53 protein-coding genes, 3 pseudogenes and 1 riboswitch (1 of these 57 cut by a window edge) are annotated in these 55,609 nt (G+C 68.8%); of the genes and pseudogenes, 28 read left to right on the top strand and 28 right to left on the bottom strand.

Annotated features, from left to right (window positions below; all coding sequences use genetic code 11):
* Positions 1–115, bottom strand: partial view of a hypothetical protein gene (locus ABD269_RS29965; RefSeq protein WP_344122974.1) — the start only. The gene continues 389 nt to the left of window position 1, outside the view; the window shows 115 of its 504 coding nt (coding positions 1–115); its start codon is at positions 113–115; the stop codon falls past the left edge of the window.
* 124 nt (positions 116–239) lie between these two features.
* On the opposite strand from ABD269_RS29965, the gene ABD269_RS29960 reads away from it, so the two are divergent.
* Both ABD269_RS29960 and ABD269_RS29955 read left to right on the top strand, forming a co-directional pair.
* Entirely contained in the window at positions 240–1,208 is a 969-nt protein-coding gene (locus ABD269_RS29960; RefSeq protein ID WP_344122972.1) for a diacylglycerol/lipid kinase family protein, read from the top strand.
* Positions 1,209–1,528: 320 nt separating this feature from the next.
* On the top strand, positions 1,529–1,786 hold the full coding sequence (locus ABD269_RS29955; protein ID WP_004937597.1) for a WhiB family transcriptional regulator: 258 nt from the start codon (positions 1,529–1,531) through the stop codon (positions 1,784–1,786).
* 119 nt (positions 1,787–1,905) lie between these two features.
* Here ABD269_RS29955 and ABD269_RS29950 read toward each other — a convergent pair whose 3' ends face one another.
* On the bottom strand, positions 1,906–3,375 hold the full coding sequence (locus ABD269_RS29950; protein ID WP_301894326.1) for a sensor histidine kinase: 1,470 nt from the start codon (positions 3,373–3,375) through the stop codon (positions 1,906–1,908).
* 533 nt (positions 3,376–3,908) lie between these two features.
* Here ABD269_RS29950 and nagB point away from each other — a divergent pair.
* Positions 3,909–4,694 carry a glucosamine-6-phosphate deaminase gene (gene nagB, locus ABD269_RS29945; protein WP_344123097.1) on the top strand — a complete coding sequence of 262 codons (786 nt, stop codon included), beginning with the start codon at positions 3,909–3,911 and terminating at the stop codon, positions 4,692–4,694.
* 279 nt (positions 4,695–4,973) lie between these two features.
* Here the strand turns inward: nagB and ABD269_RS29940 are convergent, their stop codons facing one another.
* The 4 genes from ABD269_RS29940 to ABD269_RS29925 form a co-directional block, all read right to left on the bottom strand.
* Positions 4,974–6,458 carry a glycoside hydrolase family 3 protein gene (locus tag ABD269_RS29940; protein ID WP_344122970.1) on the bottom strand — a complete coding sequence of 495 codons (1,485 nt, stop codon included), beginning with the start codon at positions 6,456–6,458 and terminating at the stop codon, positions 4,974–4,976.
* Between the two features lie 11 nt (positions 6,459–6,469).
* Positions 6,470–7,300 carry a carbohydrate ABC transporter permease gene (locus ABD269_RS29935; protein WP_301892448.1) on the bottom strand — a complete coding sequence of 277 codons (831 nt, stop codon included), beginning with the start codon at positions 7,298–7,300 and terminating at the stop codon, positions 6,470–6,472.
* Positions 7,297–8,268 carry a carbohydrate ABC transporter permease gene (locus tag ABD269_RS29930; RefSeq protein ID WP_344122967.1) on the bottom strand — a complete coding sequence of 324 codons (972 nt, stop codon included), beginning with the start codon at positions 8,266–8,268 and terminating at the stop codon, positions 7,297–7,299. Before ABD269_RS29930 ends, ABD269_RS29935 begins: the two co-directional genes overlap by 4 nt.
* 91 nt (positions 8,269–8,359) lie before the next feature.
* Positions 8,360–9,631, bottom strand: coding sequence for an extracellular solute-binding protein (locus ABD269_RS29925; RefSeq protein ID WP_344122965.1), 1,272 nt, complete (start codon positions 9,629–9,631; stop codon positions 8,360–8,362).
* A gap of 241 nt (positions 9,632–9,872) precedes the next feature.
* Between ABD269_RS29925 and ABD269_RS29920 the strand changes: the two genes are divergently transcribed.
* Positions 9,873–10,649, top strand: a complete 777-nt coding sequence (locus ABD269_RS29920; protein WP_344123095.1) for a GntR family transcriptional regulator — start codon at positions 9,873–9,875, stop codon at positions 10,647–10,649.
* A 234-nt stretch (positions 10,650–10,883) separates the two neighbouring features.
* On the top strand, positions 10,884–11,642 hold the full coding sequence (locus tag ABD269_RS29915; RefSeq protein ID WP_344122963.1) for a fibronectin type III domain-containing protein: 759 nt from the start codon (positions 10,884–10,886) through the stop codon (positions 11,640–11,642).
* 175 nt (positions 11,643–11,817) lie between these two features.
* Here ABD269_RS29915 and ABD269_RS29910 read toward each other — a convergent pair whose 3' ends face one another.
* The gene (locus tag ABD269_RS29910; RefSeq protein WP_344122961.1) at positions 11,818–13,395 is read right to left on the bottom strand and encodes a S1 family peptidase; all 1,578 of its coding nucleotides are present in this window, start codon (positions 13,393–13,395) and stop codon (positions 11,818–11,820) included.
* A gap of 75 nt (positions 13,396–13,470) precedes the next feature.
* On the bottom strand, positions 13,471–13,872 hold the full coding sequence (locus tag ABD269_RS29905; protein ID WP_344122959.1) for a hypothetical protein: 402 nt from the start codon (positions 13,870–13,872) through the stop codon (positions 13,471–13,473).
* 536 nt (positions 13,873–14,408) lie between these two features.
* Here ABD269_RS29905 and ABD269_RS29900 point away from each other — a divergent pair.
* The 3 genes from ABD269_RS29900 to ABD269_RS29890 all read left to right on the top strand — a co-directional run bounded on the left by ABD269_RS29900 (position 14,409) and on the right by ABD269_RS29890 (position 19,052).
* Entirely contained in the window at positions 14,409–17,816 is a 3,408-nt protein-coding gene (locus tag ABD269_RS29900; RefSeq protein ID WP_344122957.1) for an ALF repeat-containing protein, read from the top strand.
* Positions 17,816–18,238, top strand: coding sequence for a hypothetical protein (locus ABD269_RS29895; RefSeq protein ID WP_344122955.1), 423 nt, complete (start codon positions 17,816–17,818; stop codon positions 18,236–18,238). Before ABD269_RS29900 ends, ABD269_RS29895 begins: the two co-directional genes overlap by 1 nt.
* A gap of 520 nt (positions 18,239–18,758) precedes the next feature.
* The gene (locus tag ABD269_RS29890; protein WP_344122953.1) at positions 18,759–19,052 is read left to right on the top strand and encodes a hypothetical protein; all 294 of its coding nucleotides are present in this window, start codon (positions 18,759–18,761) and stop codon (positions 19,050–19,052) included.
* 280 nt (positions 19,053–19,332) lie between these two features.
* Here the strand turns inward: ABD269_RS29890 and ABD269_RS29885 are convergent.
* A pseudogene (locus ABD269_RS29885) lies at positions 19,333–19,752 on the bottom strand (nuclear transport factor 2 family protein).
* 171 nt (positions 19,753–19,923) lie between these two features.
* On the opposite strand from ABD269_RS29885, the gene ABD269_RS29880 reads away from it, so the two are divergent.
* From ABD269_RS29880 to ABD269_RS29870, 3 genes are all read left to right on the top strand, one after another.
* Entirely contained in the window at positions 19,924–20,613 is a 690-nt protein-coding gene (locus tag ABD269_RS29880) for a DUF4328 domain-containing protein (protein WP_344122951.1), read from the top strand.
* Between the two features lie 251 nt (positions 20,614–20,864).
* Positions 20,865–21,173: a DUF6980 family protein gene (locus tag ABD269_RS35460; protein ID WP_425573008.1), complete on the top strand. Its 309-nt coding sequence runs from the start codon at positions 20,865–20,867 to the stop codon at positions 21,171–21,173.
* Positions 21,174–21,309: 136 nt separating this feature from the next.
* Positions 21,310–21,669, top strand: coding sequence for a hypothetical protein (locus ABD269_RS29870; protein ID WP_344122946.1), 360 nt, complete (start codon positions 21,310–21,312; stop codon positions 21,667–21,669).
* Positions 21,670–21,883: 214 nt separating this feature from the next.
* Here the strand turns inward: ABD269_RS29870 and ABD269_RS29865 are convergent, their stop codons facing one another.
* Positions 21,884–22,726 (bottom strand): CPBP family intramembrane glutamic endopeptidase, encoded by an 843-nt coding sequence (locus ABD269_RS29865; protein ID WP_344122944.1) that lies wholly within the window; start codon positions 22,724–22,726, stop codon positions 21,884–21,886.
* Positions 22,727–22,917: 191 nt separating this feature from the next.
* Between ABD269_RS29865 and ABD269_RS29860 the strand changes: the two genes are divergently transcribed.
* The 7 genes and pseudogenes from ABD269_RS29860 (at position 22,918) to ABD269_RS35455 (ending at position 26,575) form a co-directional block, all read left to right on the top strand.
* Complete coding sequence (locus ABD269_RS29860; RefSeq protein WP_344122942.1) at positions 22,918–24,138, top strand: sensor histidine kinase; 1,221 nt, start codon at positions 22,918–22,920, stop codon at positions 24,136–24,138.
* Positions 24,135–24,806: a response regulator transcription factor gene (locus ABD269_RS29855; RefSeq protein WP_344122940.1), complete on the top strand. Its 672-nt coding sequence runs from the start codon at positions 24,135–24,137 to the stop codon at positions 24,804–24,806. The genes ABD269_RS29860 and ABD269_RS29855 overlap by 4 nt, the downstream gene beginning before the upstream one ends.
* 127 nt (positions 24,807–24,933) lie before the next feature.
* Positions 24,934–25,107, top strand: a pseudogene (locus tag ABD269_RS29850) (TetR family transcriptional regulator); the annotation flags it as partial.
* A gap of 36 nt (positions 25,108–25,143) precedes the next feature.
* Positions 25,144–25,446 carry a hypothetical protein gene (locus tag ABD269_RS29845; protein ID WP_344122938.1) on the top strand — a complete coding sequence of 101 codons (303 nt, stop codon included), beginning with the start codon at positions 25,144–25,146 and terminating at the stop codon, positions 25,444–25,446.
* Between the two features lie 151 nt (positions 25,447–25,597).
* A complete protein-coding gene (locus ABD269_RS29840) occupies positions 25,598–25,801 on the top strand; it encodes a hypothetical protein (RefSeq protein WP_344122936.1) in 204 nt (67 codons plus the stop codon).
* Positions 25,785–26,300 (top strand): DUF6879 family protein, encoded by a 516-nt coding sequence (locus ABD269_RS29835; protein ID WP_344122934.1) that lies wholly within the window; start codon positions 25,785–25,787, stop codon positions 26,298–26,300. Before ABD269_RS29840 ends, ABD269_RS29835 begins: the two co-directional genes overlap by 17 nt.
* A complete protein-coding gene (locus tag ABD269_RS35455; protein WP_425573007.1) occupies positions 26,252–26,575 on the top strand; it encodes a helix-turn-helix domain-containing protein in 324 nt (107 codons plus the stop codon). Before ABD269_RS29835 ends, ABD269_RS35455 begins: the two co-directional genes overlap by 49 nt.
* Here the strand turns inward: ABD269_RS35455 and ABD269_RS29830 are convergent.
* Positions 26,562–26,792 (bottom strand): hypothetical protein, encoded by a 231-nt coding sequence (locus tag ABD269_RS29830; RefSeq protein WP_344122932.1) that lies wholly within the window; start codon positions 26,790–26,792, stop codon positions 26,562–26,564. The two genes, ABD269_RS35455 and ABD269_RS29830, sit on opposite strands and share 14 nt — an antisense overlap.
* A 198-nt stretch (positions 26,793–26,990) precedes the next feature.
* Here ABD269_RS29830 and ABD269_RS29825 point away from each other — a divergent pair, with 198 nt between their 5' ends.
* The gene (locus ABD269_RS29825) at positions 26,991–27,251 is read left to right on the top strand and encodes a hypothetical protein (RefSeq protein WP_344122928.1); all 261 of its coding nucleotides are present in this window, start codon (positions 26,991–26,993) and stop codon (positions 27,249–27,251) included.
* Positions 27,252–27,334: 83 nt separating this feature from the next.
* Here ABD269_RS29825 and ABD269_RS29820 read toward each other — a convergent pair whose 3' ends face one another.
* Complete coding sequence (locus ABD269_RS29820; protein ID WP_344122925.1) at positions 27,335–27,877, bottom strand: NUDIX hydrolase; 543 nt, start codon at positions 27,875–27,877, stop codon at positions 27,335–27,337.
* Between the two features lie 9 nt (positions 27,878–27,886).
* Positions 27,887–29,011: an adenosylhomocysteinase gene (locus ABD269_RS29815; protein WP_344122923.1), complete on the bottom strand. Its 1,125-nt coding sequence runs from the start codon at positions 29,009–29,011 to the stop codon at positions 27,887–27,889.
* A 564-nt stretch (positions 29,012–29,575) separates the two neighbouring features.
* Between ABD269_RS29815 and ABD269_RS29810 the strand changes: the two genes are divergently transcribed.
* Complete coding sequence (locus ABD269_RS29810; RefSeq protein ID WP_344122921.1) at positions 29,576–30,853, top strand: NsdA family TPR-like regulatory protein; 1,278 nt, start codon at positions 29,576–29,578, stop codon at positions 30,851–30,853.
* On the opposite strand, the gene ABD269_RS29805 is transcribed toward ABD269_RS29810, so the two are convergent.
* Positions 30,834–31,496 carry an HAD family hydrolase gene (locus ABD269_RS29805; protein ID WP_344122919.1) on the bottom strand — a complete coding sequence of 221 codons (663 nt, stop codon included), beginning with the start codon at positions 31,494–31,496 and terminating at the stop codon, positions 30,834–30,836. The genes ABD269_RS29810 and ABD269_RS29805 overlap by 20 nt on opposite strands.
* Positions 31,497–31,692: 196 nt before the next feature.
* Here ABD269_RS29805 and ABD269_RS29800 point away from each other — a divergent pair, with 196 nt between their 5' ends.
* The 7 genes and pseudogenes from ABD269_RS29800 to ABD269_RS29770 all read left to right on the top strand — a co-directional run bounded on the left by ABD269_RS29800 (position 31,693) and on the right by ABD269_RS29770 (position 40,609).
* Positions 31,693–32,562: a hypothetical protein gene (locus ABD269_RS29800; RefSeq protein WP_344122917.1), complete on the top strand. Its 870-nt coding sequence runs from the start codon at positions 31,693–31,695 to the stop codon at positions 32,560–32,562.
* A 128-nt stretch (positions 32,563–32,690) separates the two neighbouring features.
* On the top strand, positions 32,691–32,954 hold the full coding sequence (locus ABD269_RS29795) for a DUF3311 domain-containing protein (RefSeq protein ID WP_344122915.1): 264 nt from the start codon (positions 32,691–32,693) through the stop codon (positions 32,952–32,954).
* Positions 32,951–34,576: a monocarboxylate uptake permease MctP gene (gene mctP, locus ABD269_RS29790; protein WP_344122913.1), complete on the top strand. Its 1,626-nt coding sequence runs from the start codon at positions 32,951–32,953 to the stop codon at positions 34,574–34,576. The genes ABD269_RS29795 and mctP overlap by 4 nt, the downstream gene beginning before the upstream one ends.
* 387 nt (positions 34,577–34,963) lie before the next feature.
* A riboswitch (adenosylcobalamin-variant (AdoCbl-variant) riboswitch) is annotated at positions 34,964–35,062 on the top strand.
* Between the two features lie 170 nt (positions 35,063–35,232).
* On the top strand, positions 35,233–37,611 hold the full coding sequence (locus ABD269_RS29785; protein WP_344122912.1) for a ribonucleoside-diphosphate reductase subunit alpha: 2,379 nt from the start codon (positions 35,233–35,235) through the stop codon (positions 37,609–37,611).
* Complete coding sequence (locus tag ABD269_RS29780) at positions 37,611–38,627, top strand: ribonucleotide-diphosphate reductase subunit beta (RefSeq protein WP_301892479.1); 1,017 nt, start codon at positions 37,611–37,613, stop codon at positions 38,625–38,627. The genes ABD269_RS29785 and ABD269_RS29780 overlap by 1 nt, the downstream gene beginning before the upstream one ends.
* A gap of 124 nt (positions 38,628–38,751) precedes the next feature.
* Positions 38,752–39,174 carry a YciI family protein gene (locus tag ABD269_RS29775; protein WP_344122908.1) on the top strand — a complete coding sequence of 141 codons (423 nt, stop codon included), beginning with the start codon at positions 38,752–38,754 and terminating at the stop codon, positions 39,172–39,174.
* Between the two features lie 118 nt (positions 39,175–39,292).
* Positions 39,293–40,609, top strand: a pseudogene (locus ABD269_RS29770) (RNA polymerase sigma factor).
* Position 40,610: 1 nt separating this feature from the next.
* Here the strand turns inward: ABD269_RS29770 and ABD269_RS29765 are convergent.
* The 7 genes from ABD269_RS29765 to ABD269_RS29735 all read right to left on the bottom strand — a co-directional run bounded on the left by ABD269_RS29765 (position 40,611) and on the right by ABD269_RS29735 (position 47,491).
* On the bottom strand, positions 40,611–41,936 hold the full coding sequence (locus ABD269_RS29765; protein ID WP_344122906.1) for an MFS transporter: 1,326 nt from the start codon (positions 41,934–41,936) through the stop codon (positions 40,611–40,613).
* Positions 41,933–42,727, bottom strand: a complete 795-nt coding sequence (locus tag ABD269_RS29760; RefSeq protein ID WP_301892485.1) for a class I SAM-dependent methyltransferase — start codon at positions 42,725–42,727, stop codon at positions 41,933–41,935. Before ABD269_RS29760 ends, ABD269_RS29765 begins: the two co-directional genes overlap by 4 nt.
* 63 nt (positions 42,728–42,790) lie before the next feature.
* Positions 42,791–43,933: a hypothetical protein gene (locus ABD269_RS29755; protein WP_301892487.1), complete on the bottom strand. Its 1,143-nt coding sequence runs from the start codon at positions 43,931–43,933 to the stop codon at positions 42,791–42,793.
* A 46-nt stretch (positions 43,934–43,979) separates the two neighbouring features.
* Positions 43,980–44,711, bottom strand: a complete 732-nt coding sequence (locus tag ABD269_RS29750; RefSeq protein WP_301892488.1) for an SDR family NAD(P)-dependent oxidoreductase — start codon at positions 44,709–44,711, stop codon at positions 43,980–43,982.
* Positions 44,708–45,460, bottom strand: a complete 753-nt coding sequence (locus ABD269_RS29745; RefSeq protein ID WP_301892490.1) for a sulfotransferase-like domain-containing protein — start codon at positions 45,458–45,460, stop codon at positions 44,708–44,710. The genes ABD269_RS29750 and ABD269_RS29745 overlap by 4 nt, the downstream gene beginning before the upstream one ends.
* Before the next feature lie 52 nt (positions 45,461–45,512).
* Complete coding sequence (locus ABD269_RS29740) at positions 45,513–46,751, bottom strand: transaldolase family protein (protein WP_344122901.1); 1,239 nt, start codon at positions 46,749–46,751, stop codon at positions 45,513–45,515.
* Positions 46,752–46,792: 41 nt separating this feature from the next.
* Positions 46,793–47,491: an HAD family hydrolase gene (locus ABD269_RS29735; protein ID WP_344122899.1), complete on the bottom strand. Its 699-nt coding sequence runs from the start codon at positions 47,489–47,491 to the stop codon at positions 46,793–46,795.
* A gap of 396 nt (positions 47,492–47,887) precedes the next feature.
* Between ABD269_RS29735 and ABD269_RS29730 the strand changes: the two genes are divergently transcribed.
* Positions 47,888–48,697 carry an AfsR/SARP family transcriptional regulator gene (locus tag ABD269_RS29730; RefSeq protein ID WP_344122897.1) on the top strand — a complete coding sequence of 270 codons (810 nt, stop codon included), beginning with the start codon at positions 47,888–47,890 and terminating at the stop codon, positions 48,695–48,697.
* A gap of 47 nt (positions 48,698–48,744) precedes the next feature.
* On the opposite strand, the gene def is transcribed toward ABD269_RS29730, so the two are convergent.
* The 7 genes from def to ABD269_RS29695 all read right to left on the bottom strand — a co-directional run bounded on the left by def (position 48,745) and on the right by ABD269_RS29695 (position 55,448).
* The gene (def, locus tag ABD269_RS29725) at positions 48,745–49,374 is read right to left on the bottom strand and encodes a peptide deformylase (RefSeq protein WP_301892498.1); all 630 of its coding nucleotides are present in this window, start codon (positions 49,372–49,374) and stop codon (positions 48,745–48,747) included.
* A gap of 86 nt (positions 49,375–49,460) precedes the next feature.
* Positions 49,461–50,447 (bottom strand): tetratricopeptide repeat protein, encoded by a 987-nt coding sequence (locus ABD269_RS29720; protein WP_116215906.1) that lies wholly within the window; start codon positions 50,445–50,447, stop codon positions 49,461–49,463.
* A 257-nt stretch (positions 50,448–50,704) separates the two neighbouring features.
* Positions 50,705–51,979: an HD-GYP domain-containing protein gene (locus ABD269_RS29715; RefSeq protein ID WP_344122893.1), complete on the bottom strand. Its 1,275-nt coding sequence runs from the start codon at positions 51,977–51,979 to the stop codon at positions 50,705–50,707.
* The gene (locus ABD269_RS29710; RefSeq protein ID WP_301892503.1) at positions 51,979–53,307 is read right to left on the bottom strand and encodes an HD-GYP domain-containing protein; all 1,329 of its coding nucleotides are present in this window, start codon (positions 53,305–53,307) and stop codon (positions 51,979–51,981) included. The genes ABD269_RS29715 and ABD269_RS29710 overlap by 1 nt, the downstream gene beginning before the upstream one ends.
* A 211-nt stretch (positions 53,308–53,518) precedes the next feature.
* Positions 53,519–53,848: a mycothiol system anti-sigma-R factor gene (gene rsrA, locus ABD269_RS29705; RefSeq protein WP_116213800.1), complete on the bottom strand. Its 330-nt coding sequence runs from the start codon at positions 53,846–53,848 to the stop codon at positions 53,519–53,521.
* Positions 53,845–54,537 (bottom strand): sigma-70 family RNA polymerase sigma factor, encoded by a 693-nt coding sequence (locus ABD269_RS29700; protein WP_344122888.1) that lies wholly within the window; start codon positions 54,535–54,537, stop codon positions 53,845–53,847. The genes rsrA and ABD269_RS29700 overlap by 4 nt, the downstream gene beginning before the upstream one ends.
* 281 nt (positions 54,538–54,818) lie before the next feature.
* Positions 54,819–55,448 carry an alpha/beta hydrolase family protein gene (locus ABD269_RS29695; protein ID WP_344122886.1) on the bottom strand — a complete coding sequence of 210 codons (630 nt, stop codon included), beginning with the start codon at positions 55,446–55,448 and terminating at the stop codon, positions 54,819–54,821.
* Positions 55,449–55,609 lie beyond the last annotated feature (161 nt).

Raw genomic sequence — 55,609 nt, 5'->3', positions numbered from 1 at the left:
GGCCCACGGGCTCGGGGGTCGCGGGGGTACGGCTCTTCTCGCCGGCCCGGTTCACCCGGTTGTCGTCACGGGTGCTCTTACGGGCGGACTTCGGCGCGGACTGCTTGCTGCTCACCCCGCCAGGGTAGCCCTGGCCCATTCCGTGCGGGGCCCGGCGGCACTCGACGTGACCGACGGGACACCGCTGGACCGCGGGCCGGGGATGGGTCGTGTACCGACAGGTAGGTAGGCTGGCGCGCATGCGTGCGCTCCTTGTGGTCAATCCGTCGGCCACCACCACCAGTGCCCGTACCTGTGATGTCCTGATGCACGCGCTCGCCAGCGACCTGAAGCTGGAGGTCGCCACCACGGAGTACCGGGGGCACGCCCGGGACCTGGCGCGGCGGGCCGCCGAGGACGGCACCACCGGCCTGGTGGTCGCCCTCGGCGGCGACGGCACGGTCAACGAGGTGGTCAACGGTCTCCTGCACGGCGGCCCCGACCCGGAGGGCCTGCCCCGCCTCGCGGTGGTGCCCGGCGGCTCGACGAATGTCTTCGCCCGCGCGCTGGGGCTGCCCAACGACGTGGTGGAGGCGACGGGCGCCCTGCTGGACGCGCTGCGCGACGGGACCGAACGCACGGTCGGCCTGGGGCTCGCCGCGGGCACCCCGGGCACGGCGGACGAGGGCGTTCCGTCCCGCTGGTTCACTTTCTGTGCCGGCTTCGGATTCGACGCGGGCGTCGTGGGCCGGGTGGAACAACAGCGCGAGCGCGGCAAGCGTTCGACACACGCCCTGTATGTGCGACAGGTGATGCGTCAATTCCTCGGCGAACCGAATCGCCGACACGGCACGATCACCCTCGAACGACCGGGCGAGGAGCCACTCGAGAATCTCGTCATGTCGATAATCTGCAACACCGCGCCATGGTCGTACCTGGGCAACCGCCCGCTCTACGCGTCGCCGCAGGCCTCCTTCGACACCGCCCTTGACGTGCTGGGATTCACCAAGCTGTCCACGGCGGCGGCCGGCCGGCACATCGCTCAATTGATGACGTCGACGCCCGAACGAGGACCGCGCGGAAAGCATGCCGTGTCCCTGCACGACCAGACCGCGTTCACCTTGCATTCGCAGGTTCCACTGCCGTTCCAGATGGACGGTGACCACCTCGGGCTGCGTACGAGCGTGACGTTCACAGGCGTACGCCGTGCACTGCGTGTGATTGTGTGAGTGGTAGGGCCTAAAGTCCTTCCACTCGAACGTTTAGGCTGGGTTCCACCCCCTGGAAGTACGGCTGTGACCTAGCTGACACCGAGGAATCAAAAAAAACTTTCCAGAAGGGGTTGTATCCGCCGCCGAGGTTTGCGAGTCTCTTCATGGCGATCGGGACGGCCGCTCATCAAGGCTCCCCGACACAGCCCGAACCCCCTCCCTTTTTCCTGGACTGCCCCAGTTTCGGCTGGGTATCAGCCCTTCCCTTGCGGGGGGATTCGTGAAAGCGTTCACATTCACAAGCAACGTAGCCGCAATAACGAGGAGATGGAGCAGCCATGGACTGGCGTCACAACGCCGTTTGCCGCGAGGAAGACCCCGAGCTGTTCTTCCCCATCGGCAACACCGGTCCTGCGCTGCTGCAGATCGAGGAAGCCAAGGCCGTCTGCCGCCGCTGCCCCGTCATGGAGCAGTGCCTGCAGTGGGCGCTCGAGTCCGGCCAGGACTCCGGCGTCTGGGGTGGACTCAGCGAGGACGAGCGCCGCGCCATGAAGCGCCGTGCCGCTCGCAACCGGGCGCGTAACGCGACCGCCTGACCCAGCACCCCTTCGGCCACCCGAGCCGCAGCGCGCAGTACCCCCCGATGCGCATAGCTTTGAGCCCCGAATCTCCTGATTCGGGGCTCGTTGCGTTGTGCGGCGCCGCGGCGCGGAAGCTACGGCTTGTCGGCCCGCACCGGCAGGTCCAGGACCACCTTCGTGCCGCCCCCGGCGGAGGGCCGCATGTCGAACGTGCCCCCCATCTCGCCCTCCACCAGCGTCCGCACGATCTGCAGGCCGAGATTCCCCGCACGCTGCGGGTCGAAGCCCTCCGGCAGACCGCGGCCGTCGTCCTGGACGGAGATCAGCAGGCGCGATTCCTTGCGGGTGCCGCTGCGGACCGCGGTGACCTCGACCGTGCCGGTCTCCCCCGGGCCGAAGCCGTGTTCCATCGCGTTCTGGAGCAGTTCGGTCAGCACCATCGACAGCGGCGTCGCGACCTCCGCGTCGAGGATGCCGAAGCGGCCCGTACGCCGCCCGGCCACCCGGCCCGGGGAGATCTCGGCGACCATGGCCAGCACCCGGTCGGCGATCTCGTCGAATTCGACGCGCTCGTCGAGATTCTGCGACAGCGTCTCGTGGACGATCGCGATCGAGCCGACCCGGCGGACCGCCTCCTCCAGCGCCTCGCGCCCCTCGGCGGAGCCGATGCGGCGGGCCTGGAGGCGGAGCAGCGCGGCGACCGTCTGGAGGTTGTTCTTCACCCGGTGGTGGATCTCCCGGATGGTCGCGTCCTTGGTGATCAACTCGCGCTCGCGCCGACGCAGTTCGGTGACGTCGCGCAGGAGTACGAGCGAACCGATGTGATTTCCCTTGGGTTTGAGGGGAATCGCCCGCAGCTGGATGACCCCGTCGCTGCCCTCCACCTCGAACTCGCGCGGGGCCCAGCCGCTGGCCAGCTTGGCGAGGGACTCGTCCACCGGTCCGCGCGAGGGCGCCAACTGAGCGGTGGTCTCGCCCAGATGATGCCCCACGAGGTCGGCGGCGAGGCCGAGGCGGTGATAGGCGGAGAGGCCGTTGGGGCTGGCGTACTGCACGATGCCGTCCGCGTCGAGCCTGATCAGGCCGTCGCCGGCGCGCGGCGAGGCGTCCATGTCGACTTGTTGACCGGGGAACGGGAAGGTCCCGTTCGCGATCATCTGGGCGAGGTCCGAGGCGCTCTGGAGATAGGTGAGCTCCAGCCGGCTCGGCGTCCGCACGGTCAGCAGGTTCGTGTTGCGGGCGATGACCCCGAGCACCCGGCCCTCCCGGCGCACGGGGATGGACTCGACCCGGACCGGGACCTCCTCGCGCCACTCCGGGTCGCCCTCGCGGACGATCCGGCCCTCGTCGAGCGCGGCGTCGAGCATCGGGCGGCGGCCGCGCGGCACGAGGTGGCCGACCATGTCGTCCTGATAGGAGGTCGGCCCGGTGTTGGGCCGCATCTGGGCGACGGACACATAGCGGGTGCCGTCGAGCGTGGGGACCCACAGGACGAGGTCGGCGAAGGACAGGTCGGAGAGCAGCTGCCACTCCGAGACCAGCAGGTGGAGCCACTCCAGGTCGGAGTCGCTCAGGGCGGTGTGCTGGCGTACGAGGTCGTTCATGGAGGGCACGGCTGTGAGCCTACCCGCGCCCGGCTGCCTCATTTTGTTCCACCTGTCGGCCGCACGGGCATGGACATGGGCGAATGGTCTAGTCCACAATGAGCAAGCAAAGTTTCCGCCTTCCCCGCACAGGAGGGTGGATCGAGGCCCGGCGTCTTCTGCCCTGATCGCGCCACGGCCTCCGGTCGGCCGCTCCGGCCGCGGGGACCGCACACCCCGCGCCACCGGTGGGCCGAAGCCGGCTCCGGGCTGCGGTGCCGGCCGGGCCGAGGGTCCCGGCCAGGCGCCGCGGCCCGTAGTGGCCCATCCCCCCTCGACGGCTCTCCCCCGGCCGCCGTCTCCCGCCGATATCCCCGGCCACGCTTCGTCCTCAAACTCCGGACGGGCCGATTTCCCGGGCCGTACGACCGGTCCCGGACGGGCCTCCGGTACGCGGACGGACGGGGAGGGGAAGCATCTCCCGGACGCCCCACTCTGTTAGATTGGTCTATACCACAACCCCACAGCCCACTCTCCAGATCGGCAGGCACAGCGTGGAAGTTGTCATCGTCCCGGACGCCAAGGCAGGCGGCGAGCTCATCGCGGAGGCCATGGCCGAGCTCCTGCGCCGCAAGCCGGACGCCCTGCTGGGCGTGGCCACCGGCTCCACCCCGCTGCCCATCTACGAGGCGCTGACGGCCAAGGTCCGCGAGGGCGCCGTGGACGCCTCGCGCGCCCGCATCTGCCAGCTCGACGAGTACGTCGGCCTGCCCGCCGACCACCCCGAGTCCTACCGCTCGGTGGTGCTGCGCGAGGTCGTGGAACCGCTCGGGCTGACCGAGGACTCCTTCATGGGCCCCGACGGCACCGCCGAGGACGTCCAGGCCGCCTGCGAGGCGTACGACCGGGCGCTCGCCGAGGCCGGCGGCGTGGACCTCCAGCTGCTCGGCATCGGCACCGACGGGCACATCGGCTTCAACGAGCCGTGCTCCTCGCTCGCCTCCCGCACCCGGATCAAGACGCTCACCGAGCAGACCCGCGTCGACAACGCGCGCTTCTTCGAGGGCGACATCGAGCAGGTCCCGCACCACGTCATCACCCAGGGCATCGGCACCATCCTGGAGGCCCGCCACCTGGTCCTGCTCGCCACCGGCGAGGGCAAGGCCGACGCGGTCGCGGCGACCGTCGAGGGCCCGGTCTCCGCCCTGGTCCCGGCCTCGGCGCTCCAGCTCCACCCGCACGCCACGGTCGTCGTCGACGAGGCCGCGGCGTCCAAGCTGAAGCTGGCGGACTACTTCCGCCACACGTACACCAACAAGCCGACCTGGCAGGGGCTGTAGGGGGCACCCCGAAGCGGGGGTCGCTGACGGCTGCGGCCCGTTGCGCCTGCGGCGGGCTTGTTCCCCAGCCCCGCCCCTTCCCGTAACCGGGGAGACCCCGGACCCCCTGAAGCGGCTGCGCCGCTTGTCCTCAAACGCCGGACGGGCTGATTTCAGCCCGTCCGGCGTTTGAGGACACCGTGCGAAACGCGGTCCGGGGTCTGGGGCAGAGCCCCAGTTTCGGGAAGGGGCGGGATAGGGGAGAGCCCGCCGCAGGCGCAACGGGCCCGCACCCCGGAATCAGGAGCGAGCCACCCCGGTCACAACCTCCGCCGCCGCCACGCCGCAGACGCGCGCAGCACCATGCGTAGCCACATGCAGCGCCCCCACCGCCGGCGCGACATTCAGCCCCATCTCGACAACGACCGTGTCCGGCCGCGCAGCGAGCAGCTCCGAGAGCAGCTTCGCCATCCACCCGTGCCGGTGCACATCCCGCACCACCGCCACCACCCGCCGCACCCTCGCGTCGGCCAGGACTCGCTCCACGCCCGCCTCGGCGGAGCCGTACGTACCGGTCGTGGTCCCCGGCAGCAGCCGGGAGAGCTCGGCCGCAACGCCCCACGGCGTCTCGTCGCCGACGGCGATGTTCGCGACGGGGGTGAAGGCGGCGACATGGGCGGGCCCGGTCAGCGGCTCGTACCCCGCCGGCGGAGTCACCCGCAGCGCGCGCCGGGCCGCCACCAGGCCCACCTCGGGCGCGGGCTCGGCCCCGGCCGGCCTGCGGGACACGTCGTGCGCGAGCGCCCGTACCCGCGCCGCCGCATCGGCGAGCCGCTCCTCCGTCAGTTCCCCGGTGCGCACGGCGTGGACGAGCGCGTCGCGCAGCCGCAGCACCGTCTCCTCGTCGGCCAGTCCGCCGCCGACGCAGATCGCGTCGGCGCCCGCGGCGACGGCCATGACGCTGCCGCGTTCGATGCCGTAGGCCGCGGCGATGGCCTGCATCTCCATGCCGTCGGTGACGATCAGGCCGTCGAAGCCGAGGCCGCCCTCGGTGACGGGGGCGCGCAGCAGGCCGTGCAGGGCGGCGGGGCTGAGGGTGGCGGGGAGGGCGGGGTCGAGCGCGGGAAGCAGGATGTGCGCGCTCATCACGGCCTTGGTGCCCGCGGCGACGGCCGCCCGGAAGGGCACCAGTTCGCGGGTGTGGAGCGTGCGGAGGTCCGCGTCGATGCGCGGCATGTCGTGGTGGGAGTCGACGGCGGTGTCGCCGTGGCCGGGGAAGTGCTTGGTGCAGGCGGCGACGCCGGCGGCCTGCATGCCCTCGACGTAGGCGGCGGTGTGCCGGGCGACGAGTGCCGGGTCGGCGCCGAAGGACCGTACGCCGATGACGGGGTTGTCGGGGTCGGAGTTGACGTCCGCGGAGGGCGCCCAGTTGAGGTTGACGCCGCAGGCGGCGAGGCGGCGGCCGAGCTCCAGGGCGACGGCCCGGGTCAGCGCGGTGTCGTCGACGGCGCCGAGCGCGAGGTTGCCGGGGAAGGAGGAGCCCGTACGGACCTCCAGGCGGGTGACGTCGCCGCCTTCCTCGTCGATGGCCACGAGCACGTCGCCGTGTTCCGCCCGCAGCTGCGCGGTGAGGGCTGCGAGCTGTTCCGGCGAGGCGATGTTGCGGCCGAACAGGCCGACGGACGCCAGCCCTTCGCCGAGTCTGCGCAGCAGCCAGCCGGGGGCTGCGGTGCCGGTGAAGCCTGGCTGGAGGACCGTGAGGGCGTCCCGGGTGAGCGTGTCCATGGTGGTAAGTGCTAGCCCTTCACTGCGCCGGACGTAAGGCCACCGACCGCCTTGCGCTGGAGGATGACGAAGAGGATGAGGATGGGGAGGGCGAAGAGCGAGGACGCGGCCATCGTGGCACCCCAGTCGTCGCCGAAGGTGGTGCGGAAGCTGGTGAGCCACAGCGGGAGGGTCTGCGCGCCGGGCTCCTTGCTGAGGATCAGGACCATCGGGAACTCGTTCCAGACGGTGATGAAGCCGAAGAGCGAGGTGGCCATCACGCCGGGGGCGAGCAGCGGGAAGATCACCTTGATGAAGGCCTGGGCGCGGGTGCACCCGTCGACCATCGCGGACTCCTCCAGCTCCTTGGGCACGGCGGCGACGTAGCCGCGCAGCGTCAGCACGGTGAACGGCAGCACCATGACCGTGTAGATGGCGATGAGCGGCGGGAGGCTGTTCAGCATCTCGGCGTCGCGCACGATCATGTAGTACGCGATGACCATGACCTCCCAGGGGGCCATCTGGGCCATCATCATCACGAGGATGAAGCTCTTGCGGCCCTTGAAGCGCATCCGCGCCACGGCGAACGACGCGAGCAGCGCGATCACCAGCGACAGCCCGACGGCGACCAGCGTCACGGTGAGGGAGTTGCCGACGAGCCTCCAGAAGCCGTCCGCGTCCACCGCCTTGCGGAAGTGCTCGAAGGTGGGGCTCGCGGGGATCCACTGGGGGGTGTCGCTGACGATGTCCTTGTTGGCCTTGAAGGCCGTGGAGAACATCCAGTAGACGGGGAAGACGAAGACCGCGAAGAGGACGACGGCGATCGCCCCGGGCCACGCGCGGCCAAGAAGGGAGCGGTTCACAGCTCGTCCTCCTCTTGCTTGAGGACAAGGCGCAGGTAGTACGCCGTCAGGGCCAGCAGGATGACGATGGTGAGGATGGAGATCGCGGCGCCGGTGCCGAAGTGCTGGTTGCCCATGCCCTCGACGAACGCGTAGACCGGCAGGGTCTCGGTGAGCCGGTCGGGTCCGCCCTCGTTGATCGCGAAGATCTGGGTGAACGACTTGAAGACCCAGATGACTTCGAGGAACGTCGTGGCGAGGAAGAACGGCTTGAGGAAGGGGAAGGTCACCGAGGTGAACTGCTTCCAGCTGCCCGCGCCGTCCAGCGAGGCCGCTTCGTAGAGCTCCTTGGGGATCGTGCTCGTCGCCGCGTAGAGGTTGATCGCCACGAAGGGGATCGACTGCCACACGATGAGCACGGTCACCACGAAGAAGGTGGAGAACTGGCTGCTGGTCCAGTTGTAGTCGGCCATCGAGTGCCAGCCGAGCTTGTCCAGCAGGTAGTTGACGACGCCGAACCGCTGGGCGAACAGCCACTGGAAGACGGTGGTCGCGGCCACGACGGGCATGGCCCAGGCGAGGACGAGGCCGAGCGAGAGCAGCAGCCGCATCTTGGTGCCGAGGCGGGCGAGCAGCAGTCCGACGAGACAGCCCAGCGCCATGATCAGTACGACGTTGGCTGCGGTGAAGACCACCGAGCGGGCGGTGACCTTCCAGAAGTCGGAACTGCCGAGCTGCTCGCTGTAGTTGTCGAAGCCGATCCACTCGGTGAGGTGCCGGATCAGCTGCCGCCGGCCCAGGTCCTGGAAGGACAGCAGCCCGTTCCTGACCATCGTCCAGCCGAGCAGCAGCACGGTGACGAGGGCGGCGGGGAGGATCAGGAGGTACGGGGTGCCGGCCGCGACCCGGCCGCGGCGGGGCGGCGGGGCGCCGCCTCTGCTGATCCGGGCGGCGGGATCGGCCGCCGCCTCTTCGATCTGCGCTGACATCGTCGTCCGCCTTCTCCCCTGTCGAACGGTATTGCGTGGTGCGCGGTGGTACGGGGGCCGGTGCGGGCCGGCCCCCGTACCACCGGACGGGTCACTGCTTCTTGCTGAGGCGCTTGTTCATGTCGCCCTCGACCTGCTTGGCGGCCTCCTCCGGCGACTTGCCGCCCAGGACGGCCGTCATATAGGCCTTGATCGGGTTGGGGGCGTTCTCCACCTCGGCCCACTCGGGGATCAGCGGGGTGGTGCCACCGCCCTTGGCGGCGGGGGCGGCGGCCTCGGCGGCCGCGTTGCCCTTCACGCTCGCGAGCAGGGAGTCCTTGTTGGGGATGTTGCCGACCTCCTTGGCCAGCGCGCCCTCGTTCTTGTCGGACAGCGCGATCTTCAGGAACTCCCTTGCGAGGTCCTGCTTCTTGCTGCCCTCGGCGATGGCGAGGTTGGAGCCGCCGAGGAAGACGCCCTCGGGCTTGTCGGCCGTCTCACCGGGGATGGTGAAGTAGCCGATCTCCTTCTCGATGGCCGGGTTCGCCTTGATGGCGGTCTGCGCCTCGTAGCCCATGCCGATGAACGCGCCGGTCTTGCCCTTGGCGAAGATGTCGGCCTGCTGCGGGGTGGCCTCGTCCTTGTCCTTGGGCGCCTTGCTGAACGCCTGGTACTGCTTGTAGATGTCCATGGCCTTGGCGACCTTGGGGTCGCCGAGGTTGGACACGTACTTCTTGCCGTCCTTCTTCACCAGGTCGGCGCCGGTGCCGATGGTGAGGCCGTCGAGGAAGTACCAGTTCTGGCCGGGCAGGTAGAGCGGCTCGGCGTCGCCCTTCTTCTGGATGGCGTCCAGGTCCTTGAAGAATTCGTCGCGGGTCTTCGGGACGTCCTTGATGCCCGCGTCCGCCCAGATCCTCTTGTTGTAGATGACGACGCGGTTGGCGGCGTACCAAGGGGCGGCGTACTGCTTGCCCTCGAAGACGGAGGGCTTGTTGAGGGACTCGGTCCAGTCCCCGCCGATCTCCTTCTTGAGGTCGCCGAGGTCGGCGAGGCCACCGGTCTGGGCGTACGAGGGGGTTTGCGTATTGCCGATCTCGATGACGTCCGGAGGGGAGGACTCGGAGAGGGCGGTGGTCAGCTTCTGCTGAATGCCGTTCCACTTCTGGATCTGGATATCGAGCTTGGCGCCGGTCTTCTGCTCGAATTCGGCCTGCACCGACTTCGTCCAGCCCGCCGGGTTCGAGCCGTCCATGAACCACACGGTCAGGCTCTTGTCCTTGGAACCGCTGTCGCCCGATCCCTTGTCACTGTCGCTGGACCCACAGGCAGCAACACTCACCAACATGGCCGCGACACCCGTCGCCGCTATGAGCCCACGCTTCACAGCACTCTCCTCAAGGACCGAATGTGGTCTTTAATGGTTTAGACCAGTGCCCGCAGCTTGGCCTAGACCTTTTTGGGTGTCAAGGGTGTATAAGAGTCGCTGTCGGCTCCGTTATCGGACCGACACCTCGAGGTCGACCTGGGCGTCTCCGGGCTCCTCGGGCTCTGCCCGTGCCACGATGTGACCGCGACAGACGGAGGAGCCGGTGACAGCAGCAGGATCGGAGTCGGGAAGGCACACGATGGTGACCGACGGTGGTACGGCAGGTGCGACGGAGGGCGGCAGCGCGTCGGGCGGCGCGCGGACCGCGCGCGTCCCCAAGTACTACCGCCTCAAACGCCACTTGCTGGAAATGACCGAAACCATGCCCCCCGGCACCCCCGTGCCGCCGGAGCGGACGCTGGCCGCCGAGTTCGACACCTCTCGCACGACGGTCCGCCAGGCCCTCCAGGAGCTGGTGGTCGAGGGCCGGCTGGAGCGCATCCAGGGCAAGGGGACATTCGTCGCGAAACCGAAGGTCTCCCAGGCGCTGCAACTGACCTCCTACACGGAGGACATGCGGGCCCAGGGCCTCGAACCGACCTCACAGCTGCTCGACATCGGCTACGTCACCGCCGACGACCGGCTCGCCTCCCTCCTCGACATCACCACGGGCGGCCGCGTCCTGCGCATCGAACGCCTGCGCCTCGCCAGCGGCGAGCCGATGGCGATCGAGACGACCCACCTCTCCGCGAAGCGCTTCCCGGCGCTGCGCCGCAGCCTGGTGAAGTACACCTCGCTCTACACGGCCCTCGCCGAGGTCTACGACATCCGCCTGGCGGAGGCGGAGGAGACGATCGAGACGTCCCTGGCGACCCCGCGCGAAGCGGGCCTGCTCGGCACGGACGTGGGCCTGCCGATGCTGATGCTCTCGCGCCACTCCCTGGACGCGCAGGGGGAGCCGGTGGAGTGGGTACGGTCGGTGTACCGGGGGGATCGGTACAAGTTCGTGGCGCGGCTGCGGCGGCCGGCGGAGTAGTCGGCGGAGGCCCTTGTCGAGTGATCGGCGAGGGCCTTTCCCATTTCCCGGTTCAGCCCCGGGCCCAGCAACTCCGCCAGGTCCCGCCCCGCACCGCCGGGGCGCGGCCGCCGTGCGGCCCTGCCCCGGCGAACATTCACGGACGACGCATTAGTAGCTATCCGGACATGACATGATCTAACCGGCGTTCCCCCCACACCTTGCGCCACAAGCTCCACAGCCAGGACTCACACCATGCTTCACAAGAACGCCGCACGCCGCGCCGCCCTGATCTGCGCCGCTGTCACCCTGGGTCTCGCCATCCCGGCAACAGCCGCCCACGCCGCGCCCACCGCCTCCGCGGCCGCTGCCTCAAGCACCCAGAACCTCACGCCTCCCAAGCCCGTATCGGGACTCCTCGCGTCCGAATCCGAGGACGGCATCTGGATTCACTGGGACGAGAACTACGCGAATCCGTGGGATCGATTCCCGACCGTGGACAAGAACGTCAAGTCCTTCGAGCTGTACCGGGCAGACGACAACGGCGAGCCTTTCAAGCACATCGCCACCCTGCCGGGGGAGTCCGGGGATCGCGGCTTCGTCGACGCGGAGATCAAGCGCAACCGGTACGCCGTCTATTACGTGACCACGGTGGACATCGCCGGAAACGAGTCCGAGGCGTCCGACACGGCGACCGGAACGCCCATGATGCGGATCACGCGCGAGACCCCGGACACGCCTCAGGGGCTGAAGGCGAAGAACGTCTCCGGCGCGGTCGAACTGAGCTGGACGACCGACCCCTACGGCACGCTCCCCTCGAAGTACCTGGTCTACCGCTACGACAAGGGCCGGCTCAACCCGACTCTGGTCTTCGAGACGGACGCGACCACGTACTCCGACAGCCGCGACCTCAAGCCGGGCGCGAGCTACACCTACCGCGTCGTGGGCGTCAACGCGAAGGGCGAGGAAGGGAATCGCTCGGCACCGGTACAGGTCACGATTCCGCAGTCCTGATCCGTCCGGCGTCCGCCTGCCCGCTCACGGCCGGGCGGGCGGAGGCCGCGCCGGCCGTTCCAGTCGCCCAACGCTGAGCGCCTGCCAAGGCGATACTCGTGGGCCACGTGCCGCAGCCCGTGTTCCGCCCAGCGAATGCTGGGCGGAACACGGGCTGCGGTGCAAGCGAGGCAGGTCAGTCGACGAGCTGGACCTCGCCGTGGGTGCCAGCGGCGTCGACGCCGGGGTAGTAGCTGAGGGGCCCGGCGGCCCAGCGGATGAGGAGGTCACTGCGGTTGTTGCCGTTGCCGGAGAAGGCGCCCACGGTGATGTTCTGGGCGTTCTTCCAAGGCGAGTTGAGGGAACGAATACTGGTCCTGCCGTGATAGCCGGAGGGGTCCAAGGCTGAGAACACGGTGGCCGAGCCGTCGTTCCAGCGGATCAGCAGGTCACCGGTTTTGCCCCCACCGAACTCGCCGGAGCTCATCTGCGCGGCTTCGGTCCACCCCTTGTCCAGCTGGGCCTGCTTGCCGATGCCGTTGGTGCCGAGGTCGGAGTACAGCGTGGTCGAGCCGTCGTCCCAGAGGACGAACATGTCGTCGCGCAGCGGGTTGTCCGTGTAACGGCCGACCGTGATGAGGCGGGCGCCCTTCCAGTAGCTGCCGACAGCGCCGAGGGTCTTCTCGTCGTAGAAGCCGTTCTGGTCGACGTGGTTGTACGTCGAGAGCTTGCCGTTGGCCCAGCGCACGGTGATGCCGTCCGATCCGCTGCCGGTGAAGTTGCCGGCGGTGACGGCGCGGGCGTCCTTCCAGTAGCTGCCCGCGGGCGCGACCTTGTACTCCGTGGAGAAGGCGGGCTTGGGGTCATTGTGGTCGGCGCCCTGGAAGATGCTGGCCGAGCCGTCCTTCCACGCGACGAACAGGTCCATGCGGCGCTTGGCAACGGCGGAGTTGCCCGTGAAGTAACCGGATGCCATGTGGGCGGCGTTCTTCCAGTCCACCCGGGACAGGAGGTCCCGCGAGGAGACGGCCTGGATCCACCCGGCGATGTCGTCGGTCCGGGTAGAGACGACGCCCTTGCGGGTCTCTGCCTCGTCGACGCCCAGGCAACCTCCCTGCCACGAGGCACTGTTGATACCGACAAGCTCGCTGTGGCCACCGACCTCACGGAAGGCCGGGCTGCCTTGGTCGCCCTTACAGGTGGTCGCGTCGGGGTTCTTCCCGGTGAGGGCGAAGGTGGTGCCCTTCACGGAACCGGTGGTGAACGCAGCCTGCTGCAACCGGTCGGGGACCCACTCGCCTTTGGTCCGGCCGTAGCCTGTGACTCGCAGGCCCTCGCCCTGCAGCGGGGCGTTGAAAGTCAGTTCGACCGGGGTCACGCCGTCGACCTGCTTGCCCAGCCGGGCCATCACCACATCTCGGTCGTCCCGTGGGACGAGCTCCACGACGTCGGTGACGACGCCCTGGTCGCCGCGGGTGAGGTCGGTACGGCCAATGGTGGCTGTGGTCTTCAGCTTCGGCGCGCCCGGGGCGACCTTGGAGCCCGGGGTGTCGGCGAAGCAGCTCGCGGCGGTGACCAGCCACTGCTTCTCGACGAGCGTCGCGGAGCAGCTGCGCTCGCCGCCGATGTCGAGTTTGGCGGTGAACACGTACGAACCGTCTTTGACCTTCTCCCCCACAACGGCGTTCGCAGGGGCGGCGGTCAGCAGTCCGGCGGCGACGGCCGTGGCGGTGGCCACGGTCCCCCATGCCGCGCGCGGACGTATGGCAGGCATCTTCTGTTCCTTCACTGTCGTGGGGGCTGTCGGATTGGGCGCAGCACCGCGCCCGCTCACGAGGCAGCCGGAGTGTCAGCTGGTGACGCGGAGTTCGATCAGCGTGGTCGCGTCGTTGCTGGGGTCAGCACCCTTGCCGACGCCCTTGTAGTCGTTCTTCGCGACCTTGACCTGCTCGCGGCCGGCATTGGAGTCGACCTTGACATCCAGGGCGTAGTCACCGGTCGAGACCATGTAGACCTGCGGGACCTCCAGCGTCAGCCAGCCGGCCTTTCCGGTGCCAGTGACCTTGAAGCAGTAGGTGCCCTGCTGAGTCTGGCCCGGGTGCTTGAACTCCGTCATGACCCGAATGTCCGAGGACATACGGCAGTCGGCCAGCACGATGTGCCCGTCACCCTTGCGCAGCGCGATGCCCTGTTCCTTGAGGATCTTCGCCGCACCCGGGTACTCGAAGGTCTCCACGATCGAAGGCGGCATCTCATCGTCGGCGGGAGCCGCAGCAGCGACACCGAGCGCGGAAGTGCTCAGAACGGCCGTGACCGCACCGACAACACCGACGGAGAACCCCCTGCGTGCGGGCTGTATCACTAAAGGCCCCTTACTGGTTCAACAGCGGCAATGCCGCGTGTAATGGCTGAATAAAGACTTAGAGCGGCAACTTACCACCCATCGAGACTTTGCTTAATCTTGGCGTGAGATCGGACTCGATTTTGCCGAACTTTCAAGGCTTACCAAGGGTTACATTGCGGCATGGACACGCCATCTCGACAACCAACACCCCGTCATAAAGCAGAGATTCTCTGGCTATTGAGCGCCTGGCAGCCCCAATCACCGCGGCTATGCTCACGGGACCGGAAGCCGACGATGCACAACCGACGGGAAAGAACCGAAGAGTGAGATTTAACCTTCACTTGACCAGAGCCAGGGGAAGAGTGGGGTTCGGCATACGCATGCTGTGCCTGAGCTTGCTCCCCGTTACTCTCCTCATGACCATGCCCGGAGCGACTCCCGCCATGGCAGCAGACAGTCCGGCTCCCGCAACCGACCGCGCCCGTGTCGTAGAGCTATGGACCAGGGGCGGACCGACCGTCAAAGCCCTGGCCGAAGCGGCGCTACTGGGAAGCGACACGGAGATCCGCAGCTTCCTCGACAACGAGAAGGAGTTCGCGGAACTCACCGACGACCGCATGAGCGCAATGCGGCTCGGCTCCATCGGCGGTTCGACGCTGCGCGAGGCCGCGCGCGAGGCCCTGGACGACCCGACGAAGCTGCGTGCCTTCCTCAAGGACGGTTGGCAAGAACCGCTGGAGACCGATCAGCGGCTCTTCCTCGCCCAGATCGTCAACTCGGCCGGACCCAACGTCAAGGCAGAGGGCGGGGCCGCGCTCAAGGGGTCGATCGAGGACGTCCGCAAATTCCTGTCCGAAGGCCGGTATTCGGCGCAGGAGACCGACGACCGAATGCGGATCACGCAGATCATGTCGTCCGGGGGGCCTGCGACCAAGGAGGCCGCGAAGGTCGCCCTCGGCGGCTCGATCGACGACATCCGCGAGTTCCTCAACGTCGGCCAGGGCATCGCGCGTTCCCGTGACCAGGAACGCGCCACTGTGGCCCAGCTCGCCGAACAGGCCGAACGCGCGGGCCAGGAGGCCAAGCGACAGACCGACGCGGCGAAGGAGACCTCCAAGAAGGCGGTCGAGGCATCGGAGTTGGCGAAGAAGGCGGCCAAGAGGGCCGCGGCCGAGACCGCCGCGGCAGGCAAGGATGCTTCCCGGGCAGCCAGCGCGGCACAGCGAGCGGCAGACGCGGCACAGGACGCGGCCGAGGCCGCGCAGGAAGCGATCAGCGCGGCGAATGCCGCCAACTATGCGGCCCGGATGGCCGCCAACGCAGCGGCCAACGCGGCCGCCGCAGCGGCCGGTGCCGCCGAGGCGGCCTCACGGGCCCGCAACGCGGCGGCCGGCGCGGCAGTCGACGCGGCCGGGGCGGCTGTCGCCCGTAAGGCCGCCGAGAACGCGCGGGATGCCGCACGGGCCGCCGAGAAGTCCCAGCAAGCCGCGGTCGAGGTGAAGAACGCAGCGCGCGCCGCCGGTGACGCCGCTAACGCCGCACTGAGTGCCAGCGCCAATGCCGACGCTGCCGCGGATGCCGCGGACGAGGCCGGCGGCTACGCGGACCAAGCAGGCTCAGAGGCCGCCAAGGCCAAGCAGTGGGCCTCCACCGCCCGCGCCAACGCCCAGGAGTCGCGCCGCGCCGCGATGGCCGCCCGCGACCTGGCCTACCAGGCCGCCGACGCCGCCGACGAGGCTGGCCAGGCCGCCCAGCGCGCCGCCAAGCACGCCCGCAACGCGGCCGACGCCGCCGATGAGGCGGCCAAGCACGCGGGCGACTCGGCCAAGGCTGCCAAGGAGTCCACCGACCATGCCAAGGCCGCCAAGGAAGCCGCCGACGAGGCGACCAACGCCGTCGAAACCGCGAAGAAGGTCTTCGCTACCGCGCGCAAGGTGGAGAACGAGGAGCTGAGGACCCGTACCGCTCAGGGAATAGCACGGGCCAAGGGGCTCAAACTGGCTGACGACCAGGCAAAGGCCGACAGGGACCGGACAGCGAAGGAGCGTAAGGACCTCGACGCCGAGGCCGCACGTCTCGTGGAGGAGGCCGCCAAGCCGGGAACGAATGTCAAGGACATAGCGACCAAGGGCCGCAAGATCGCTGTCCTCACGATGAAGACCCGCGGACCGTGGAGCGAGGCAGCGGCCAGGACGGCTCTCGCCGGCACCGACGAGGAAGTGGGCGAGTACGTCCGTACCGGCCGACAGCAGGCCGTCGAGCAGGATGAGCGGGCAGCTGCCGGACTCATCGCCGGAGTCGCCGCATCGGATGCCGTCAAGCAGGCGGCCGAAGCGGCTCTCAAGGGCGACGCTCAGCAGGTCGGCGCGTTCCTGCGCGGCGGTCAGTACGAGGCGGCGTTCACCGACTACCGCATGCGAGCCACCCAGATCGGCACCAACGGCAGCCCGGCCGTCAAGCAGGCCGCCGGGGAAGCCCTCAAGGCCAGCACAACGGACAAGCTCCGCGAGTTCCTCAACAAAGGCCAGTTCGAAGCTCAGTTCACCGATGACCGGATCCACGCCAGCCAGCTGATCAGCAACGGCGGACCGGAGACCCAAGCGGCCGCCAAGATCGCCCTGGAGTCTCCGCCCGCGATCCTGCGCAACTTCATCCAGGTCGGCCAGTACGCCACTGCCCGCCAGGACCAGCTCACCGCCACCCACACTGCGGTTGTCCAGCAGTACATCTCCGAGGCTGCCGCGGCCGCGGCGACCGCGCAGAAGAACGCAGCAGACGCGGCCGTCGTCGCCGCCCGAGCCAATCAGGCCGCGGACGAGGCGAAGAAGGCAGCTGCCCAAGCCGCGGCATCCGCAGGCCAGGCCAAGGAGTTCTCCGACCAGGCCCGCGCCTACGCCAAGCAGGCCGCGGCGTCCGCCGCCGAAGCAGCCAAGTCCGCGCGCGTCGCCGACGCCGCGGCGCAAGCCGCCGCACGCGACGCCGACGAAGCCGAGTACTCCGCGGTTCGCGCGTCGGTCTCCGCATCGCAGGCAAGGGCATCCGCCAACGAGGCATCCGCCTACGCCGAATCGGCCCGCGCCTCGGCCTTGGCTGCCGGCAAGGACGCTGCGGCCGCCGATGCGGCCAAGAAGGACGCCTACAAGGCATACGTCGAGAAGAAGGTCAAGGAGGCGGAAGAGCGTCGCCGGGAGCAGGAAAGGCGCGACCGGGAGCAGGCAAAGTTGCCAATCCAGGCCCGGACGCAGCTGCAGATGATCCAGGCAGGCCTGGTGAACGTGGACCCACCGCTCGCCAAGCCGAACGCGGTCGAGCTGGGAGGCAACTGGCTACTGGGTATCGGCCCGGACAACAACTACTACGGCCCCGGTGACGAGTTCACCGAGCAACTCCGCAAGGACCATTCAATGGACGTGGTCCGCCGACGGATCCTCGAAGGTCTCGCCGAAGGGAAGGGTGTGAAGTCGCCCGGCCGCGGCGGTTATTCTGTGCTGGGGGAAGAGGGAGTAGAGCGACTCATCGATGACTTCGCCGATGTGGTAACCCTGGGTGGCACAGCCTGGCTGAGCAACAAGCTGTCCCATGGGAAATACGGCAGCTCGACAGCCCTCTTCGTCGGCTCCTACGATTATGAGTACAAGCTCATATCGCGCGACTCTGACACCGGAGGAATCACCGTCCAGATCACGATCAAGAACGAGACCACCTTCAACTCCTTGATACACCCGCCAGCCCTCAGAAATGTATGGGACTCAGTGATCGGTGGGCCTGTCAACAAGGCGTTGGACTGGCTCGGCAGCCCGGGAAGAACGAAGAGACAGACCGCCACCTGGACGGAGACGCTGTACCGCTGATGAAGAAGATCGTCACCATTTCCATCCTTGGCACCGTGCTGATATTGGGTGCCGCGGCCTTCCTGTTCCTGAGCCCCTTCGGCGGCTCGGCGAAACCGGGCGAGCTCGTTGGTTCGTGGTCCGGTGGGCAGGGAGCGCAGTTGATCCTCCGCGAGGACGGCTCGCTCACCGCGGTCAAGGTCCCCACCCACTTCTCAGTGGTCGACGAGTCCCCACTCGACCCGTTCACCGGACAGGGCACATGGCGTCTCGAGAAGAAGCTGGCCCTGGACGATCAGCAGATTGATGTCACCCTCGACGAGGGGGACGGCTTCACCGCGGGAATCCGGCTGAAGGTCATGGGCAAGGGCGACCGGGACGGCATCTACATTCCGATCTCCGAGGACTCTCCGAAGAAGTTCGTCTTCAAGAAGTCCGCCTGAACGGAGTCCACCTGAAGCGGCCGCTCACACCGACCCAAGTTCTGCGGACCGTGACCGAGGCACCGTGACCGAGGCGGCGCCCCTCCCTGAGGGGCGCCGCCTCTCTGTGTCGGCGGACGCCTCCGCCCGCCGGGCTTCGGCAGCGGTGGGCCAGAACTCAAGGCGGCGGCTCAGATCGCCCTCGAACCACCGCTGGAAGCCTCGACAGTCGAAGCCAGAGAATCGGCGAGGGTCGCCCATCAGGCAGAAGCTGATGCAATCCAGGCAGCAACGGAGTCCGTCGAGTCCAAAAAGACGGCTGGGTGAAAATGGCGCAAAATGTCAACGACGTTGAGATTCACTACATACACAATAAGGTCACCGGTGAGGTCGATGGCTATAAATTCAAGCAGGAGAGCTCGTGATCGTTAGATGCGTCGCCAATAAGGGATCAGAGATCGGGCCGTATCGCCAAGGCCTCTTCTATACTCCGGAGACACGCTACGACTTGTCCATTGACAGCTCTTACAAAGTCTTCGCGATGGCCCTGCTCAACGGTTTCCTGACCGTGCTTGTAGCGGACGACTACGATAAGCCCGCTTGGCTTCCGCTCCAGCTGTTCGAGGTGGAAGATTCCAGCCTTCCTGGTCACTGGGAATTTGCCGCCGGCGAAGCCGGTATGCCCTCTCCCGAGTCCGGCGAACTCATCTGCGGAGGGCGGTGGGGTTATAGCGAGGTAGTGCACTCTGACACGCACTACTATGACCTCGAAGAACGAGACAGTGAGGCGCTGCGCGTGTTCAACGAGGAGCGCTCCAGAAGCTCTCGTGGCTGACACGCTTTAGGATTCGGCGACTAGCCTTATCGGCCGACCCATGTCGGCTCGTGGGCCCCATCGAACTACTCGGTGGGGCCCACTGTCGCTATTTGGCGAGGCGGCTCCGAATTCGGGTACAGGAGCTCGCCCTCGACGACTGCCGAGCATCCAGTCCGGCCGCGCCGACGAGTGCATCCGAGCGATGCACGCCCGTATTCGCCCCTACCTCAAGAACCACACCGCCCGCGATCTCCACGAACGCGCCCGGCTGGTCCACCCTGCCGCAACCACAGCCTGATCAGCGCTCAGGCGTGCAAGCCTCCGCGATCGCCAAGCTGTCCTCGTACACCCGGTACCGGGTGATCAACCCGTCCTCGACCGTCAGCCTCATCGCGAAAGGCGACCGGAAGGACTTGCCCGTCGCCCGGACGACTCAGGCGAGGTGCCCGGTCAGCATCGCATCCGCGCCCTCCACGACGACCGAGTCGACCGTGTTCTCCGCTGCCTCCAGCACCAACCCCTCGGCCAGTTCCCGGAAATGGGCCGCCGCGTCCGCGCGCGTCGAGCGTGGTCGGATCCAGGATACGGCCGGATTTTCGGCGATCTGCCAGTCGATACGGTCGGCGAAGACGGCGGCGATGCGGGCTGGGTCGCCTGTCGCGGTAAGCCGCAGGAATTCCTGAACTGTGGCGCGGGTGCGTGCAGTAGAGGTGTTCATTCATCCAATCCTGGGCCCGCGCCCAGGCGGGCGTCGATTACCCGCTAGGTCATCCGGCCTCCAGCTTCACGCGATTTTCGTTAGGCATGACACCTAACATGGCGTATGTTCCTTTCTGCGCCCGCCTGAGCGAGCGCGCTCTTTTTGTTCCCGTGGGGGGGGTTCCGAACCATGTCCTTCAACGCTGCCCCGGTATCGGCCGGCAGACCTGCGCGCCTGCCAACGCGTGGCTGGGCGACAGCCGTTACCGCGCTGCTCGCATTGACTGCGGTCGCCGACCTCTTCGCGGTCTACGCCGATTACAACGTCTACTCGTTGATGGGCGACGTGCTGTCCGTCAGCGACGACGACCTGTCCCGTGCCGACGTTTTGTACGCATCGGCCGGCCTCGGGCAGATGGTGAGCATGCTCGCCACGGCCGTCGTCTTCATCATCTGGTTCCATCTCGCCCGGATCAACGCCGAATACTTCGCCCAGGACATCTGCACGATGGGCCGCGGCTGGGCCGTCGGCGCCTGGTTCGTGCCGGTCGCCAACCTGTGGCTGCCGTACCGCGTGGCCCGCGAGGTGTGGCAGGCCAGCGCACAGTCCACACCCGACGGCTCTTGGCGCAAGGTTTCCCACGCGCCGGTGAAGGCGTGGTGGTTCCTGTTGGTCGGGTCCCTGGCTGTCGACAAGATCGGCTCGACCTTCTACAAGCACGCGGATTCCGCGAACGCCCTGCGGCAGGCTTCGGCCGTCGTGATGGTTTCCGACCTGCTGTCGGTGGCTGCGGCCGCCTTCGCCATTCTCTTCGTGCGGAAGCTGACCGCTATGCAGGAGGTACCCGTTACCTGTGAGCCGATCGCTGGCTCCTGGTAATCGCAGCCGACGATGACGATCCCACTGCCGCTGGGTCCCATGCTTCTTCGAGCCCCGCCTGATGGGGTCGCTGCCGGACGTGATTGTTCCCGGGACTTCGGCGGAGGACTGACAGGCGGCTCTCGACTTCGTTGGCGCGAGCGGCTGGAAATACCAGTAGTGGCAGCCGCCAAGGCTGCCCTTTATGCGCTGACGCACCGAGGGAGTTTCCGCTGGGTTCCTCAAGCTGCCTTGGCTGGGAGAATGAGCGGATGACTGAACACTGCTGTGAAGAGATGACACGCCACGTGGACCGGCACTGCGACACCCATGCCGACCCGTTCGCCTGCCCGGATGCGCTCGTTGACTTCAGCGCGAAGTTCCGGGAGTACGGGCTGATCGTCCACGACGGCGGCGCCTCGCGCATCAGTATCCATTTCTGTCCGTGGTGTGGTCAGCGTCTGCCCGAATCTCAGCGAGACCGGTGGTTCGACGAACTTGAGGATCGCGGCATCGGCCCATGGGAGGACGACGTGCCCGCGGAATTCAAGGACGGGAGCTGGCTTCAAACGGCGTCGTGAAACCTCTTGATCGCCCTCCCCCGGATCCGACACCGGGGCCGCGATCTGGTTCTCGTACACGTCGCACCCGCTGATCTCGTCCTTGCCACCCATGGGAATGAAATGCACCCCCTCCCTTCCCTTGTTCGCCTGGTGGATGATCTCCATCGCAGCGACGGGGGCATTCATCGCCTTCTACGTACCGGCCATGCCGACTCGGCAATACAAGATCCAGATCGCTCTCGCGCCCCTGGTGACAATAGTCGCCGGCATAGCTTCGTCCTTCGTGAAGCACTGGCCCGCCGAGAGACTGCTTCCGTTGTACTGCGCGGCAATGCTGTCGGCGGCTCTGGCATTTCTGGGTCGTCGACCCTGGCTGCGGCAGGGGGTCCTGGATTACATCGAGCACGGGGATCAGGCGAGCGCCAAGGCGCCTCTCGGTGTGTGGGTGCAACTGGTACTGACGATGGTGGTGATGGGCTCACTCGGGGTGTGGCTGGCCTCTGCGGCCCGTTGAGGACGTCCGCGGATACTGGGTGGGCCATGGTGCGCGGTGGTTCAGTCCCAAGTACAAGCCAGAGAACTGGGATCTGTTGAAGCAGATGTCCGACCTGCTTCCCGAGCGGCGCTGACCGGCGACCCGCACGTAAGGCTTTTTGAGGGCGAGGACGGAGTCAATCAGTTACAGCGAAGTCAAGTGCTGATCCTTTCGGCATCCCGGTCGATCCCACTCAGAGTGAGCTGTTCTCCCTGGAGTCACTTGAGACGGCGGTCGGTGCTGTGGCGGCCACAGCGCACACGCACGCCGCAGCCAACGGCGCCGACATCAGGAGTGTGACGGTGGTCGGGCCGAGTCCGGCGCCGGCGCCCGTGCCCGATTCGTCGCCCAGAAGCAGGCCGGTGAGCAGGGAGAGGACCATGTTGTTCCCGGCGTGTGCCAGGCTGACGACCCAGACGCTGCCGCTGCGCGTGTACAGCCAGGCGAGCAGGATTTCCTGGAGCAGGAAGCCTCCGGTCCAGACCGCCAGGCCGACCGGGACATTCGCGAACTCGATATAGCCGGCGAAGGCCAGCGGGAAATGCCATACGGCCCAGATCAGTCCCGTCGTCAGGGTCTGGAGGGCGGGGCGCCCCGGGAACAGGCGCGGCCTCAGATAGCTGGTCCACCCGAATTCCTCTCCCCCGTAGATGGGCGTGAGAAGCGGGTAGAGGAGCATGAGCAGTGCGATGAAGGCCCACGGGGGCAGGCCGCCGACGAGGCCGTCGAGGACGGAGAGGTCCGGGGTCCACAGGGAGAGCGCCGCGGCCAGTGCCATGGTGGCGGCCGCGATCACCAGCGGGCCGAGCCAGGCCACGAGGTAGGAGCGCCACTCGCTCCTCAGGCGCAGGGCCAGCCCGGCGTCGGCGAAGCCCTCCTTGGTGATCCAGCGGCGTACCACCACGGCGGCCAGCGCGGGCATCACGGCGAACGGCAATTGCACCAGCGGATTGACCAGTGAGAATCCCAGCAGGAAGTGGGCGGTGAAGATACAGCCCCAGCTTCCCCCGAAGGCGATGACCAGAAATGCCAACACGCCTTTGCGCCTTACCGGTTCACAGGGGATCCCGTTTGCGGACGCGCTTTCGGTGACGTTCTCCACCACGGTTTCTGTCATGCCGCAAGCCTCGCCGCGCGGCGGCACCCGCACATCGCGGCCGGGAGGGATATCGCGCCTGGCTCGCGCGGGGGAGGTGCGCGGCCCGGCGCGCTGCGATACTCCCGGTCGTGCGCATCCCGATATGCCGGCCCCTGATTCCTCCGCTTCGCTCCGCCGATTTCCACCGAGGGTGGCTGTACGCGTTCCTCGGCGCGGCCGTCGTCCTGCCGTCGTTCCCTGTCGCGGTCCTGGCGGCAGCGGCGGTGCCGACAGGCTTCCGCGCGGCCGCTTTCGTGGCCGTTCTGGCGGTGCTCACGGCGGCCTTCGGCTCGCTGCGCCTCACGCGCCGGGCCTCGGTGCGCCTCGCCAACCGTCTGCTCGGCACGGACCTGCCGGCCCCGGGCGGCGGCTCGACGGGCCGGGCCCGTACGGCCCTGTGGCTGTTCCTGCACACGGCGGTGGGTTGCGCGTCGACGGCCGTCGCGGGCTTCGCCCTGATGACGGCCGTCATGTTGCCGGCCGTCTGGCTCCGCGGCGGGGAGCGGGTCACCGTTCTCGTGCCCGTCGAAGTGGCAGGCGGCCCACAGGGGTTGTGGACGCTGCCCGTCTCCGGCGCGCTTCTCCTGGCGGCCTGTCATATCGGGGCGGCCGCAGCCGCTCTCCTCCGCCGCCTCGCACCGCCCCTCCTCGGCCACCGTCCCGACGAGCGGCTGGCCGCGCTGGAGGAGCAGACGCGCCTCCTCGCCCAGCGCAACCGGCTGGCGCAGGAGTTGCACGACTCCATCGGCCACACCATGACCGCCTCGACCATCCAGGCCGCTCTCGCACGGGAGTTGATGGACTCCGACCCGGCCGCGGCCCGCCGTGCGCTCACCGGTCTGGAGGAGGCGTCCCGCGCGGCGCTGGACGACCTCGACCACGTGCTCGGCATCCTCCGGGACGGCCGGGCGCCGACGGCCCCGCAGTTCGGTCTCACCGACCTCCACGCCCTGCTGGAGCGGGTCCGTAGCACGGGCATGGACCTGAGCGCCGACATCACCGGTGACCTGACGCGCGTACCGGCCACCATCTCCCGCGAGGCGTACCGGATCGTCCAGGAAGGGCTGACCAACGCGCTGAAGCACGCCGCCGGGACGCGGGTCGAACTGCGGGTCACGGCCGGGCCCGGCTCGCTCGACATAGAAATCACCAACCCTTACACCGGCCGTTCGCGGCGCCGCCGGGGGCACGGCCTGACCGGCATCGCCGAGCGCGTGGCCCTGCTGCGGGGCGAGTCCTCCGCGGGCCCCTCCCCCGACGGCACCTGCTGGCGGCTCGGCGCGCGCATCCCGCTACGGTCGGCCTCATGAACGTGACCGTACTCATCGCCGACGACGAGGAACTGACCCGCACCGGCCTGCGCGCCCTGCTCTCGGCCCGCCCCGGCCTCGACGTGATCGGCGAGGCGGCGGACGGCTCCCAGGTGGTGCCCCTGGCCGAACGGCTCCGGCCCGACGTCGTGTTGATGGACGTACGGATGCCCGAGGTCGACGGGATCGAGGCCACCCGGCGGCTCCAGTCCGCGCTGCCCGTGCCGCCGAAGGTCGTGGTGATCACCACCTTCGAGAACGACGAGTACGTCTACGACGCGCTGCGCGCGGGCGCCAGCGGCTTCGTCCTCAAGCGGGCCCCGGTCGACCAGATCGCCCACGCCGTACGGCTGGTCGCGACCACCGACTCCCTGCTCTTCCCCGACGCCGTCCGCAGACTGGTCACGGCCCGCCCCACCCCGCCGGCCCGTCCTCCGCAGGGGGCGCCTTCACTCACCGCCCGCGAACTGGAGATCCTCCGCCTCATGGCGACGGGCCTCTCCAACCCCGACATCGCCGGCCGTCTGGTGGTAAGCCTGGAGACGGTCAAAACGCACGTCAGCAACCTCTTGCCGAAACTGGGCGCGCGCAATCGCACGCAGGCGGTGATCCTGGCCTATGAATTCGGCTATGTGGTTCCGGGGACGACGGGTGCTCTCACCGGGTGAGGCTCGCAGCCGGTCAGCCTGAACGATCAGTCAGACAAGGGTCGGGAACACGAACCGCACGTCGGTCAATTGTTCCGACAGCTCCCACACACGGCGGCCAGTCCCGGCGTCGGCCGCCGCGGGGGAACTCGCCCCCGACACCGACCTGTATCCGCAGCTGGCCGCAGGGATGACGCTGACCGCCTTCAATACCGTGCTGCACCGGTGGAGTGAGAGCGGCAGTGCCGAGGACCCCTCCGAACTGACCGTCCGGGCCTTCGCCATCATCGCCCCGGCGTTGGACGCCGTCGAACGGCGATAAGTCGTCGCCCGGCTCGGCTGCGCCAAGATGGTGCTCATGGCCAGTGAACCTCTGCGGATCCCGCTCGATCAGCTCCGGCAAGCCTTCGACGCGGCGCTCCGGCATGTGGAGGCGTCAGCCGGGCACAGCGTGGCGCTTGAGGAGGAGTACTTCTGGTCCGTCCCGGGCGATGAGCTCTACGACGTCCACAACGAACCGAAGTCGCTCACGATCGGGCAGCTTTCGGAGTCATGGCAGCACCTTGAGGACCTGCTCGCCGACCAGGACAGGGCCCTGGGCTACCACCTGGTATGGCTCGCCGACATCATCCGGGCGATCGGCCAAGACGCCACCGGCTGAGAACCGCGCGGTGGGCCGATCGCCGGACCTGCGGCCTACGGCCTACGGCCGACCGCTTTCCTGTTCTGGAAAGGTGTAGTCCTTGACCCTGCGGTCACGAGCTCGGCAGCATCGAACGCAACAGGCAGGCTGACGGCACAAGGGGGTACCGATGGCACTGGAGAAGCTGGCCAGCGACTGCCGGGAGGGGCCGTGTCCCACGTTGTGGCGGACCGAGGACGGCCGTTACATAATCCAGGGGTTCAAAGTGCTGGACGCCGAGCGGCTGGCACAGCTCAAGCTGCCCGAGAACGAGACGGCGGTCGAGGTCACGGCGGAACTGCTGGAGGAGTACTTCAATGCTTCTCGTGGGTGACGACTTCAACCGGCTGTTCCAGACCTTCGAGTCGTCGGCCTTCAAGGTGGAGACGAAGGACCACTACGACGTCGATGGCGAGCGCGAGGAATTCGCTTCCTTCCTGGCCGGTGGTCGTATGCCCGAGAATTGGGAAGACAGTCCCTGGGTCCGCTCGATGGTGGATTCCGGCAGAAGCCTCCGAAGGGTTCACATCCTGCGCTCTCCGCTGACCGACTACCTCCGGTTCGAACTCGGATGGGGTTACGTCGGCAACGTCAAGGCGGGCGAGGAAATCCGGATCATTGACCTGGCGGACCAGGAGATCGAGAGCCTGCCAGATCACGACTTCTGGCTCTTCGACGACGCGAAGGTCTACCGCATGCACTACACCGAGGACGATGAATTCCTCGGAGCGGAACCGTTGGGTGAGTACGCGCTACCGCAGTACCGCGCCTACCGTGACACCTCGTGGAAGCATGCGATTTCATACGCGGACTACTGGCAGCGGCGGGATTGAGCGACAGCCAACAGAGGGATCTGGGAAAAGCTCTGCGGGCTCTGAGGACGGCTTCCGGCCTGACCGGTGAAACCATTGCCCGCAGGGCTTCCATGTCTGCCGGAAAGATCTCGAAAATCGAGAACGGTAGGGTCACATCCTCCGTCACTGATGTCGACCTGATCCTCAAGGCCTTGGGTGTCTCCGATGCCCCCAAGGCCGAGTTCCTGAAAACGGCCCGACTGGTCGACTTGTTGGCCCCGGACACAAGGTGCACTCGCTTTAGCTGTCCGTGACAGGTCCCCGGTGGATCGTCGCCGCGCCATCGTCCAGGAGGAGACGTGCGTCGACGAGAAGGTGGTTGACCTCGTCGCCATTGGCCTCGCTGATCTCCTTGAGGAACTTAGCCGGCGAGGCGGCGCGGAACCTTGACCATTCCTCTTCACTGAAGTTCACGTCGTGGACCTCTACTTCATGAGATCCTCGTGCGCCGCCAGGCGTGAACTTGGCCATGAGGTCACCCCCAAATACCTGATTCCCGCTCCAGCGTGAACGGCGGATACACGACCCACCCCTTCCAGGCTCACTCCGCCCATAGCCCTCTGCAACTGCAGTTCACAAGAGCCGGGGTGGGAAGCGTGATCTCTTAGTTGCATGTCCGGAGGATCGGCGCACACTGGAAGGCGCAGGCAGCACATCGGAGGTGACCCCATGGCCAAGCTGAACAGGGTGAAGGAAAAAGAGGTCCGGGAAGTCGAGACGTTCAAAGTCGACCTGAGCGAGGAAGAGCAGAGCGCGTTTCGATCGGATCCCCACGCATTTTTGAGGGACCTCATTGAAGGTGAGGGGTACAAGGTCAACCGGCTGGCGATCGACTTGGCCGAATGCCCTGACGGCCACCAGCTTGCTCACACTCTTGGCCCCCCTGGGGTTTCTTCCCACTGGGTATGGGAGTGCATACTGCCCCCATAAAACGTGAAGCTCTCGTGACCTCGGTCATGCGGCCATGCTGTCAGCAGTGGCGCGGAACTCGCGCGCCGAGGTGGGCGTGCCAGTCATCGCAGAGCCCGCACGATGCGGCGCCGCAAAGTCTCGTCCTCGATGCTGTCAGCACTGCGCCAAGCCGCGGCAGTGACTTCCTCGACCTGGATTTCACCGATGTCGGCCGACGTACAGAAGAGGAACCGGAAGTCGAAGTGCTGGTGCTCCGGCTCACCCTTGGCGTCATTGGCCGGGATGGGGTGCACGTCGATGTGTACGGGGCACAGCTCGGCAGGGGCGACGGCCGAGGCCGGGATGCCTGTTTCCTCGGTCAGCTCCCGCTGCGCCGCGTCGACGAGTCGGGCGTCCTCGGGCTCGATGTGGCCGCCGGGGAGGAGCCAGCGGTCGAGTGCGAGGTGCCGGATGTGGAGTACGCGGCCGGCCGGGTCGGCGAGGACCGCACCGGCCGTGGCGTGGCCCCGGAACTCCTTCCGCGAAGTGAGATCGGCCTCGGCGTCGAGGAGATCGAGGACGGGCGCGAGCCGCGCCTTCTCCTCGGGGTGTGCGTCGAGGTAGTCGTCGATGGTGTCGCGGATGTGGTGGGGCGCGATGGGCATGCTGGTCTCCTATCGGTTGAAGTAGTCGAGCCACGTCGCCGCGATGACAGCGCGGTCGGCGGCACTGATCTCGTGCAGGCCGGTGTCCAGGTCCCCGCGGGCGAGTGCGGCGGACGCGGCGAGTATCTCGGCTTGCACGAGGAAGATGAACGGTCCCACGCTGGCCCCGTGCAGGAAGTTCACGGCGTTGCCACCGTTGAGCAGGTAGAAGTAGTGGCCGGTCGTGAGGTACCGAGTGATGTGGTCGCCGACGTGGGCCCGTTCGTAGACGTCCGGCAGTCCGGCGAGTTCGAGCTCGTCCTCGCTGCTGGTCACGGTGGCCACGTACGCGCCGTTGCGCAACCGCGAGAAGTCCTCACCGCGCAGCGCGAGTGAGCCCGTCGCACACAGCACGAGCCCGGCGTCCTTGAGCCCGGCTTCGCGGTCGCGAGCCACTGCGAAGCCCTGCGAGAGTGCCTGCGTGCGGCGTACGGGGTCGATGTCGTACACCGTGACCCGAACGCCCTTGGCATGCAGGAGACGGGCGATGGAACTGCCCAGCTTGCCGAACCCGATCACGAGGGCGGCGCGACCGTGCAGGATGTCGCCCCGGCCGCGCATGAGCGCCTCGGTGGAAAAGACGACCGACTGCCCGACGAGGAAGTCCTCGGGGTCCTTCAGCGGTGAGCGTGCCACGGAGACGACGGGGCAGGCCGGCTTGCCGAGATCGGCGTAGCGGCGGTGACCGTTCTCGGTGTCCTCGACGACCCCCAGCAGACGCCCCGAGAAACGGTCGCACAATGCGCCGAGAGCCGGGGCGAAGTACCCGCCCACGTCGAGAAGGACGACCGGACGTCCGGCGGCGCGTGCCTCGATGTACCGCACGGCACGATCAGGGTCCGCAAACATGTCGCGCGACAGCCTGTCGCATGCGTGACCGTCGCTTTCGACTTGTCGCAGCGCCTCGGCGTGTACGGATTTCGGCTTGGGCAGCACGGCGCGCAGCTCGGTCACCCCTGCGATTCCGCGCACGAATGCCGGGCGCTCCGGCAACAGGTGCGTGATCAGGAACGAGACCGGGCGTTCCTCGGGCGCGAATCGCGACGCGATGCGTCCGAAGTAGGCGTCGAGGCGGGCGCGCTCGAAGGTTTCCATTCCGGCCCCTCTGCGATCTCGGCTGGTGGTGTTGAGTCGGCCGGGCGGCGTTCATCAGGCACTTCAGACGTACGGGTCAGGGGGATGATCGGCCGCGGCATCAGCATTGGGGCCGCCCAAGGCTCGGCCATGCTGCGGAGTCCGGCGCGCCCGCACCCGCGCGGTGCTGGTCGCACTCACACGGGGCGAGGGCCAGAGGTCCGGTGGACCGGTCCGGGCCGTCAGCCGACTCCCCCAGGTCGCGCCGGATCACCAGCATCCCGCTCGCGCCACGGGGAGCCGCCATCCGGGCGAGCCTGGCTCGCGCTTCGCTCTTCATGCTTCCGCCTCTTCCGGTCCGATGACTGCCGCCCATGCACTTCAAGGCGATGAGTAACCACGGGACCCCCATGGGTAGTTGGGGTTTTCGTGTGCACAGCGTCCTAGCCGTATGCGCACGATTCGAGGGCTCTCAGAGGCCGTCGAGCGGACTTCTTAAGGACTTTGTTGCACCCACGTGGGTGACTGCATGTCCGGGTACAAACGACGTACCTTGTGGCCGAGAGCAGCATCCGAAGGGGAGCCATGTCGCGACCATCCGGCAATATTCGACTCAAGTCAGCACGAATGGCTGCTGGTTACTCCTCGCAACAAGCCCTTGCGGACGCCATCGCCGACACGGCGCCCAAGCTCGGGATGCGCGGGGTGGGTACGGGCGTACGCCAAGTCCGGCGCTGGGAGTCTGCCACGCCACCCTGGCCGCAGCCCGACATCGGCCGGGTGCTCGTTCATCTTCTGGGGCAACCGCTCGACGAGCTCGGCTTCACGCCCCCGTGGGGAATGAGCGACGCCCAGAGACCGGTCCATCTCTCTCGTCACCTCGGCGTTGGGGTCGTGGCCACGGTCGGCCCGACCGCAGTGCCATCCCAGGCCTGTGCCGATTCTCAGCCTGCGAGTGTCGGATTCGACTTCAAGACCGTGACGGCTTCCCATCGGCGTCTGTACTGGTCCGTGGCACCCGCGACCCTGCATCCCGCGGTCCTCGGGCATACCCGCCTGGGCTGTTCACTGCTGCCGCAGACAAACGGCAGCTGCCGTCATGTTCTCGCGGCGGCCCTGGCCGAGAGCTATCTGCTCGCGGGGCGCATCGAATTCTTCGACTTACGGCAACCGGATCAGGCAAGCGAGACGCTGCTGCATGCCCTGCAGGCCGCGGGCGAGGCGGACGACCATCTGCTGGGCAGTGCTGTCCTTGCACACACCGCGTTCATTCCCGGATGGGCCGCGCGTAGGGACGAAGCGGTCGAGCGCCTGGTCGCCGCCCGTGCCTACGCCCGCCGCGGCCCGGCCTCCGCGGAATTCTGGGCATGGCTGGACGCCGTCGAGGCGGAATGCGAGACCAGGTGCGGTGATATGCGAACAGCACTTCACCTGATCCGGCACGGCGAGGACGTTCTGGCAGCGGGATCCGAGCACCGGTCGCCGGAATGGCTCGACTGGTTCGATGAAACAAGGCTCGCGGCATTCAAGGGCAACACCCAGCTGAAGGCGGGGCATCTGCCCCAGGCCCGGGAGACGCTTCTGCACGTGCTCGATCAGTTGCCCGCCACCTCGGCCAAGCAACGCACCGTCGTCTTCGGTGATCTCGCAGCGGTCGAGGCAGCGGCGAGCAATCCTGAGAAAGCCTGTGCATACGCAGGACGGGCCCTGGATCAGCTTGGCGCAACGTGGTACGCGACCGGCATGGACCGGGTGCGGGAGGTACGGCGGGCGCTCGGTCCGTGGCAGCACGAACGCTGTGTGCGGGATCTGGACGACCGCCTTTACGACTGGGGAACGACGGTCAGCGCTCTTCAGCGTTGAATTTGGCGACTTTTTCGGGAAGTTCCAGGAGCGAGTCGAGGCGCATGGTGGTCAGGCGATCCGCTTCGGGGTCGTTGCGCTGGATGGTTCCCCACGGCCCGCGCCGGATGAGGGCGGTCTTCATGCCCGCGGCGACGGCTGGGCGAATATCGTTGTCGATCCGGTCGCCGACGTACAAGATCTCGCCCGCCGCAAACGGCACGACCTCTGCCACCCGCGTGAAGAAAGCGGGATCGGGCTTGGAAGCACCCCAGTCGTCCGACGTACCGATGAGGTCGACATCCGCGGTGAAGAGATCCCGCAGAATCCCGCCGGCGCGTACGGTCTGATTGCCCGCGACCGCCAGCCACAGACCGTCGGCACGGAGCTCGGCGAGAGCGGGCCGTACGTCGGGGTAGAGATCTTTCTCGTCGAAGTGCTCGGGCCGCCCCGCCGCTGCTCGCTTCTCACGCTCCGCGTACAGATCGAACCCCGGCCGGAACTCCTGGAACGTCTCGCGATAGTCGCGCCCCTGAGCGATGACGGCGCCGAACATCGCGGCGAACGTATGCCTTGGCACACCCAGCCAGTCGGCCCAGGTCCCGTACTCGCGAGTCTCATCCACGAGGCACTCGCCGACATCGAATACCACTGCACGAATCATGACGGCAGAGTAAGGCATGGGCAACGGCCCGGAACGAGGGCCGCACATCCACTCGAAGGGATCAACTTTCCCTAAGCATCAGGGAAGTTGCTCCACCCTGGGCTACCGTCGTTCACACGAAACGACCCCCCACACCGGCGGCAACCGGCGAAGGGGGTCTACACCCACGAGGACTTACACCAAGGAGTCCCAGCAAATGCTCAAGCATGCTATCGCCCCCGCGCGCTTCTTCTCGCAGGTCCCCAACGAGATCATCCGCCACCCCCGCCTCTCCTCCGACGCCGTACGGCTGCTCACCTGGCAGCTCTCGCTTCCCGATGGCGTCGATCAGAGACTGTCGAAGACCGCCGAGCAGGCCGGGATCAAGAAGACGGCGTTCACGCGTGCCAAGCGGGAGTTGGCCGCTGAGGGGTACTTCCACGAGTGGCGGGGGCAGGGGGCCGGAGGGCTTTGGAGGACGCGGCAGTTGGTGTCCAACGTGCCGTTGACGGAGGAGCAGGCGCTCGCCGTGCGGGATGGGGTCACACCACCGAGTGACGCGCGACCGGCCGTCGGTCAGCCGAGTCGCCCGGCCGTCGGTCGTTCCCAAGAAGAGAACACCGGGGAGAACACCTCCCACCCGCTCGCCGAGCGCGGCGCGCGGGCGCTCATGGCGGTGTGCCACGCGGAGCGGCGGTTGCGGCTTTCCGGGCGGGATGTGAAAGAGCTCGCGCCGCTCGCCGGGGAGTGGCTGTCACGCGGGGCCACGCTCCAGGAGATGCGGCAAGAGCTCACCGACGGGCTTCCGGACCGCGTCCACTCCCCCGTCGGGCTCCTCCGCGACCGGCTCACGCGGAAGATGCCGGAACCGGCTCCCGAGCCCGTGCCGCGCCCCAACCCCCTGCGGGCGTGCGGCGGTGGCTGCGGGCGGGTGATCCGGCCCGTCGCCGATGAAACCGAGTGCCGTGACTGCCGCTTGGAGACGGCCGGAAGCGATGCCTCCGGAGCGGTGGCGGCAACTCGGCGCGGCATGAGCGCCGTTCGAGCCTCGCTGGAGGCGTACGTACAGGCACGGCCCGCCGGATGACGTTGTCATACCGATATGCGGACAGGGGGTGACGCCCGGCAGGACCCTGACCTAGATTTCCTGCGCATCACGCAGTGATCACCAAGGGGGGAGTCGCCACCATGACGGAACCACCGACAAAGCCACCGATGGAGCCACCGGAGAGCGGCCGCAGGGCCGCAGTCGTCACGGTGCCGATGATCGTGGCCGGGGTATGTCTCGCCATCCCCTTCGTCGCGATGCTGTGGGTCGACTCCTACTCCCGGCTCACGCCCACATTCATCGGCATTCCGTTCTTCTACTGGTACCAGATGGCCTGGGTGCCGATATCGACCGGGCTCACCGTCATCGCGTACATCATCGTGCGCCGCCACGAGCGGACCCGTAGGACGGAAGCGGGTGGGCACGCATGAAGGACGGCGTGAACGGCGTGGCGCTCGCCGTGTTCATCTTCTTCTTCCTGGTCGTCACGGTCATGGGATTCGTCGCGTCGCGCTGGCGGCGGGCGGAGAACGCGGACAACCTCGACGAGTGGGGACTGGGCGGCCGTTCGTTCGGCACCTGGATCACGTGGTTCCTGCTGGGCGGCGACCTCTATACCGCGTATACCTTCGTCGCCGTGCCGGCGGCCATCTACGCGGGCGGCGCGGCGGGATTCTTCGCGGTGCCGTACACGATCCTCTGTTATCCGCTGGTGTTCACCTTCCTGCCCCGCCTGTGGTCGGTGGCGCACAAGCACGGCTATGTGACGTCCTCGGACTTCGTCCGCGGGCGGTTCGGCTCGAAGGGGCTCTCACTGGCCCTGGCGCTGACCGGACTTCTCGCGACCATGCCGTACATCGCGCTCCAGCTCGTCGGCATCCAGGCCGTACTGGACGTGCTGGGGGTCGGTGGCGGGTCCAACTGGTTCATGAAGGACCTGCCGCTGCTCATCGCGTTCGGCGTGCTCGCGGCCTATACGTATTCGGCCGGACTGCGGGCCCCCGCGCTGATCGCCTTCGTCAAGGACGCGCTGATCTACATCGTGATCATCGTGGCCATCATCTACATCCCCATCAAGCTCGGGGGTTTCGAGCACATCTTCGCGAAGGCGGGTGATGCCTTCGCCGAGAAGAATCCGGCGACGGGCAAACCGCGCGGCTCCCTGGTGAGCGGCCCGGACGCGCAATGGGCGTACGCGACGCTCGCGCTCGGCTCGGCGATGGCGCTGTTCCTCTATCCGCATTCGGTGACCGCGGTCCTCTCCAGCAAGAGCCGCAATGTCATCCGCCGCAACACCACGATCCTGCCGCTCTACTCCCTGATGCTGGGCCTGCTGGCCATGCTCGGCTTCATGGCGATCGCCGCGGGCGTCAAGGTGAAGAACGGTCAGCTGGCCATTCCGCAGCTCTTCGCGGACATGTTCCCGGACTGGTTCACGGGCGTGGCCTTCGCCGCGATCGGCATCGGCGCGCTGGTGCCGGCGGCCATCATGTCGATCGCCGCGGCGAATCTCTTCACGCGGAACATCTACAAGGACTTCATCAAGCCGGACGCCTCCCCCGAGCACGAGGCCAAGGTCTCCAAGCTCGCCTCGCTGCTGGTGAAGGTCGGCGCCCTGATCTTCGTCCTGACGATGGACAAGACGGTCGCGATCAATTTCCAGCTGCTCGGTGGCATCTGGATCCTGCAGACCGTGCCGGCGCTCGTCGGCGGGCTCTTCACCCGGTGGTTCCACCGCTGGGGGCTGCTCGCGGGCTGGGCGGTGGGCATGGCGTACGGGACATGGCGGGCGTATGACACGCCGAGTGCCACACAGGATCATTTCGGGAATACCAACCTGATTCCGTTCATCGGGGAGAAGGGGTATATCGGGCTCACGGCGTTCATCCTGAACGTGCTTGTCGCTGTCGTGCTCACGGTGGTGTTCAAGGCGGTGGGCGTGCGGGATGGTGTGGACGAGACGAAGCCGTCGGATTACACGGCGGATGCGGGCGACGAGGGGGTCCAGGCGGAGCTGCCGCCGGCTACCGCGGGGGCGCCGGGCGGGCACTGACGCCTGCGGCGGGCTTTTTCCCCAGCCCCGCCCCTTCCCGAAACTGGGGCTCGTGCCCCAGACCCCCGGCTGCGGGTCCGTTGCCGCCTCCGGCGGGAGCTCCCTGCGGGAGCGTCCTCAAACGCCGGACGGGCTGGATTGCGCACCCCGGGAACCTTCACGCTTGACCCCTAGATGCCCCTCAGAGCACCCCCAGGCGGGCTGCCGAGCAGCCCGCCACCCACCGGATCACCCAGGGCCGTCGCGCGCCGGACAGGCGCGTGACGGCCCTTCGTCATGCCCCTTGCCGCCAGGCCCTGTTAGCACATTCAGACCCATCCGATTACCGCGCGACACAAGATGTGGTGGTGCGTGCGACGGCCAGCACTAGATGTATGCTCGTCCTCGCTGTCGTCGCAGGGGAATCCGGTGGAAATCCGGAACTGTCCCGCAACGGTGCATGTATGCCGTAATGACGCATGCAGGAGTCCGAGTACCTGCCGACAGCACGCCCACCGCCGCGCCGCCCCGGCCGGCACCGGGCGTTTTGTATTCGTCCGGGCCTCGCGGGTTGGGCCGATGGACGCTACGAGCATGCCCTGGTGCAAAGAGGCATGCCCGTACGCGCCCGTCGCGCGCCACCCGCCCGGCCCCTTGCCGAGCGAGGGAGAGCCTCAGTGACCATCGCGCCCGCCGATCCGGTCTCAGCGTCCGTGGAAGCGACCGGCGGCCCCGGGACCGCGCTGCTGCGCACCCTGACAGACCTCACCGCCGATCTGCCCGCCACCGACCCCGGAAAGGTCGCCGCCGCCGCGCTGCGGGGCCGCCACCCGGGCTCGGACGAGGCCGAACTGCGGTCCCTGGCCACCGAGGCCGCCGCCGGTCTGATCGCCGAGGAGCCCGAGTACTCCAAGCTCGCCGCCCGGCTGCTCACCCTCGCCATCGCCGAAGAGGCCGCCGGACAGGGCGCGCTCTCCTTCTCCGCGTCCGTCGCGACCGGGCACCGCGAGGGCCTGATCACGGACGACACGGCCGCCTTCGTCACGACCCACGCCGAGCGGCTGGACGCGCTCGTCGACGCGGCGCTCCTCGACGGCGCGGACGACCGCTTCGGCTACTTCGGCCTGCGCACCCTGCACAGCCGCTACCTGCTGCGCCACCCGATCACCCGGCAGGTCATCGAGACCCCGCAGCACTTCCTGCTGCGCGTGGCCTGCGGCCTGGCCGAGAACCACACGGAGCAGGCGCTGGAGGACGTCGCCGAGCTGTACCGGCTGACGAGCACCCTGTCGTACCTGCCCTCCTCCCCCACGCTCTTCAACTCCGGCACCCGCCACCCGCAGATGTCGTCCTGCTACCTGCTGGACTCGCCGCTGGACGAGCTGGACTCGATCTACGACCGCTACCACCAGGTGGCGCGTCTGTCGAAGCACGCCGGCGGCATCGGCCTGTCCTACAGCCGCATCCGCTCGCGCGGCTCGCTGATCCGGGGCACCAACGGGCACTCCAACGGCATCGTGCCGTTCCTGCGCACGCTCGACGCCTCCGTCGCGGCGGTCAACCAGGGCGGCCGGCGCAAGGGCGCGGCCTGTGTCTACCTGGAGACCTGGCACGCGGACATCGAGGAGTTCCTGGAGCTCCGCGACAACACCGGTGAGGAGGCCCGCCGCACGCACAACCTCAACACCGCGCACTGGATCCCGGACGAGTTCATGCGCCGCGTGGAGGCGGACGCCGACTGGTCGCTGTTCTCCCCGGCGGACACCCCCGACCTGGTCGACCTCTACGGCGACGAGTTCGACGCCGCGTACCGCGCCTACGAGGCCGCGGGCAAGGCCGTCAAGCAGATCCCCGCGCGGGTGCTGTACTCCCGGATGATGCGCACCCTCGCGCAGACCGGCAACGGCTGGATGACCTTCAAGGACGCGTCCAACCGCACCGCGAACCAGACCGCCGAGCCCGGCAAGGTCGTCCACTCCTCGAACCTCTGCACCGAGATCCTCGAGGTCACCGACGACGGCGAGACGGCCGTCTGCAACCTCGGCTCGGTCAACCTGGCCCAGCACCTGGGCACCGACGGCGAGATGGACTGGGAGAAGCTCGACCGTACGGTCCGTACGGCCGTGACCTTCCTCGACCGCGTCGTGGACATCAACTTCTACCCGACCGAGCAGGCCGGGAACTCCAACAGCCGCTGGCGCCCGGTGGGCCTGGGCCTGATGGGCCTCCAGGACGTCTTCTTCCGGCTGCGGCTGCCCTTCGACTCCCCCGAGGCGAAGGAGCTGTCCACCCGGATCTCCGAGCGGATCATGCTCGCGGCGTACGAGGCGTCCGCCGACCTCGCCGAGCGGCACGGCCCGCACCCGGCCTGGTCCGCGACCCGCACCGCCCGCGGCGTGCTGCACCCGGACCACTACCCGAACGCCGAGCAGCGCTGGGCCGGCCGCTGGGACGCGCTGCGCGCCCGCATCGCCCGGGTCGGCATGCGCAACTCGCTGCTGCTGGCGATCGCGCCGACGGCGACCATCGCGTCCATCGCGGGCGTGTACGAGTGCATCGAGCCGCAGGTCTCCAACCTCTTCAAGCGCGAGACCCTCAGCGGTGAGTTCCTCCAGGTCAACACCTACCTGGTGGAGGACCTGAAGAAGCTCGGCGTCTGGGACCGCACCACGCGTGACGCGATGACCGACGCCAACGGCTCGATCCAGGACATGCAGTGGATCCCCAAGGAGGTGCGCGACCTCTACCGCACGGCGTGGGAGATCCCGCAGCGCTTCCTGATCGACATGGCCGCGGCCCGTACGCCGTACCTGGACCAGAGCCAGTCGCTGAACCTCTTCATGGCGTCGCCCACCATCGGCAAGCTCAGCTCGATGTACGCGTACGCCTGGAAGCAGGGCATCAAGACGACGTACTACCTGCGCTCGCGCCCGGCCACCCGGATCGCGCGCTCCGCCGGTGCCGCCGCCACCGTCCCCGTGCAGCAGGCCGTGCCCGACGCCGACGCCGTCGCCTGCTCCCTTGAGAACCCCGAGTCCTGCGAGGCCTGCCAGTAATGTCGACCGCTGAACAGAAGAACCTGCTGGACCCGGGTTTCGAGCTCACGCTGCGCCCGATGCGGTACCCGGACTTCTACGACCGCTACCGCGACGCGATCAAGAACACCTGGACTGTCGAGGAGGTCGACCTCCACTCGGACGTCGCCGACCTGGCGAAGCTGTCCCCGGGCGAGCAGCACATGATCGGCCGCCTGGTCGCGTTCTTCGCGACCGGTGACTCGATCGTGGCGAACAACCTCGTGCTGACGCTGTACAAGCACATCAACTCCCCCGAGGCGCGGCTGTACCTGTCGCGGCAGCTCTTCGAGGAGGCCGTGCACGTCCAGTTCTATCTGACGCTGCTGGACACCTACCTCCCCGACCCGGACGACCGCGCCGCCGCCTTCGACGCGGTGGAGAACATCCCGTCGATCCGCGAGAAGGCCCAGTTCTGCTTCAAGTGGATCAACGAGGTCGAGAAGCTGGAGCGGCTGGAGACGAAGGCCGACCGCCGTCGCTTCCTGCTCAACCTGATCTGCTTCGCGGCGTGCATCGAGGGGCTGTTCTTCTACGGCGCCTTCGCGTACGTCTACTGGTTCCGCTCCCGCGGCCTGCTGCACGGCCTGGCCACCGGCACCAACTGGGTGTTCCGTGACGAGACCATGCACATGAACTTCGCGTTCGAGGTCGTGGACACGGTCCGCCAGGAGGAGCCCGACCTCTTCGACGACGAGCTCCAGCAGCAGGTCACCGACATGCTGAAGGAGGCCGTCGAGGCCGAGCTGCAGTTCGGCCGCGACCTGTGCGGCGAGGGCCTGCCGGGCATGAACACCGAGTCCATGCGCGAGTACCTCCAGTGCGTGGCCGACCAGCGCCTCCAGCGCCTCGGCTTCGCGCCGATCTACGGCTCGGAGAACCCGTTCTCCTTCATGGAGCTGCAGAACGTCCAGGAGCTGACCAACTTCTTCGAGCGCCGCGCGTCCGCGTACCAGGTGGCGGTCGAGGGCTCGGTCTCCTTCGACGACGAGTTCTGAAAAATCTTCGTGCGGCGTGTCGATCCGCGCGTCCGCTGTTCGACGTATAGGTGAAGGGCCGGGAACGGCCGGGCGGAAACCTCCGCCCGGCGTCCCGCCCGCACCCGCGAACAGGAGACGCGCGATGGCACGCTTCATGATGATCGTCAAGGCGACCGAGGAGTCCGAGGCCGGCGTACTGCCGTCCAAGGAGCTGGTCACCGAGATGGCGCAGTACAACGAGCAGCTGGTCAAGGCCGGTGCGCTGCTCGCGGCCGACGGCCTGCAGACCTCCGCCAAGGGCGCACGGGTCACGTTCTCCGGCGGGCGGCCGGTCGTCACCGACGGGCCCTTCGCGGAGACGAAGGAGCTGATCGCCGGCTTCTGGATCATCCAGGTGAAGGACCGCGACGAGGCCCTCGAATGGGCGCGGCGCGTGCCGTTCCAGGACGGCGAGATCGAGGTCCGGCAGGTCTTCGAGCCCACCGACTTCCCTGAGTGCGTCCTCTCCCCCGAGGACGCGGCGCGCGAGGCGGCCATGCGGGAGTCGCTGCGCGAGCAGCGCTAGTCCGCTGCCGGGCTTGCGGCGGAACGTCCTCAAGCGCCGCGCAGCGGTGGTGCGGACGACGACCATCCGCAGAACGACCACAGGATCCGCCGGACACGGCACCCGCTTCGTACGATGGGTGACCGTGACGACCTCCGACACCCACCGCGCGATCGAGGCGGTGTGGCGTGTCGAGTCGGCACGGCTGATCGCCGGGCTGACGCGGATCGTGCGTGACCTCGGCATCGCCGAGGAGCTCGCGCAGGACGCGCTGGTCATCGCCCTGGAGAAGTGGCCCGAGTCGGGCGTCCCGGACAATCCGGGCGCCTGGCTCATGGCCACGGCCAGGCACCGGGCGGTCGATCTGATCCGCCGCAACGAGACCTACGCGCGCAAGCTCGCCCTGCTCGGCCACGACCTGGAGACGGAGTGGCCGGCTCCGGAGCCGGCCGTCATCGAGGACGATCTGCTGCGGCTGGTGTTCGTCGCCTGCCACCCGGTGCTGTCCACGGAAGCGCGGGTCGCGCTCACGCTCCGGCTGCTCGGCGGGCTCACCACCGGTGAGATCGCCCGCGCCTTCCTTGTCACCGAGCCGACCGTCGCTGGGGGCACCTCCCATGCCGAAGGTTTGGGGGAGGATCGTGCGGGCGAAGCGGAGCCTGGCCAAGGCGGAGGTCCCCTTCGAGGTCCCGGGCGCCGATGAGCTCTCCGCCCGGCTCTCCTCCGTGCTGGAGGTCATCTACCTCGTCTTCAACGAGGGGTACGCGGCGACCGCGGGCGACGACTGGGGGCACCTCCCATGCCGAAGGTTTGGGGGAGCGGCCGGCGCTGCGACGAGGCGATGCGGCTGGGCCGGGTGCTGGCCGGGCTGATGCCGAAGGAGCCCGAGGTCCACGGGCTGGTCGCGCTGATGGAGCTCCAGGCGTCGCGGTCGGCCGCCCGTACGGGACCCTCCGGCGAGCCCGTCCTGCTCCTGGATCAGGACCGCGGCCGCTGGGACCACCTCCTGATCCGGCACGGCCTCGCGGCCCTGGCCCGCGCGGAGGAACTGGGCGGCGCGCACGGTCCGTACGCCCTCCAGGCCGCGATCGCCGCGTGCCACGCGCGGGCGCGCACGGCACAGGCCACGGACTGGCCGCGCATCGCCGCCCTCTACGCGACCCTCGCCGAGCGCTTTCCGTCACCGGTGGTGGAGCTCAACCGCGCGGTCGCGGTGACCATGGCCCACGGTCCCGCCGCCGGCCTGGAACTCGTCGACGCCCTCGCCTCCGAACCCGCGCTCAAGGGCTACCACCTGCTGCCGAGCGTGCGCGGCGACCTGCTGTCACGCCTCGGCCGGTTCGCCGAGGCGCGCCGGGAGTTCGAGCGCGCGGCGTCCCTCACCCGCAACGAGCGCGAGCGCGCGCTGCTCCTGGAGCGCGCCGCGGAGTGCGAGGACCGCCGGGGCGGCCCCTAGGTCATTCGGTTCCTCCTCCGGCCGGCACGGCGGCCGCCTTGCCCACCGGCTTCTTCTCCGTCGCGTTCTCGTCCGAGCCCTCCGGCGGGAGTTGGAGCGTCAGCACGCCCAGCGCGACGGTCGCGAACGCGATCAGCACGTAGTACCACATGAAGTCGCCGGTCAGGTTCTTCAGCGCGCCCGCCGTGTAGTTGCCGGCGATTCCGCCCACGCCCTGCACCACGTTCGTGACGCCGAAGATGACGGTGGCGGCCGTTCCCTTGGCCGTCTTGGAGACGTACGCCGGGACGAGGCCGTAGATCGGGTAGAAGGCGACGGCGAACAACACCCCGGAGACCATGGGCAGATATCCCACGGGGGCGAGCACGAGGAGCATCGACGAGAGGAAGAAGCATCCGTAGCAGATGAGCAGGGACGCCCGGACGCCGATCTTGTCGGAGAGCCAGCCGACGGCGAATCCGGAGAACATGCCGATGATGCCGATCACGCCCCACACCTGGGCCGCGAAGTCGATGTCGAAGCCGAGGCCCTCGCGGAGGTACGGGGAGAGGTAGTTCTGGAACGGCATGAAGGCGAAGCCGTTCATGAACTTGATCACCCAGATGATGACCACCCAGCGGACGAGCACCATGCGCACGCCGGAGAGCGCGCCGCCCTTGCCGCCGTCGGCCTCCTGCTCCGCCCGCTGTTCTGCGGCCTGTTCCGCCTCCGCCGGGTCGGGCCGGAACAGCCCGAGGCGCCAGAAGGTGACCGTGGCCACGACCGTCACCATGAGAGTGCCGAAGCCGACCACGTACCAGAGGCCGCGCCAGTCGCCGTCCGCCACGAAGGACGGCACCAGGAGGCTGTTGACGAAGACGCCGTAGCTGGTGCCGCTGGAGACCAGGCCCAGCACCTTGCCCCGGTGTTTGTAGTCGATGACCCGGCCGACGATCTCCACCAGTGGCACATACACCGAGGCGGCGGTGCCGCCGAGGATCGTGAGCAGGATGCCGATGACCACGATGCTGTCGGTCATCGGCAGCAGCAGCAGGCAGATCGCGCAGAGGGCCACCGAGCCGATGGTGACCTGGCCGCCGCCGATGCGGGACGCGAGCCAGGTCCCGATCATGGCGAAGACGAGGAATCCGAGCTGGCCCGCGGCGGTGATGGTGCCCACGGCGGTGTACCCGAAGCCGAGGTCCCGCCGCATGTCCGTGACGAGCTGGGAGAACAGGTAGAAACCGAAGCCGTACGTCGCCGCGACGAAGCTCGTCAGCAGCACCGTGATGACCAGACCACCGAGCGGGCCGGTCTGCCGCCGGCCCGCCGTCACGTTGTCGCTCATGCCTTCCGTGCCACGTGGATGATGAAGTCCGACGCGAAGATGTCGAACTTTTCCTGGAAGTCCCCGAAGGTCTGCGTCGTGTCGAATCCCGACTGGAGGAGCAGACCCGTGAGTTCGTCCTTCAGGACGGGATAGACCTCCAGGTGGTACGTCGCCCCGTCGGGGAAGTCGTACCGGAACCGGCAGAGGTTCTCGTCGATATGGGCGACCGAGACATTCGCGCCGGTGCCGCAGTAGTAGAAGTTCCCGCTGCTCCTGTACCGGTGGGCCCGGATGGCGTCGAAGTTGCGGTGGTCCAGGATGAGCATGCCGCCGGGGTTGAGCGCCTCGTAGAACTCGGCGAGGACCGCGCGGCGGTCCGCCTCGTCGAAGAGGTGCGGGAAAGAGCTGCCGAGGCACACGATGGCGTCGTACCGGCCGTCGAGATTCTCCCCGAGACCGCGCCAGTCCGTGTGGATGATCTCGAAACTCTGGCCCTCGCGGCGGGCGTTGGCCGCCGCCCGGTCGAGCATTTTCCGGCTGCCGTCGACCGCCGTCACCTCGAATCCGGCCTCGGCGAGGCTGACCGAGTGGAAACCCGTGCCGGCCGCCGCGTCGAGGACCCGCCGGGATTCGGCTTCCTTCAGCAGCTCGACGAAGAAGTTGTTCTCGCTCGCCTTGCGGCGGTCCCAGTCGATGAGATCGTCCCAGCGGTCCACCAGCGTCGGTTTGTACTGGCTCGTGTACTCCTCCGGTGCCACCTGCCCGGATATCGTGGTGCCACCCGCGAAGTCCGTCGAACTTTCCGTCATCGTCATCTTTCTGGTCGGAGGGGGACGCGGTGAGCGGCACCGGTGTGCCGTCCGTCGTCCGGGTCAGGCGAACTTCTTCCGGAAATCCCGGTATTTGGCGCCGAGTTCCTCGGCCCAGCCCGCAGTGTCGTCGAGTTTCATGGTGCGGCACTCGTACCCGATCAGCCGCTTCATGATCGCCATCTCGGGCTCGGTGAACGTCACCGTGCCGTCGTCGTCGATCCGCTCGATGCCGTCGGCGCGCTGGCAGTCCTCGTTCAGGCGGATCGCCTCGTCGAGCGTGAGGGAGCCGTCGAGATCGACCGTTCCGCCCTCGGCGCCCACCCGGACCGGGTAGCCGCCGGGCAGCCCGGCCGGGGCCGGCGCGTGGGCGAGGACGCCACTGTCCGTGGCCATGCCGATGAGGACCCTGGCCGCCGAGGAGGCGGTGAGCAGCTGCCCGTCGATGCCGCCGAGGCGCTTGAGCGGGCCGTCGAGCCGTGCGAACACCGTGGTGTGGTCGATGTCCTCGCCGACCGGCCTGCCGCCTGCGCGGACGCTGAGGTGGTAGGCGCCCTTCCCGGCGTCGCCGAACCGCGGCACGTAGTGGCTGAAGTAGTGCTGGGCGACCAGGCGCAGCTCCAGGCCGGCCGGGTCCGCGCCGAGCACGTCGGCGAAGCCGTACGTCAGGGCCGGGACGATGTTGGCGACGTTGCCGACGCCGATCGTCGGGGCGAGGCCGACCTTGTCCAGTACGGGCCCGACGGCGTCGGGGAAGGCCGCGTTGACGACCTTGGCGCCGGTGCCGGAGGCCCGCACCGCCCGCATCAGGAGGTGGTTGAGCGTGAGGTGCATCGGCAGCCAGGGGCCGAACTGGGCCTCGTCGAGCTCCTCGAACGTCTCCTTGGGCAGCCCCGTGATGACACGCCAGGACTGGAGCGAGGCGCCCATGAAGATGATGTCGGGCCGGACCCGGGCGAGCGTCTCCGCCGTCGCGTCGACGTCGTAAAGGTCGATGTGGACCGCGTCGACCTCACCGACCAGGCCAAGATTGGTGGCGGTGAAGCGCGCGAGGTTGCCCCGCCTGCGGGCGGTCTCGACGTCGCGCCCGGCGAGCACCACGCGGTTGGTGGCCGGGTTGCCCAGCAGCATGTTGAGCAACCGCGTGGACAGGTCGCCCATGCCCAGCACCATGATGAGCGGCTTCTTCTCCGCGCTCTTCGTCAACTGCTCCACTCCATTCCCATAGGGTCCAACAGGGCTCATCGGATCCTCAGCGCGGGTAGCAGCCGTTGTCGGCGCGCAGCAGTGACCCGGTGAGCGTCTTCGAATGGTCGCTCAGAAGATAGGCGCAGACATTGGCCACGTCCTCGGGGAGGATGTCCCCGTCGAGCTGTTCCTGGCGCTTGTATTCGGCATAGCGGTAGCCGGGAATGCGGTCGGCTATCGCGGTATTGACGATGAGGCCGGGCGAGACGACATTGACCCGGATGTACGGGGCGAAGTTCATCGCGTTGGACTTGGTGAGGCCGATGACGCCGGCCTTGACCGTGCCGTACAGCGCGTCGGAGCTGCCGACCTCTCCGGCGACCGACGACAGGTTGACGATCGCGCCGCGCCGCTTCTCGGGCAGCAGGTGTCCGGCGAACCGGCGGGAGAGCCAGATCGGGCCCATGACGTTGACGCCGACGACCCGCTCCATCGTGGGGTCGTCGTAGTCCCAGACGGGCTGTCCCAGGTAGAGGCCCGCGTTGTTGACCAGGCCGTCCACGTCGGGGTGGTCGGCGAGGACGCGGTCCATGAAGGCGTCGCAGGCCGCGTGGTCGGCGACGTCGCAGACGTGGGTGTCGAGCGGGCGGCCCGCGTGCTCGTCGGCGAGCGCCTTGAGGCCCGGCTCGTCGATGTCGCAGGCGATGACGGTCATGCCGTCGTCCAGGCACCGGCGCACCAGGGCCCGGCCCACGCCGTTGGCGCCGCCGGTGACGATGACCTTGCTGATGCTCACTGTGCTGCCTCCAGGGCCGGCTGAATGCGGAATTGGTCGAGGTGGTCGTAATAGGGGCGGCAGTAGTCGGCGAATTCGCGCAGGTGCGGCTTCTCGTCGTAGGAGAAGCGGTATTTGCGCTCGGGCCGCTGGAATCCGCTGCTGGAGGTGACGTCGGTGTGCCAGCCGCTCCAGGTCGTCCATTCGGCGCGTTCGCCCGCGGACCACGTGAGTGCCTCGGGCATGAAGGGGATGCCGACGGCGTCGCAGTAGGCGGCGATGGTGCCGTCGGGGTCCCGTGCCAGGTCCGCCGCGTTGATGACGGCCGGTGTCGTGCCGGTCAGTTCGCGGACGGCGTCGAAGAGCCGCGCGAGCTGCCGGTAGCCGAGCACTTCGCGGGTCACGCCGGGGTGGACGGTGGCGTGGGAGAGCACGGCCTCCTCGGGGTCCCGGATGAGGAAGGTGTTCACCTGCCCGAGCAGGTATTCCGGGTCCGCCAGCAGATGGTCGAGCGCGTGATAGGGGAAGTCCTTGTGGAAGACGGGCCTCTCCAGCCGGGCCCGCTCCATCATGTCCCTGACGTCCGGATAGGTCCGCGGGTGGTCGGGGTCGGGATTCTTGTGGGGGATCTCGGCGCGTTCCTCGTGCATGAAGAAGACATAGGCGAAGGCCTCGTGGAAGACCTTGAAGTCGCCGCGTTCCATGAACGAGCGCTCCAGCGCCGTCGACATCGACCGCGGATGGCTCCACAGGGCGACTGAGGTGTGCATTGGGCGTTCTCCCGAAATCTTTCGTCGTGCTGATGTGCCCTCGTGGGCGTGGCTATCCGATGGATCCGGACACCAGGAGCGCGTCCTCGCGGGGCGGCGACAGCTCCAGCTGGTGCGCGACGAAGTCGATGAGCCGCCGGGTGTTCCGGATGACTTCGCTGTACGTGCTCACGAAGGACCCGTAACTGGCGAACTCCTCGGGGGCCATGCCGTGCGGAGTGATGGCCCGGTGGAAGGAGGGCAGCCGCATCAGCTTTTCCCATACGGCCGGCGGGACGTCCCCGTCGATCGCGTGCGCGTCGAAACCCCGGAACTCGCCGTCGCGGCGCATGATGTCGGCGATGAACTGGGGCTTGCAGGTATAGGCGATGGCGCCGCCCGCGCTCTGCTCCAGGTGCATGCTCAGCGAGGACATTCCCCGGGCCGGGTCGTCGGTCTCCAGGCTCGACAGCAGCATTTTCACCGGGAGTCCGTCCTCCTGGATCATCCGGTGGATGCGCTTCGCCACCGCGATCTCGGCCCAGCGGACGTCGGCGGGGCTCAGCTCGATGCCCCGGGTGGCGGCCTCGGCCGGCAGGTCGCCCTGCGATCCGAACCGGCCGATCATGTGGGTGAAGACAGCGCGCCACCGCGAGGTGTCCGTGCCCTCACGGCGGGCCTGCTCCAGCCCCTCCCGCACGGCGCGGGCGCAGGAGACGAACTGCGGCACGGTGTAGGAGAGGGTGCTGTTGACGGAGATGCCGCGGGCGACCAACTGCCGTACGACGTCGTACCCCTGCAGCGTGCCCGGCACCTTGACCATGAGGTTGGGTGCCCTGCGGGCGAGCCGCAGCGCCTGGTCGAGCATGCGCTCGGCGTCGAACATGTGGCGTGGGTCGAGCTGGCCCGACACCCAGCCGTACTGCCCGTCGGTGGCCTCCCACAGGGGCAGCATCGCGGTGGCGGCGCGGCCCACGGCCTCCCCGTAGAGGAGTGCAAACGTCCCCTCGATGTCGGGTGACCTCTGACATCGGATCTGTTCCCGGATCTCGGCGGCCCACAGGTCGGGGGCGGCCAGGACGCTCTTGGCGACGAGTGAGGGGTTGGTGGTGACGCCGCGTACGAGCGAGCCGGTGGGCCTTCCGGGGATCAGGAAGCGGTCGAGCTGGGCAGCCCAGCGGCCGCGCGCGGTCTCGTCCCGCGCCCCTTCGAGGAAGGAGGCGCGCCAGCGCGGAAAGTCCAGCGGCGAGGAATCCCACCAGATCTCGGCGGACGGGTTGGTCTGCTGGAGTTGTTCCAGGATGCTCAGCACGTGCCGTGTACCCTTTCTGGGCTCTGTTGGGGCGGCCTTGGCTAAGAGGCGGCCCGTCTTCCGCCGCCGGTCCGCCGTGTCGTCATCCGCGCGTGCCACGCGTCGAGCAGTGCGGGGAGCCGTTCCATCGAGGCGAAGGTGAGGGCCCCGGCGTCCCGCAGCGGCCCGTCGGTGCCGCTGCCGGGCGGCGCGTATCCGAAGACGGTCATGCCGGCCGCCACCCCCGCCTGCACCCCGACCAGGCTGTCCTCCACGACCGCGCACCGCTCGGGGGCGACCCCCATGTCCGCGGCCGCGTGGCGGAAGAGACCGGGATCCGGCTTCCAGGCGCCGACGTCGTAGGCGCTGTAGATGCGGTCCTCGAAGTACGGCAGCAGGCCGGTGAGTCCGAGCGTGAGACGGACCTTCTCGGCCGGTGCGCTCGACGCCGTGCAGAACGGGAGGGCGAGTGCGCGCAGGACCTGCTCGACATTCGGCACCGCCCGCAACTCCGCGGCGAATGCGACGGCCGTGCGCCGGCGGAATTCGGGAATGAAGGTGTCCGGCAGCGGGCGGCCGAGACCTTCGCCCAACTCCGCGACCCATTCGGCGACTTTCCGCCCCCGGATCAGCGGAAGGGCGTCCTCGCGCGCGACGGTCAGGCCGGCTTCCGCCGCCATCGCGCGCATCACCTGCGCGCTGAGTGTCTCGCTGTCGACGAGCACACCGTCACAGTCGAAGATGACGAGACAGTCGGGCATCGGCGGGACCTTTCATTCCGTCCGGGTTTGCGCCCGGCGCAGGCGGTGGGCCCAGCGAATCAGCAGCGCCTAACGGTTCCCTACTTTTTGGATTACGACGGCCCGCGGCCGGTACGGGCGGGGAAACCCAGGCGTATACCCAGCCGTCCGGGCCCCGATCTATGAGCATGATCACGATGCGTGCACATGGCATGCGAACCGTCGGCTGACCTATGGTTACAGCAAGTGAGCAAACCGCTCGGGCGGTTTATGGGCAGTCGGCCCGGGGTTTTCCCGGCTCTCCCCCGCACACACCGGAAACGCACACACCGAAAACCCCTCCCCCACACCTCGAAATCGGAGATCCCCTTGGTCGGCCGCGCCGTTCCACGGTCCGGGAATTCGACGGAGTTCGCAGTGCTCGGACCGCTCACCGCCTGGGACGACGGCGTGGTCGAGCTTCCCACCGCCCCCAAGACCCGGCAGCTCCTGGCGCTGCTGCTGATCAACGCCAACTCGCCCGTGCCGCTGGAGACATGCCTCGACGAGCTGCGGCCCTCCGGCGCACCCCGCAGTGCGGTGCAGAGCGTCCACACGCGTGTGTTCCACATCCGCCAGGCCCTCGCGGCGGCGCCGTCCATCGGCTCGCTCGAAGCCGCCAAGGACACGCTCTCGACGCGGCCTCTGGGCTATCGGTTGCGGGTGGCCCGCGGTGCGCTCGACGTGGCGCTGCTCGAGGAGGCGCTGGAGGAGGCGCGGCTGGCCCACGCGGCGGGCGACGACCGCCGGCTGTCGGGGGTGCTGCGCAGCGTCCTCGGCCTGTGGCGCGGGCCCACACTGGTGGACGTACGGCCCGGTCCCCAGCTGCAGGCGGCCGTCGCGGGACTCGAAGAGCGCCGGCTGACCGCGCTGGAGCAGTGCGTGGAGACCGAGCTCCGCCTGGGGCTGCACCACGAGCTGCTCTTCGAGCTGGGCTCGCTGGTCGCGCAGTACCCCACCCACGAGAACCTGCACGCCCACTACATGATCGCGCTCTACCGCTCGGGCCGCGTCGGCCAGGCGCTGGAGATCTACCACCTGCTGCGCGAGGCGCTCCGCGACGATCTCGGCATCGAGCCGTCGCCCAGGCTCAGGCGCCTGCAGTCCGGCATCCTCACGGCCAGCCCCGCGCTCGACGTCGCGATGCGGTCCGGCCCGGAGCTGTCATTGAACCTCCGGGGCGGTTGAGGACCTCCCGTCCTCAACCGCCCCGGAGCGTCTGCGTGCGGCCGTGCTCAGTCGTTGGGGACGACCTCGTAGCGCGGCGTGCCCTCCGCCATCTGGCGAAGCGCGTCCTTGCGGTCGCGCTTGGAGAGGCGGTCGATGTAGAGGTAGCCGTAGAGGTGGTCCGTCTCGTGCTGGAGGCAGCGCGCGAAATAGCCCGTGCCCTCGACCGCGATGGGGTTGCCCTTCGCGTCCTGGCCGCGGACGACCGCGTAGTCCGGGCGGGCCAGCGCGGCGTAGGCGGTCGGGACGGACAGGCAGCCCTCGTTGGAGTCGTCGAGGACGCGGCGGTCGGCCGGGACCTCGTCCAGGACGGGGTTGCAGACGGCGCCCACGTGCCGCACGCCCTCGTCGTCCATGCAGTCGTAGACGAAGACCTTCAGGTCGACGCCGATCTGGTTGGCGGCCAGGCCCACGCCCTCGGCGGTGCGCTGGCTGGCGAACATGTCGTCGATGAGCTGCGCGAGCTCGTCGCCGAACTCGGTGACGTCTTTGCACTCCTTGTGCAGCACGGGGTTGCCGACGACGGTGATCGGGCGGGACGTGCCACGCTCGCGGTGCGCGAGCTCGCGCTCCTCGCAGTCCTCGGTGTCCACGATGAACTCGCCGGTCACCGGCTGATCGGTCTCTTGCTGCGCCATGCCGCCGTTACGCCTCTCTGCAAAATTCGGAAGTCAAAATCCGGAAAAAGGATGCCTGTACAGAGTAAGGGGGCCACGGGCGCACCTCAGCAGACTTCTTCCAGATCCCGCCACTCCCGGGTGTCCGGGCTGTCCGCGACCCAGCCGTCGAGCAGGCCGCGCACGAGGCCGGCCGGGGCGGCGATGCCGCACTCGCGCTCGGGCACCCACAGCGAGCCGGAACCGGCCGTGCGGTGGCCCAGCGGGCCCGGGTGGCCCGGCTCGCTGTGGTCGTGCGGGTCGAGGTGCTCGCCGTCGCCCTCGTCGCTGGGCATCCGGCTCTCGGAGCAGGTGCGGCACAGCAGCCGCACGGAGGAGGACCAGTCCTCGGCGGCGAAGCCCGCGTCGGCCGCGAGCCGCTCCAGGGCGTCCCGGTCGGCCTCGGTGGCGGCCTCCAGGAGGACCACCCAGGTCGGCACGGGCGAGGGGGCCCACAGCTCGATCTCGTCGAAGACCGGATAGGAGGGCCCGGCGGCGGTGACCCGCTCGCCGTGCGGGACGCCGTCGTGCAGCACGACCTCGCCCCAGCGCCGCCCGGACGACGGCAGCGGGATGGAGAGGACCTCCATCCGGGCCGGGTCGAGCCGGCGGCCCCAGACGACCTCCGCCTCGCCCTCCGGCGAGAGCCGTACGGCCGCGCTGCCCAGCTCCATGCCGACCGGCTCACCGGCCGGGGCGGCCTCGCCGGGCACCCGCAGGCCGTACGCCTGCCAGGCGCGGCGGGCCAGCGGCCAGTCCTGGAGGGCGGTGGCGGCGATGCCCACGTTCCACCAGTCGGGGGCGCCCGCCTCGCGGTCCAGCAGGGCGACGGCCCGCAGCCCGGCGGCGCGGGCCTGCTCCCAGTCGTGCCGGAACTTGTGCAGCAGTGCGAGGTTGAACCACGACTCGGACAGCCACGGCTCCATGTCGGCGGCACGGGTCAGCAGCGCGCCCGCGTCCTCGTACCGGCCGTCGCCGATCAAAGTGAAAGCACGGTCGGTGGCCTGCCGCCACGAGGCGGAAGGCCGATGCCGTACCTTGCCGAAGATCCTCACGATTCCCGCCTGCCGGTTTCTGCGTGCGACCACGCCGGATGACCCAGGTGACGGTCGCCGTCCTCCCTGACGACAACCTGCCACATCTCTTCTGCTCCGGGAAGCTGCGCCCGCCACTCCTCGAGGGCGACGCGCGCGGCACCCCCCGTAGTCCGCGCTCTGTGTGTCGTTTTCTTCTCTTCGCATCCAACCATGCCCCTTTGGACGCCCGCTCATTACCCGTGGGTTCAGCGGCCGCGCGGGCTTTGCCGGGACTTCTACGGGTCCGGGGGCGGGGTCCTGGGCGGGCAGGGGGCCCGCGCCAGCACCCGGGCCAGGGCCTCGACGACCTGGGGATCGTGGTCGTGGGCCGTGGCCAGGCGCAGCCGCTCCAGGGCGCCGAGCGGGCCGCAGGCGGCGCTCCCGGCGAGGTCGTCGTAGGCGTTGACGGTGCGGACGATGCGGGCGGTGAGCGGCTGCTCGCGGAAGGGGTCCGCCTGCCGCTCCACGACCACCGCGACCTCGGAGGGGACGCCGGTCTGCCGGACGACCGCGCCGCCCAGCAGGGCGATCCGGCGGCGTTCGGCGGGCGGCAGCGGCTCGGTCGCCCCGGCGGGCAAGGGGTCCAGCAGCGAGAGCTGGCCGATGTCGTGCATCAGCGCCGCGTACTCCAGAACGGTGAGATCCGCCTCGGCCAGACCGAGCTCGCGGCCGGTGGCGCGGCCGAGCGCGGCGACCCTGCGGGCGTGCCCGGCCGGGGTGTGGCCCGCGATCTCCGTGGAGCGGGCCAGGGAGGCGATGGTCTGGTGGCAGGTGGCGCGCACGGCGGTGTAGCGGCGGAAGGACAGCTGCGTGAGCAGCAGCGGCAGGCAGAAGACGGGCAGCGCCCAGAGCCCGGCGACGGCCACGGCGAGCGCCATCACGACGCCGGTCGCGCAGATCGCCGTGCCGATGCCGGGCAGGGCGCGCAGCTCGTCGCGCAGGGCCGGGCCGTACGGTCCGCCGGTGCGGGCCCGGGACAGGGCGGCGGCCAGGACGGCGTCGCACAGGGCGGTGAGGGCGAGCAGGAGCAGCAGGAACGGCGCGTAGTACGGGCTGTGGCCGGGCCAGCGGTCGAGGACGCCGGTGTTGTGCAGAGGCTGGAAGCAGACGGCGGCGAAGCCGGTGGTGAGCAGGCGGCGCGCGAGGTGGTCGCGCGCGGGCGGGCGGCCGAGCGCGCCGGCGAGCGTGGCGGCGAGGACGACGGCGACGACCTGGGCCGGGCCGTGCGTGGTGGGCCGCCCGCCGACCTCGCCGAGCAGGGCGTACGCGAGGGCCCCGGCGGCTCCGACGGGCGCGGTCTCACGGGCCTCGGCGGCGGCCGTGGGGCGGCGCCGCACGGCCTCGCCGAGGGTGATCAACACGCCGTACGCGAGGGCCACTTGGGGCTGCGCCACGCCGCCGCGCGCGGTCCACGCGAGCGCGGTCACGGCGGCGGCCGCGGCGGCGGCGTGCACCCAGCGGACGACCAGGGCGGCGTTCGAGGTCTTCGTCGGTTCCGACGGTGCGCTCATCATCCCTCGCCGCCGTGAAGGGTCGCTCCGGTGACCGAATCCCGCGCAGAAGGGACGTTTCCGCTGGGCAGAATTATGCATTCCGTGAGCAGAGAGCCCTCCGAGGTGACGGTCGGGTGCCAGCCGTGGCGCTCCAGCGCGGCCTCCAGCGCCTCGACCATGTGCGGGTCGAACTGGGTGCCGGAGCAGCGGTGCAGCTCCGCCATCGCGGTGGCGACCGGCCGGGCGCGGCTGTAACTGCGGGTGGAGGTCATCGCGTCGAAGGCGTCGGCGACGGCCACGATCCGCGCGAACTGCGGGATCTGCCGGCCGCTGAGCCCGTACGGATAGCCGCTGCCGTCCAGCCGCTCGTGGTGGTGGAGGATCGCCGCGCGCGCCTCGTCCAGGAAGCCGATACCGCGGACCATCTCGTGCCCGTACTCCGGGTGGAGTTCGATGACGCGCCGCTCCTCGGGGGTCAGCGGTCCGTCCTTGCGCAACAGCCGGGTGGGGATGCCCAGTTTGCCGATGTCGTGCAGGATGCCCGCGAAGCGCAGCGCCTCCAGCCGCTCCCCCGCCATGCCCAGCTCGCGGGCGATCAGCACCGACGCGCGGCCGACGCGCTCGCTGTGGCCGCGCGTGTAGCGGTCCTTGAGGTCGACGGCCTGCACCAGGGCCCGGATCGTGGCCTGATGGGCGGCGCGCTCGCGCTCGTAGCGGTCCAGGAACCAGGACGAGACGGACATCGGCAGCAGGACGAGCAGGGCGGCCAGCGGCCCGTACGCGCTGCGCCAGAGCACCGCCGTCATCAGGCCCGTCGGCCCGTGCACCAGCGCGGGCAGCAGCGCGCCCGGCAGCAGGCCGCCCCAGGCGGCCCGGGGCGAGCGGCGCTCGGCGGTGTACCGGATGACGCCGTCGAGTACGGCGGCGACGAGGGAGAAGGCGAGTGCCGCCGCGAGGGCGGGCGGCAGCGCGGCGGTGAACGCGGCGCCGGACGGGGCGGTGAGCGCGAAGACGTACGAGGCGGCGCACGCGGCGAGCGACAGCTGGGCGGCGTGCCACCAGCGCCGCACCCACACCGGGCGCTGCTCGACGCGGCCCGCGAGGGCGCCCGGCACGGCGACGAGCGCGGCGGCGGCCGGGGGCAGCAGGAACGCGCCGGCGAGCAGGACGGGGAACGTCAGTGTGCGGCGGGGCAGTCGCTCGCAGGCCGCGCAGACGGCGGCGAGCAGGGCGGTCGCGGCCCAGGGGGCCGCGGTTCCGGCCCGCACGGCGGGCGCGGCACAAAGGGCCGCGGCGACCACGGCGCAGGCGACACAGCCGCGTGCCACCGCCGGAAGTGCCCACATGGCGCGTCCTCCCCGTCCCGTACGAAGCAGGCCAGCTTGCCGTCAGGATGGGGAGAATAGGCTGAGGGGACGCCCTGGAACGGCGCATTCGGGTATTACCCCGGCCGAACCGACCGGTTGCACACCTTCGGGTGATGTTGCCCCAGGAGGGTGTTTGCCCAGGGGACGGGCCGACCGAAACGGCTCCTTGCCGGGCCCGGGGAGCGCGCGGTCAGTCCTGCGCGACCTTGCGCGCCGCCTCCGCCGCCCGGGCCTCGGCCACCACGTCGTGGTCCGGCACCGCCTGTCCGGCGCGGATCATCTCGATGCGGCCCATGACCTTGGAGCGGAGGTCGGCGGGGACGTCGTCGTGGCCGCAGCAGCGCTTGACGAGCTTCTTCACCGCCTGCTCCAGGCCGTACTTCTCCAGGCACGGGGAGCACTCGTCGATGTGCACCTCGAACTTGGCGCAGTCGCCGTCGGGCATCTCGTGGTCGAGGAACTCGTAGAGATGGTCGAGGACTTCAGAGCAGTCCGTCTCGTGCGGGTCTCCGCAGCTCATGAGTCCGAGCCTTTCCGATTGTGCGACTCGTCGGAACCGTTCGGCACCGGAGCTGTACCGGCCGGGACCAGACCGCGCTCGCGGGCGTAATCCTCCAGCATTCCGCGCAGCTGGCGGCGGCCCCGGTGCAGCCGGGACATGACCGTGCCGATGGGCGTACCCATGATGTCCGCGATCTCCTTGTAGGCAAAGCCCTCCACGTCCGCGAGATAGACCGCTATGCGGAATTCCTCGGGAATGGCCTGAAGGGCCTCCTTGACATCGGAGTCGGGGAGGTGGTCCAGGGCCTGGGACTCGGCGGACCGCAGACCGGTCGACATGTGCGACTCGGCGCGGGCGAGCTGCCAGTCCTCGATCTCCTCCGACGCGCTGCGCAGGGGCTCACGCTGCTTCTTGCGGTAGGAGTTGATGAACGTGTTGGTCAGGATGCGGTACAGCCACGCCTTGAGGTTCGTACCGTCGCGGAACTGATGGAAGGAGGCGTACGCCTTGGCATACGTCTCCTGGACCAGGTCCTCCGCGTCAGCGGGGTTGCGCGTCATGCGCAGGGCGGCCGAGTACATCTGGTCGAGGAAGGTCAGAGCGTCCCGCTCGAAGCGGGCGTTGCGTGCCGCGGTGCTCTCGGCGGCGGATTCGACACCGGCGCCGCCATCGGTCGTCCCCTCGTCGGTCCCAGCGACCGGACCCACCTCCTCCAACACCCTGGCGGATCCGGAAACGGGTCCGCTCGAATCGGAGAATAGACGACGATCCGGCCCGTCCGCCGCTCCAGCGGAAGCGGGCTGCGCCACATGCAGTGCGGACCATCCCAGGTCAGCCGTCTGCGGGCGGGACAGGCATGCGGTCGAACCCATGCTGCGAGCTCCCATTCCTCTGTCGTGCCAGTGCGTGGTGACGTTGTGCACAACAGCGGTATCCGGTCGCGCATTCCCGGAGCGCGGGGCGCTTTCCGCGGCGTCGGCCGAACGGGTCAGCCGGGCAGCCCGGCGAGCCACGCGGCGACCGCCTCGGTGATCACGGCGAGGGCGCCGTCCTGGCCGATGGCCGCCTTCTTCGGTACGGCGAAGCCGTGGTCGCCGTCCGGGACGGCGACCAGCCCGGTGCCGGACGGGAATTCCTCCGGGCGCCCGAACGGATCCTTCGCACCCTGGACGACGAGCGTGGGCAGCGGCCCGGTGCCGGCCAGTTCCTCCGCGCGGGACTTCTCCGGCCTGCCCGGCGGGTGCAGCGGGAAGCTCAACGCGAGCACGCCGACCGCCCCGAGCTCCTTCGCCGTGCGGCACGCGACGCGGGCACCGGCGCTGCGACCACCCGCGACGACCGGCCGCCCCGGCCCGGCCAGCGCGGGCCACAGCGCTGTCCAGGCGGCGTCGAGCGTCTTCGGCGCGGGGGCAACCTTCTTGCCTGCGACGCGCCAGGGTTGTTCGACGAGGGCGACGGTGATCCCGTGTGTGGGGAGGGTGGCGGCGATCGCTTGGAGGTCGCGGGCTTCGACGCCGCCGCCGGCGCCGTGGCCGAGAGCGAGCGTGAGCCTCGCTCTCGGGGCGCGGAACCAATGGATTCTGGCTTCGCCGGTGGGGGTCTGCGCTGTCTCGATCACGGATCCATGGTGCGGCACGGCTGCGCCTGCGGCGGGCTTTGTCCCCAGCCCCGCCCCTTCCCGAAACTGGGGCGCGTGCCCCAGACCCCCGGCTGCGGGTCCGTTGCCGCCTGCGGCGGGAGCTCCCTGCGGGAGCGTCCTCAAACGCCGGACGGGCTGGA

The organism is Streptomyces blastmyceticus, assembly GCF_039521185.1.
Lineage (GTDB): Bacteria > Actinomycetota > Actinomycetes > Streptomycetales > Streptomycetaceae > Streptomyces > Streptomyces blastmyceticus.
The sequence above is the reverse complement of the archived record's forward strand: the minus strand, read 5'-3'. Positions and strand labels throughout refer to the sequence as shown.

What these genes read in the sequence shown, in the direction of transcription:
- ABD269_RS29960 (WP_344122972.1), top strand. Translation starts at nt 240, where the DNA reads ATGCGTGCGCTCCTTGTGGTCAATCCGTCGGCCACCACCACCAGTGCC.
- ABD269_RS29955 (WP_004937597.1), top strand. Translation starts at nt 1,529, where the DNA reads ATGGACTGGCGTCACAACGCCGTTTGCCGCGAGGAAGACCCCGAGCTG.
- ABD269_RS29950 (WP_301894326.1), bottom strand. Translation starts at nt 3,375, where the DNA reads ATGAACGACCTCGTACGCCAGCACACCGCCCTGAGCGACTCCGACCTG.
- ABD269_RS29940 (WP_344122970.1), bottom strand. Translation starts at nt 6,458, where the DNA reads ATGGACACGCTCACCCGGGACGCCCTCACGGTCCTCCAGCCAGGCTTC.
- ABD269_RS29930 (WP_344122967.1), bottom strand. Translation starts at nt 8,268, where the DNA reads ATGTCAGCGCAGATCGAAGAGGCGGCGGCCGATCCCGCCGCCCGGATC.
- ABD269_RS29920 (WP_344123095.1), top strand. Translation starts at nt 9,873, where the DNA reads ATGGTGACCGACGGTGGTACGGCAGGTGCGACGGAGGGCGGCAGCGCG.
- ABD269_RS29915 (WP_344122963.1), top strand. Translation starts at nt 10,884, where the DNA reads ATGCTTCACAAGAACGCCGCACGCCGCGCCGCCCTGATCTGCGCCGCT.
- ABD269_RS29910 (WP_344122961.1), bottom strand. Translation starts at nt 13,395, where the DNA reads ATGCCTGCCATACGTCCGCGCGCGGCATGGGGGACCGTGGCCACCGCC.
- ABD269_RS29905 (WP_344122959.1), bottom strand. Translation starts at nt 13,872, where the DNA reads ATGCCGCCTTCGATCGTGGAGACCTTCGAGTACCCGGGTGCGGCGAAG.
- ABD269_RS29900 (WP_344122957.1), top strand. Translation starts at nt 14,409, where the DNA reads ATGGCAGCAGACAGTCCGGCTCCCGCAACCGACCGCGCCCGTGTCGTA.
- ABD269_RS29895 (WP_344122955.1), top strand. Translation starts at nt 17,816, where the DNA reads ATGAAGAAGATCGTCACCATTTCCATCCTTGGCACCGTGCTGATATTG.
- ABD269_RS29890 (WP_344122953.1), top strand. Translation starts at nt 18,759, where the DNA reads ATGGCCCTGCTCAACGGTTTCCTGACCGTGCTTGTAGCGGACGACTAC.
- ABD269_RS29880 (WP_344122951.1), top strand. Translation starts at nt 19,924, where the DNA reads ATGTCCTTCAACGCTGCCCCGGTATCGGCCGGCAGACCTGCGCGCCTG.
- ABD269_RS35460 (WP_425573008.1), top strand. Translation starts at nt 20,865, where the DNA reads ATGACTGAACACTGCTGTGAAGAGATGACACGCCACGTGGACCGGCAC.
- ABD269_RS29870 (WP_344122946.1), top strand. Translation starts at nt 21,310, where the DNA reads ATGATCTCCATCGCAGCGACGGGGGCATTCATCGCCTTCTACGTACCG.
- ABD269_RS29855 (WP_344122940.1), top strand. Translation starts at nt 24,135, where the DNA reads ATGAACGTGACCGTACTCATCGCCGACGACGAGGAACTGACCCGCACC.
- ABD269_RS29845 (WP_344122938.1), top strand. Translation starts at nt 25,144, where the DNA reads ATGGCCAGTGAACCTCTGCGGATCCCGCTCGATCAGCTCCGGCAAGCC.
- ABD269_RS29840 (WP_344122936.1), top strand. Translation starts at nt 25,598, where the DNA reads ATGGCACTGGAGAAGCTGGCCAGCGACTGCCGGGAGGGGCCGTGTCCC.
- ABD269_RS29835 (WP_344122934.1), top strand. Translation starts at nt 25,785, where the DNA reads ATGCTTCTCGTGGGTGACGACTTCAACCGGCTGTTCCAGACCTTCGAG.
- ABD269_RS29830 (WP_344122932.1), bottom strand. Translation starts at nt 26,792, where the DNA reads ATGGCCAAGTTCACGCCTGGCGGCGCACGAGGATCTCATGAAGTAGAG.
- ABD269_RS29825 (WP_344122928.1), top strand. Translation starts at nt 26,991, where the DNA reads ATGGCCAAGCTGAACAGGGTGAAGGAAAAAGAGGTCCGGGAAGTCGAG.
- ABD269_RS29820 (WP_344122925.1), bottom strand. Translation starts at nt 27,877, where the DNA reads ATGCCCATCGCGCCCCACCACATCCGCGACACCATCGACGACTACCTC.
- ABD269_RS29815 (WP_344122923.1), bottom strand. Translation starts at nt 29,011, where the DNA reads ATGGAAACCTTCGAGCGCGCCCGCCTCGACGCCTACTTCGGACGCATC.
- ABD269_RS29810 (WP_344122921.1), top strand. Translation starts at nt 29,576, where the DNA reads ATGTCGCGACCATCCGGCAATATTCGACTCAAGTCAGCACGAATGGCT.
- ABD269_RS29805 (WP_344122919.1), bottom strand. Translation starts at nt 31,496, where the DNA reads ATGATTCGTGCAGTGGTATTCGATGTCGGCGAGTGCCTCGTGGATGAG.
- ABD269_RS29800 (WP_344122917.1), top strand. Translation starts at nt 31,693, where the DNA reads ATGCTCAAGCATGCTATCGCCCCCGCGCGCTTCTTCTCGCAGGTCCCC.
- ABD269_RS29795 (WP_344122915.1), top strand. Translation starts at nt 32,691, where the DNA reads ATGGAGCCACCGGAGAGCGGCCGCAGGGCCGCAGTCGTCACGGTGCCG.
- mctP (WP_344122913.1), top strand. Translation starts at nt 32,951, where the DNA reads ATGAAGGACGGCGTGAACGGCGTGGCGCTCGCCGTGTTCATCTTCTTC.
- ABD269_RS29780 (WP_301892479.1), top strand. Translation starts at nt 37,611, where the DNA reads ATGTCGACCGCTGAACAGAAGAACCTGCTGGACCCGGGTTTCGAGCTC.
- ABD269_RS29775 (WP_344122908.1), top strand. Translation starts at nt 38,752, where the DNA reads ATGGCACGCTTCATGATGATCGTCAAGGCGACCGAGGAGTCCGAGGCC.
- ABD269_RS29765 (WP_344122906.1), bottom strand. Translation starts at nt 41,936, where the DNA reads ATGAGCGACAACGTGACGGCGGGCCGGCGGCAGACCGGCCCGCTCGGT.
- ABD269_RS29760 (WP_301892485.1), bottom strand. Translation starts at nt 42,727, where the DNA reads ATGACGGAAAGTTCGACGGACTTCGCGGGTGGCACCACGATATCCGGG.
- ABD269_RS29745 (WP_301892490.1), bottom strand. Translation starts at nt 45,460, where the DNA reads ATGCACACCTCAGTCGCCCTGTGGAGCCATCCGCGGTCGATGTCGACG.
- ABD269_RS29735 (WP_344122899.1), bottom strand. Translation starts at nt 47,491, where the DNA reads ATGCCCGACTGTCTCGTCATCTTCGACTGTGACGGTGTGCTCGTCGAC.
- def (WP_301892498.1), bottom strand. Translation starts at nt 49,374, where the DNA reads ATGGCGCAGCAAGAGACCGATCAGCCGGTGACCGGCGAGTTCATCGTG.
- ABD269_RS29715 (WP_344122893.1), bottom strand. Translation starts at nt 51,979, where the DNA reads ATGAGCGCACCGTCGGAACCGACGAAGACCTCGAACGCCGCCCTGGTC.
- ABD269_RS29710 (WP_301892503.1), bottom strand. Translation starts at nt 53,307, where the DNA reads ATGTGGGCACTTCCGGCGGTGGCACGCGGCTGTGTCGCCTGCGCCGTG.
- rsrA (WP_116213800.1), bottom strand. Translation starts at nt 53,848, where the DNA reads ATGAGCTGCGGAGACCCGCACGAGACGGACTGCTCTGAAGTCCTCGAC.